45 protein-coding genes (2 of these 45 running past the window's edge) are annotated in these 57671 nt (G+C 42.1%); 20 read left to right on the top strand and 25 right to left on the bottom strand.

Going from position 1 to position 57671, the window contains the following annotated elements; translation table 11 throughout:
- Both MHN81_RS09425 and MHN81_RS09420 read left to right on the top strand, forming a co-directional pair.
- Positions 1-216, top strand: partial view of a 2OG-Fe(II) oxygenase gene (locus MHN81_RS09425; protein ID WP_023402117.1) — the 3' end only. It extends 429 nt beyond the left edge of the window; the window shows 216 of its 645 coding nt (coding positions 430-645); its start codon lies off the left edge, out of view; the stop codon is at positions 214-216.
- A 133-nt stretch (positions 217-349) separates the two neighbouring features.
- On the top strand, positions 350-667 hold the full coding sequence (locus MHN81_RS09420; RefSeq protein WP_023402116.1) for a hypothetical protein: 318 nt from the start codon (positions 350-352) through the stop codon (positions 665-667).
- Positions 668-701: 34 nt separating this feature from the next.
- Here MHN81_RS09420 and MHN81_RS09415 read toward each other — a convergent pair whose 3' ends face one another.
- The 8 genes from MHN81_RS09415 to MHN81_RS09380 all read right to left on the bottom strand — a co-directional run bounded on the left by MHN81_RS09415 (position 702) and on the right by MHN81_RS09380 (position 11440).
- Positions 702-3518 carry an alpha/beta fold hydrolase gene (locus tag MHN81_RS09415; protein ID WP_239425605.1) on the bottom strand — a complete coding sequence of 939 codons (2817 nt, stop codon included), beginning with the start codon at positions 3516-3518 and terminating at the stop codon, positions 702-704.
- Positions 3515-4048, bottom strand: a complete 534-nt coding sequence (locus MHN81_RS09410) for a hypothetical protein (protein WP_023402114.1) — start codon at positions 4046-4048, stop codon at positions 3515-3517. The genes MHN81_RS09415 and MHN81_RS09410 overlap by 4 nt, the downstream gene beginning before the upstream one ends.
- Before the next feature lie 168 nt (positions 4049-4216).
- Positions 4217-5515 carry an ATP-binding protein gene (locus MHN81_RS09405; RefSeq protein WP_023402113.1) on the bottom strand — a complete coding sequence of 433 codons (1299 nt, stop codon included), beginning with the start codon at positions 5513-5515 and terminating at the stop codon, positions 4217-4219.
- A complete protein-coding gene (locus MHN81_RS09400; protein WP_023402112.1) occupies positions 5515-6849 on the bottom strand; it encodes a sigma-54 dependent transcriptional regulator in 1335 nt (444 codons plus the stop codon). Before MHN81_RS09400 ends, MHN81_RS09405 begins: the two co-directional genes overlap by 1 nt.
- A gap of 58 nt (positions 6850-6907) precedes the next feature.
- Positions 6908-8110, bottom strand: coding sequence for an FtsX-like permease family protein (locus MHN81_RS09395; protein ID WP_239425604.1), 1203 nt, complete (start codon positions 8108-8110; stop codon positions 6908-6910).
- A 13-nt stretch (positions 8111-8123) separates the two neighbouring features.
- Positions 8124-9437 carry an ABC transporter permease gene (locus MHN81_RS09390; RefSeq protein ID WP_239425603.1) on the bottom strand — a complete coding sequence of 438 codons (1314 nt, stop codon included), beginning with the start codon at positions 9435-9437 and terminating at the stop codon, positions 8124-8126.
- Between the two features lies 1 nt (position 9438).
- Complete coding sequence (locus tag MHN81_RS09385) at positions 9439-10161, bottom strand: ABC transporter ATP-binding protein (RefSeq protein ID WP_023402109.1); 723 nt, start codon at positions 10159-10161, stop codon at positions 9439-9441.
- Between the two features lie 16 nt (positions 10162-10177).
- Positions 10178-11440, bottom strand: coding sequence for an efflux RND transporter periplasmic adaptor subunit (locus tag MHN81_RS09380; protein WP_239425602.1), 1263 nt, complete (start codon positions 11438-11440; stop codon positions 10178-10180).
- Between the two features lie 233 nt (positions 11441-11673).
- Here MHN81_RS09380 and MHN81_RS09375 point away from each other — a divergent pair, with 233 nt between their 5' ends.
- Entirely contained in the window at positions 11674-12147 is a 474-nt protein-coding gene (locus MHN81_RS09375) for a histidine phosphatase family protein (RefSeq protein WP_023402107.1), read from the top strand.
- 144 nt (positions 12148-12291) lie between these two features.
- On the top strand, positions 12292-12486 hold the full coding sequence (locus tag MHN81_RS09370; RefSeq protein WP_023402106.1) for a CVNH domain-containing protein: 195 nt from the start codon (positions 12292-12294) through the stop codon (positions 12484-12486).
- 82 nt (positions 12487-12568) lie between these two features.
- Here the strand turns inward: MHN81_RS09370 and MHN81_RS09365 are convergent, their stop codons facing one another.
- On the bottom strand, positions 12569-14008 hold the full coding sequence (locus MHN81_RS09365) for a PLP-dependent aminotransferase family protein (protein WP_036977405.1): 1440 nt from the start codon (positions 14006-14008) through the stop codon (positions 12569-12571).
- A gap of 168 nt (positions 14009-14176) precedes the next feature.
- Between MHN81_RS09365 and MHN81_RS09360 the strand changes: the two genes are divergently transcribed.
- Complete coding sequence (locus MHN81_RS09360) at positions 14177-14752, top strand: GNAT family protein (protein ID WP_023402104.1); 576 nt, start codon at positions 14177-14179, stop codon at positions 14750-14752.
- Positions 14749-15336, top strand: coding sequence for an FMN-binding negative transcriptional regulator (locus MHN81_RS09355; RefSeq protein ID WP_239425601.1), 588 nt, complete (start codon positions 14749-14751; stop codon positions 15334-15336). The genes MHN81_RS09360 and MHN81_RS09355 overlap by 4 nt, the downstream gene beginning before the upstream one ends.
- 9 nt (positions 15337-15345) lie before the next feature.
- Here MHN81_RS09355 and MHN81_RS09350 read toward each other — a convergent pair whose 3' ends face one another.
- The 4 genes from MHN81_RS09350 to MHN81_RS09335 all read right to left on the bottom strand — a co-directional run bounded on the left by MHN81_RS09350 (position 15346) and on the right by MHN81_RS09335 (position 21910).
- Positions 15346-17175 (bottom strand): peptide-N-glycosidase F-related protein, encoded by a 1830-nt coding sequence (locus tag MHN81_RS09350; RefSeq protein ID WP_239425600.1) that lies wholly within the window; start codon positions 17173-17175, stop codon positions 15346-15348.
- Positions 17176-17373: 198 nt separating this feature from the next.
- Entirely contained in the window at positions 17374-17817 is a 444-nt protein-coding gene (locus tag MHN81_RS09345; protein ID WP_023402101.1) for an Hsp20 family protein, read from the bottom strand.
- A gap of 248 nt (positions 17818-18065) precedes the next feature.
- Positions 18066-19178, bottom strand: coding sequence for a response regulator (locus MHN81_RS09340; protein ID WP_239425599.1), 1113 nt, complete (start codon positions 19176-19178; stop codon positions 18066-18068).
- A 155-nt stretch (positions 19179-19333) separates the two neighbouring features.
- Positions 19334-21910, bottom strand: a complete 2577-nt coding sequence (locus MHN81_RS09335; RefSeq protein ID WP_239425598.1) for a TonB-dependent receptor — start codon at positions 21908-21910, stop codon at positions 19334-19336.
- 506 nt (positions 21911-22416) lie between these two features.
- On the opposite strand from MHN81_RS09335, the gene MHN81_RS09330 reads away from it, so the two are divergent.
- Positions 22417-23460 carry a type III polyketide synthase gene (locus tag MHN81_RS09330; protein ID WP_023402098.1) on the top strand — a complete coding sequence of 348 codons (1044 nt, stop codon included), beginning with the start codon at positions 22417-22419 and terminating at the stop codon, positions 23458-23460.
- A 73-nt stretch (positions 23461-23533) separates the two neighbouring features.
- On the opposite strand, the gene MHN81_RS09325 is transcribed toward MHN81_RS09330, so the two are convergent.
- The 4 genes from MHN81_RS09325 to dapA form a co-directional block, all read right to left on the bottom strand.
- Complete coding sequence (locus MHN81_RS09325; RefSeq protein WP_023402097.1) at positions 23534-24199, bottom strand: GntR family transcriptional regulator; 666 nt, start codon at positions 24197-24199, stop codon at positions 23534-23536.
- Between the two features lie 159 nt (positions 24200-24358).
- The gene (locus MHN81_RS09320; protein ID WP_239425597.1) at positions 24359-25858 is read right to left on the bottom strand and encodes an aldehyde dehydrogenase (NADP(+)); all 1500 of its coding nucleotides are present in this window, start codon (positions 25856-25858) and stop codon (positions 24359-24361) included.
- Positions 25859-25895: 37 nt separating this feature from the next.
- Positions 25896-26897, bottom strand: a complete 1002-nt coding sequence (locus MHN81_RS09315) for a 4-hydroxyproline epimerase (protein ID WP_023402095.1) — start codon at positions 26895-26897, stop codon at positions 25896-25898.
- 11 nt (positions 26898-26908) lie between these two features.
- Positions 26909-27823, bottom strand: a complete 915-nt coding sequence (dapA, locus tag MHN81_RS09310; protein ID WP_023402094.1) for a 4-hydroxy-tetrahydrodipicolinate synthase — start codon at positions 27821-27823, stop codon at positions 26909-26911.
- Positions 27824-28028: 205 nt separating this feature from the next.
- On the opposite strand from dapA, the gene MHN81_RS09305 reads away from it, so the two are divergent.
- Both MHN81_RS09305 and MHN81_RS09300 read left to right on the top strand, forming a co-directional pair.
- Positions 28029-29267, top strand: a complete 1239-nt coding sequence (locus tag MHN81_RS09305; RefSeq protein WP_239425596.1) for an FAD-dependent oxidoreductase — start codon at positions 28029-28031, stop codon at positions 29265-29267.
- Positions 29268-29297: 30 nt separating this feature from the next.
- Positions 29298-30512: a Xaa-Pro peptidase family protein gene (locus MHN81_RS09300; protein ID WP_023402092.1), complete on the top strand. Its 1215-nt coding sequence runs from the start codon at positions 29298-29300 to the stop codon at positions 30510-30512.
- Between the two features lie 44 nt (positions 30513-30556).
- On the opposite strand, the gene MHN81_RS09295 is transcribed toward MHN81_RS09300, so the two are convergent.
- Both MHN81_RS09295 and MHN81_RS09290 read right to left on the bottom strand, forming a co-directional pair.
- On the bottom strand, positions 30557-31288 hold the full coding sequence (locus tag MHN81_RS09295; RefSeq protein WP_023402091.1) for a hypothetical protein: 732 nt from the start codon (positions 31286-31288) through the stop codon (positions 30557-30559).
- A 510-nt stretch (positions 31289-31798) separates the two neighbouring features.
- Complete coding sequence (locus MHN81_RS09290; RefSeq protein WP_023402090.1) at positions 31799-32212, bottom strand: hypothetical protein; 414 nt, start codon at positions 32210-32212, stop codon at positions 31799-31801.
- Positions 32213-33240: 1028 nt separating this feature from the next.
- Here MHN81_RS09290 and MHN81_RS09285 point away from each other — a divergent pair.
- Positions 33241-34494 carry an aromatic amino acid transport family protein gene (locus tag MHN81_RS09285; RefSeq protein ID WP_023402089.1) on the top strand — a complete coding sequence of 418 codons (1254 nt, stop codon included), beginning with the start codon at positions 33241-33243 and terminating at the stop codon, positions 34492-34494.
- 39 nt (positions 34495-34533) lie between these two features.
- Here MHN81_RS09285 and MHN81_RS09280 read toward each other — a convergent pair whose 3' ends face one another.
- Positions 34534-35463 carry a diguanylate cyclase gene (locus tag MHN81_RS09280; protein WP_239425595.1) on the bottom strand — a complete coding sequence of 310 codons (930 nt, stop codon included), beginning with the start codon at positions 35461-35463 and terminating at the stop codon, positions 34534-34536.
- Between the two features lie 151 nt (positions 35464-35614).
- Positions 35615-36178, bottom strand: a complete 564-nt coding sequence (locus tag MHN81_RS09275; RefSeq protein ID WP_023402087.1) for a YSC84-related protein — start codon at positions 36176-36178, stop codon at positions 35615-35617.
- A 425-nt stretch (positions 36179-36603) separates the two neighbouring features.
- Between MHN81_RS09275 and MHN81_RS09270 the strand changes: the two genes are divergently transcribed.
- Positions 36604-37479 (top strand): carboxylate/amino acid/amine transporter, encoded by an 876-nt coding sequence (locus MHN81_RS09270; protein ID WP_239425594.1) that lies wholly within the window; start codon positions 36604-36606, stop codon positions 37477-37479.
- Positions 37480-37495: 16 nt separating this feature from the next.
- Here MHN81_RS09270 and MHN81_RS09265 read toward each other — a convergent pair whose 3' ends face one another.
- Positions 37496-37930 carry a GNAT family N-acetyltransferase gene (locus MHN81_RS09265; RefSeq protein WP_239425593.1) on the bottom strand — a complete coding sequence of 145 codons (435 nt, stop codon included), beginning with the start codon at positions 37928-37930 and terminating at the stop codon, positions 37496-37498.
- 408 nt (positions 37931-38338) lie between these two features.
- On the opposite strand from MHN81_RS09265, the gene MHN81_RS09260 reads away from it, so the two are divergent.
- Together MHN81_RS09260 and MHN81_RS09255 are read left to right on the top strand one after the other, a co-directional pair.
- Complete coding sequence (locus tag MHN81_RS09260; protein WP_239425592.1) at positions 38339-39883, top strand: basic secretory protein-like protein; 1545 nt, start codon at positions 38339-38341, stop codon at positions 39881-39883.
- 253 nt (positions 39884-40136) lie between these two features.
- Entirely contained in the window at positions 40137-41306 is a 1170-nt protein-coding gene (locus MHN81_RS09255; protein ID WP_023402083.1) for a response regulator, read from the top strand.
- Here MHN81_RS09255 and MHN81_RS09250 read toward each other — a convergent pair.
- Together MHN81_RS09250 and MHN81_RS09245 are read right to left on the bottom strand one after the other, a co-directional pair.
- Positions 41298-44714 (bottom strand): PAS domain S-box protein, encoded by a 3417-nt coding sequence (locus MHN81_RS09250; protein ID WP_023402082.1) that lies wholly within the window; start codon positions 44712-44714, stop codon positions 41298-41300. The two genes, MHN81_RS09255 and MHN81_RS09250, sit on opposite strands and share 9 nt — an antisense overlap.
- Positions 44715-44975: 261 nt before the next feature.
- Positions 44976-45371, bottom strand: coding sequence for a MerC domain-containing protein (locus MHN81_RS09245; protein WP_023402080.1), 396 nt, complete (start codon positions 45369-45371; stop codon positions 44976-44978).
- Between the two features lie 289 nt (positions 45372-45660).
- On the opposite strand from MHN81_RS09245, the gene MHN81_RS09240 reads away from it, so the two are divergent.
- The 6 genes from MHN81_RS09240 (at position 45661) to vioE (ending at position 55200) form a co-directional block, all read left to right on the top strand.
- The gene (locus MHN81_RS09240) at positions 45661-47043 is read left to right on the top strand and encodes an MATE family efflux transporter (RefSeq protein WP_023402079.1); all 1383 of its coding nucleotides are present in this window, start codon (positions 45661-45663) and stop codon (positions 47041-47043) included.
- Between the two features lie 736 nt (positions 47044-47779).
- Positions 47780-49078 carry an FAD-dependent oxidoreductase gene (locus tag MHN81_RS09235; protein ID WP_023402077.1) on the top strand — a complete coding sequence of 433 codons (1299 nt, stop codon included), beginning with the start codon at positions 47780-47782 and terminating at the stop codon, positions 49076-49078.
- A 54-nt stretch (positions 49079-49132) separates the two neighbouring features.
- A complete protein-coding gene (vioB, locus tag MHN81_RS09230; RefSeq protein WP_239425591.1) occupies positions 49133-52168 on the top strand; it encodes an iminophenyl-pyruvate dimer synthase VioB in 3036 nt (1011 codons plus the stop codon).
- A 2-nt stretch (positions 52169-52170) separates the two neighbouring features.
- Complete coding sequence (locus MHN81_RS09225) at positions 52171-53460, top strand: NAD(P)/FAD-dependent oxidoreductase (RefSeq protein WP_023402075.1); 1290 nt, start codon at positions 52171-52173, stop codon at positions 53458-53460.
- Positions 53460-54596, top strand: a complete 1137-nt coding sequence (locus MHN81_RS09220) for a hypothetical protein (RefSeq protein ID WP_023402074.1) — start codon at positions 53460-53462, stop codon at positions 54594-54596. Before MHN81_RS09225 ends, MHN81_RS09220 begins: the two co-directional genes overlap by 1 nt.
- Position 54597: 1 nt before the next feature.
- Complete coding sequence (gene vioE, locus MHN81_RS09215; protein WP_023402073.1) at positions 54598-55200, top strand: violacein biosynthesis enzyme VioE; 603 nt, start codon at positions 54598-54600, stop codon at positions 55198-55200.
- Between the two features lie 76 nt (positions 55201-55276).
- Here vioE and trpS read toward each other — a convergent pair whose 3' ends face one another.
- Positions 55277-56275 carry a tryptophan--tRNA ligase gene (trpS, locus tag MHN81_RS09210; RefSeq protein WP_023402072.1) on the bottom strand — a complete coding sequence of 333 codons (999 nt, stop codon included), beginning with the start codon at positions 56273-56275 and terminating at the stop codon, positions 55277-55279.
- Positions 56276-56824: 549 nt separating this feature from the next.
- Here trpS and MHN81_RS09205 point away from each other — a divergent pair.
- Positions 56825-57671, top strand: the start of a protein-coding gene (locus MHN81_RS09205) for a glutamate synthase-related protein (RefSeq protein ID WP_239425590.1). It continues 4583 nt past the right edge of the window; 847 of the gene's 5430 nt are visible here — the first part of the coding sequence; the start codon lies at positions 56825-56827; its stop codon lies off the right edge, out of view.

Here is a 57671-nt window from a genome sequence, read left to right as displayed (position 1 = left end):
TGGCAACCCCAAGATGGTGGCGAACTGGTTATCTTTGACGCTGAAAATCATGAAAAAGAGCATTGCCGTGTATTGCCTAAAAAAGGCACGCTGGTAACTTTTTTAAGTGACGAGTTTCCTCATGAAGTGCTCGCGGCGAATAAATCCCGCTATTCTATTGCTGGTTGGTTTCGGATCAACGCAAGTACTGCGGGTCATGTTGATCCACCAAGATAATCAATTAGATGCGGTAGTGCTCACTATCGCATCGCCCTCCCCTTATTCTCGAAAGCTACACCTAATTACAATAATTAACTTTCAAATTATTTGTGATAGCTATATCGTGGCAAAAAAATGAAAGGAAAATACTATGCGATTACCACTTCTTTGTGTTTTGCTTGTGATTTTTTTAGCTGGCTGTGTCTTTGTTTCTAAAGAAGTTCACTATTACGATGAACAGTGCAATGTCACGAAACGAAAGTATGTATTAACGAGCGAGCAAGTCGCATCGCTCGGAGCATGTTCTGGACAAGCATGCGCACTGGCAATGGCTGGTGCAGGTATTGTTTCAGCAGCCAGTTTAGTTGTGTCGGGTACCATAGTATTAAGCAAAAATACGTTGTCTTGGCTTGAGCAAAGTGAAGGGTGTACAACCCCACAAACAGAGACTAACACAAACAATACATAGTAAATAAAAAGCCCGCTATAAAGCGGGCTTTTTATTATACATTTTCACATTTAAAACTTTGCACTTGCTCACCGCGTAAGTTAAACACACTTACTTGATATGTTAAACCGGGGTTGTCCATATCTACCTTGTAGCGCCAAGCCTTGGTGGTTTTACCTCTGAAGATAGTAAAACCATCCTCTTCTAGTTTGCCTTTATTAAACACTTCCCAACGAATTATTGCAGCTGCCCGTTTACCTGTGTCGACTCCATCTAGATCGACAAATGCTTCAAGATAGCACTGTTTTGGTTCGTTCGGGATGTAGTGCGCTTGATCTATAGGAACGAGTTTGTCTCGCCAGCTATAACCAATGTGGCGGCTCCATACATAGGTTCCCATGCCTCTAACCTTGAGGGTAAAGTCTAACGTATCAATGTGGTACTTTTGCACTATGAGGTCCATCAAAGACGCTTTAATGTCTGATGGTGTATCTTCACTGACGATCAGCCTAGCCAATGTGCTCATAGCCGGTGATTCAAACTTCTTAAGAAAGTCGACTGGGTATGTCAAACACCGCTGTGCTTGTTTCTCGTTTAGAGGAGTTTGGCAATATAACATGAGACGCAATAAACTTTCTTCTTGATGTTCGCTAATCTCGGTAATTGAAGCCAATACTTCATGTGCTTTAACGGTATCTTTTTCAATGCCCGTGCCATGGAAATATAGTTTGGCTAGGGCCACCTTTGCATCTCTATGCCCTTTTAGAGCAGCTCGTTCATAGTAGCCTTTGGCTTTAATAAAGTCTTTAACACGCCCAAGCCCTTGTTGATGAAACTTGCCAAGGTTGTACAACGCATCCGTATTGTCATACTGAGCAGCACGCTCATTAAACTTAACCGCCAAATTATAGTTTGGTGCTAAAATAACATCTTCATTGTCGTAAAGCGCAGCGAGTTCCAAAGACTCGTTCGCAAGTAGTGCTTTTTCAATATCAGAACTAGGCTTCAATGGCTCTAATTTAAGTACTCTTTCCAAAAAATCAATTACTGAAAGAGATTCCTGTCTTTGACGATACCAGCTCGCCTGGCCATGCCCCACATGCTTAAAGAATAGCGTTTCAACCTCTTTATTGTGGATTTCTAATACTTGCTTGAGTCTATGGCTATGCTCGAAATGCGCAATGTAGTCTCTACGCCCTGCTATCAATAATATAGGTACGTTCAATTGTTCGGCAAGGTATACAGGTGATGGTTTTTCCTGAGCGTCTGCTTTTGCTCCTACTGCGCCTTCTATTCTTTTGATCATCTCTTCTTTTCCATGAAAGTTTGAGCTCGAGAATAAATAGGGAATATCATAAATACCATAAGCCGCAACAACACAATCAAAGCGCTCAGGTTCATGGATTGCCAACATGACCGATGAATAACCACCATAGCTACTTCCCATAGCGCATGTTTTAGTAAAGCTAAAACGTTCATTTACTTTGTCTAATACAGTTAAGATATCCGCTTCAATATCTCCACCCAAGGCCCCGATCCCTAAGTTTTGGAAAGCTTTTCCGTAGCCGGCAGATCCTCTAAAGTTCACTCTGAGTACAGTAAACCCTCGATTAGCAAGCAGTTGGATCTCTGGTCTGTAAACATTACTGTCTTGTACTCCTACTGGACCTCCATGAGGCATAACAATTAATACCTTGCGATCATTGACTCTCGGGGTGGTCAACAACCCTTCTAAACGAATACCATCTTTCGTGGTAGCCTCGATAAGTTGTGTCCTTGCAAGCTCGTATTCTTCTAAGTTTTCATAAGCTGAAATTAAACGAGTAAGTACATCAGAGCCGCTATCAAAGTGATACCAACTACCTGCATGAGTGGGAGAACTGGCAAATAGCAAATGGTTTTCACCACTTCTATCAATCGCAAGCGTCGTTAATGACAAGCCTTCTAATTCTTTAGAGAGACGACTTTTAAAAACTGCTTTTTGTTTATTTAAATACTCGTGATGTGGTTTACCATGGCGTAAGTAAGAGACGCTGACGACCTCGCCATTTTCGATGTCTGCACCTATGACGTCATATTTGTCGTTGCCATATATTAAATCGCCAATTTTATTCTCTACTAAAGAATAAGCATACACAGATACTTTATCGCTATCTTTATTACTCAATACCACCATATTTTTACTGTCTAAAAACCCTATTGGTAGAAAGTAATTTTTCTGATCGGCTTGAGCGGTCAGTAAAAGGGACCAATTCGGATCGTCAAGTGCTCTTGACGAGACCAATAGCTCAGTGTCTTTTTCTTTGAAACCAATCAGCTGTTGAATGCTTGATTCATAAAATAATTGATTGTGTCCATAACTCGTACTGAATAAATTTCGTACTTTGGGTTTTACTTGTGAAAATAAACTCTCAATTTCAACCAGTGAAATTTGATACTTTTGGCGCTTCTTTCTCTCAGAAATAAGTATATGTTTACCATTACTTGGAAACCCGCGAACCACAGACCATTTGCGGTCTAATCTGATTTCTTTAAAGCCATCTTGTGTTCTTTTAGCTAAAAATGTGTGGTTTGCTTTTTTCCCCGTAACTTCAAAGAGCAATACATCATCACTCACCCAATATTTATCGAGAAGCGCGTTGGAAACGTGAATATTTTTAATCGGCTTTGCAGTGCGATCTTTAACATTGTAATTAATTATTAGGTAACTATTCTTGCCTCTTTGGATATAGGTAACATTGTCACCATCGGGCGATAAGCTAAATCGTCCGTACTCCGCAACTGTGAGCAACTTTTGTGAATCAATTAAATGGGCTTGAACAAACAGCGGCAGTACTAACAGCCAAAGCACTAAAACAATACGTTGCTTCATAGTTTTTTACCACTCCATAGCTTGAGATAATCGTCCTCTCCCGGCCCACCATAAACTATTGTTTTATTTGATAAGATATTTGGAAATTGCGCTTTTACAAACTCTAACGCCAAAGAGGAGTTATTGATTAACTCCATGTTATATCGCAGTGCGCGTGCGAACCGTTTTGTCCTAAGTTCAATATCTCCACCATAATTAATTTCCCCTTCATTAATGGTAAAAGTCCAATACTCAGGGTCATCGACGTAAGCTCGATAATATTGGTTGAATTCTATTCGACTTAGTTTGTATTTGCCAGCTTGTAAAGCCAATAAGATATAGCTGCTTCCAGCAGTCAGATCTTGGCGGGTAATCCTAATATTTTGAGGACCTTCAATGTCGATAGACTTGAGCGTCATATTGCTATCAACACCTAGTAAGATATAACCCGTATTTTTATTTATCAGTACATCTTTATCATCTTTAATTGACTCGACATTGGTAGCACAACCACTGATAAACAAGAATACAAGCAACAGAAAGTACTTCATCAACTTAATCCTGTTAATTATAAAAAATATAAAACCGTAAACAATTATAAATTTTTATGCTCGCGAATTATAGTTTTATTCTTAGAGGTTTTTAATTGATAGTAAGTATTAACTATAGAGCTCTTTATAGCTTTAAAATAGTCGCGATAATAATCGGTGCAACGTGCATTAGCAACCAAGTGGCAATACAACCTCAACCATTAACCCTCCCTCAGCTCTGTTGCTGATGCTGATATGACCATTGTGAGCGTCTATAATCTCTCGGCACAGAGCGAGCCCTAACCCTGAACCGCTTGCCTTGGTTGAATAAAATGGTACCAGTGCATTGGTGAGTACCGCTTCTGTCATACCCGGCCCACTATCAGACACACGGAATTTCACGCCCTTTGGAATGGCGACAATATCCAGCTCGATTGAACCCGGCTGCGATCCAGATTCATGGGCGTTTTTTAGTAAGTTAATGAGCAATTGTTCCAATTGTCCACGATCGGCATGTACGACACTCACTTCACAAGAAACAGTACAAGGCCATTGCATTTGCATTGCGTCTAGTAAAGGGAGCAACTCAACTTGTTTAATCTGCGGGACTGGTAACTTAGCAAATGTGCCATAGCCTTGAATAAACTCACATAAGTGTTCAATTCGTTCATCAATCGTACTAAATACTCTATTTAAACGCGATTCATCTAGCTTATTGGCAATGATTTTACCGCTATGCAACATAGATGAAATAGGCCCCAATGAATTATTCAGTTCATGGCTAATCACTCGAATGACCTTTTTCCAAACAGCCACCTCTTGCCTATTTAGCTCTCTGGTTAACTGCTTAAAAACATACAAGCTATGAGGTTGGTTATTCAGTATCAGTTTACCAACGGCACTATGCCATATCTGCTCCTCACTGTGCGGTGACTTCACACTCACCAAACCATCGGTGAGCTGCGTGATAGCATGCATTATTTCTTTGGGGGCACCATGTGCTAAATCTGCCACCTTACTACCTTCTAGAGGGGACGAGCTACCCAGTAAACGCTGAGCACTTGGATTTGCAAATACCACAATCTCTTGATCATTTACCAGCAACAATGCTTGTGGTGCACTTTGCAACATCTTGTCGAGCATCATTTCCCGTTGATAAAGCCACTGTTTTTCTGTTCTAAGTTGTTGTGCCGTTTCATTGTATAGCCGGCATAAATCACCAAAGTCATCGTTTGATTGGTAGGCAAGTTGGTTTGAAAAGTCACCATCTTTGAAATTAAGCAACCCAATTTGAAGTGCATCAAGGGATTGTAAAAAAGGCTTTAGCAATTGTTTTAAGACCACACAAGCCAATATCCAAGCGCCTAGGGTGGTACAAAGCCATACCGGCCAAGACACCATAAACGCCACAGGCAAACAGGCAACTGCCATACTAATGCCTATGGTCAATCCTGCTCTATGGATCAGTTTACGGTGGGTTTGCTCCATTAATATTCAATCCCATATTTTTGCAAGCGTCGGTACAAGGCTTGGCGACTCATGCCAAATTGCCTCGCAACTTTGGCTATAACACCTTCACATTGCCGCATGGCTTGCTGAAGCTCTTGCTTCGACGGCTCATGGCCTTGCACCGGTGGCGTTGATTTTGCAATAGTTGATGTTAGCCCAAAATCAGCAGTATCCAGTTCACCTGTTGGCTTGAGCACCCCAGCTCTTTTACACGCATTTTCAAGCTCTCTAACATTGCCAGGCCAGGTATGAGCACGTAGTGACTTTTCTGCACTAAAGGTCAACTCTCGAGTCGGCAAAAAGTGGTGCACCAATGGTAAGATATCATCGACTCTTTGATTTAGGTTGGGTAGTTTTATCTCAATAACATTCAGTCGATAGTATAAATCTTCTCTAAAGCGACCAGCGGCAATGTCATTTAAAAGATCTGCATTGGTGGCTGAAATCACCCTGACATTCACTTTGCGAGTTTCAACAGAACCAAGTCGTTCGAATTCTCCGGTTTGCAATACACGCAGCAGCTTCATTTGACCAGACAATGGTAAATTACCTATTTCATCCAAAAAGAGTGTGCCACCATCAGCGGCTTCAAACCGGCCAATTCGCTGTTTATTCGCACCGGTATACGCCCCAGCTTCCGCGCCAAACAGCTCTGCTTCAATTAAATTGTCAGGTAGTGCACCTGCATTAACTTTAATAAACGGCTTATTCGCGAGCCTAGAGTTGGCTTGGATAATCTCTGCTACTTTTTCTTTCCCGCTGCCATTTGCCCCCGTCACAAGCACTGCCACATCAGATTTGGCAACTTGCACAGCCATTTCAACAGCGCGCTGCATAGCCACACTTTTATATATCAGGCCACAAAGCTGAACGCCCTCATTGAACTGTACCCTTTCTTGCTCTTGCCGTTGCAATTGTTGGCTGTCTTCACTGGCCTTGCCAAGCGCAATCAAATTCGCCACGCTGACAAGTAACTTTTCGTCATCCCAAGGTTTGGCCAAATAATCTGCGGCCCCTGCTTTGACAAGAGAAATTGCCATTTCCAATTCAGTCCATGCGGTTAGCAAGATTATGGGCAAGCAAGGGTTAATCGATCGCAGGTTAAAAAACAGCGCCTTGCCCTCTTCACCTGAGGTTGTATCAGCAGAAAAGTTCATATCCTGAATAACCAAGTCAATACGTTGATAGCGCACAACTTGTTCGGCCTCAAAAGGAGTTGAAGCCTCGACAACTTGGTAATCATGTAGCTCAAATAGAAGAGATAACGACTGCAAAACAGCGGGGTTATCGTCAATAATCAGTATTTTATCCATGTGCGTTTTATAATTATGTTACACCCTTTCGAGTGTAACATAGTGTTGTTCCTAATTTTTAAATACTTCGCGTTGCCACACTTGGAGAAATATTTGCGGCACGCCGAGCAGGTGAATAGACGGCAATAAAGCTCATCAATAGCATCATCCCTGCCGTGATTAAGATTGCGCTTGTTTCAAGCGGTGGCACGCTATAATGCCCCATCAGCTCTCGCCCTAGTACCAGTGCTCCAACGCCTCCAATCACTACGCCCAAAGCGGTGACCATCAAGTTTTCTAACAAAAAGTACTTGAAAATGGCTGATTTTCTCGCCCCCAGCGCACGTCGAGTACCAATCTGTTTTGTTCGCTTACTGATATTAAAATGTGTAAGGCCAAAAATGCCTAACGCAGTAATAATTACTAAAAACACGACAATTGCGATTAACATGCGGATCATTAATGTGTCACCGGCATAGGTGTCCGCTTTCGATTTGTCCAACCCTTTGATATTCATAACGACTCGACCACGATCAAGATCTAGCAGTAAAGGCTCTATTTGTTTCATGACCTGTGCGCGTTTTTGTGGCGTCGTTTTAACGATAAACTTTTGGTAAGTTTGCGCTTCTTCAATGGGAAGAAATATCAAGCTATTTCCCATGTTTGAACGAGGCCATTGGCTTTTTAGGGTATCGATGATCCCGATTATTTTGAATGCATCGTCTCCATTATAAACTGTTTCATTTAACCCATTACCTTGTCCAAAAAGTTTGTCAGCGACTGCTCTACTTACAATACCAACAGATGGGTAATCGCCATTTCTACCATAAATCACATCACTTTGCGTAAAGTCTCTCCCCTCGTTAATGGTTAAACCCAGTGTGCTAATAATATGATGATTTGCTCGAATATACCCTGAGTCTGCATTTTTACCGCTATGCTCTTCGGGATCGGTGCTTAATGTTCTTGACCCGCCGCTGCGCGACAGAGGTATAGAGCTTACCGCCAGCACATCAATCACGCCATCCAGCACTTTAAGTTGTCTGATGTCTTCTTTAAATTGTTTTGGTATGTCGGTATCTTTGTCATAAGTTAACAAGGTATAAGATATGATCCCTTGTTCATCATAGCCGGTGGTTTGGTTTATCTTTTCTGCTCTGTCTGCAACGATAGACATTGCATTGCTTACTAACGCCAAGGTAATGGCGATTTGCATGACCAGTAAAATAGCCCCGGTTTTTGATCGCGTTAAAGCGCTTAAAATAGGTTTTATTTCAGACATTTAAAGCACTCCTTTATTGTATTTTTAAGTGTGTGGCTGGTGATGTTTTACATACGACCCAGGCAGGGAAAAGACCTGCAATTAAACATGCCAAGATAGAAATCAAAGGCGAGATCAACAACATCTGCCAATCCATGGTCGCGATCAGTTCATAACCTGATTTAGACTCTCTGATCCCCGCTAAGCCCAACTGCGCTAAAACCACACCAACGACAGAACCAAGTAGCCCCAAGATAGCCACCTCAACCAAGTGTTGATAAAATATCTGGCGCTTACTTGCCCCCAGCGCACGCCTTACACCAGCATCAGGGGCACGTTTTAGAAATTTCGCCAGCAGCATGCCTAATATGTTTGCAATGCACACAGCTAAAAACATAAAACTCAATCCAACCAATATTTTGTTGTCTGCACTGACGACGTGATTGTACTTTAACCACTGTGTTACAGGCTGCAAATTGTACGCTAACTCTTTGCGATTAAAGCGGCCTAGCTCTTGCTGTTCGCGCATATAATCCAGTAAAAACTGCCCATGCTGCGCTTTTTCGGACGCTGAATTAAGTTCAACCCAAAACTGTAACCACACCGTTTCTGAATTTAAAAATTGCTCCCTAGAATTAATCTCTTCATTCTTCCAACCATTGGTATTTCCCCAACTTGAAACTTGATAAGCTTTGGCATGACTCAGCGGAATAAACACCTCTTCAGCAGGGTCAAAGGCGCTATTGTTTACGTCATAAAACTTCACTGCTGGGCGCCACTTTTTTGTAATGCCTACAACTTCATAGCGGCGGTCACCTAAATAAACGGATTCACCTAAAGCATTCTTTCGGCCAAATAGCTTTTGCGATAGCACTTCACTAATAACAACAACAGGTGCGGCTTGCTCACTTTGTGCTTCACTCCATACATTTCCATATAAGAAAGACATATCGAACATGTCGAAAAAATCTCTGCTTGTTACCCTCACGTCTTTAATAAAAGGCACACTGTCGGGCTTATCTAAATGGATCGCGGCCCCCGATTTGAACATCGCAACTTTCTTTTCCAGCGGTGAATTTTCTAGTAAATACATCGCATCCTTATAAGTTACCTGTTGTGGTAAGTTATCTGGTGTGCGCCAAGTTTGACCATCATCCATAATCTGTAACTGTAAAGCATGAAGCTGTGCGCTTTTGTTCGGAATAGGATCCGCACTTTTCATGTGATAAACAGATAAAGTTGTCATCGTCACGCCAATGCCAATACCAATCGCGATGATCATCAATACGCTGATAAAGGGCGTTTGTCTGATATTTCGCCATGCTAAATCACAATAATGTAGCAACATATTAAACCCCCAATGGCGTTTGTGTGTTTTCACGTGTCCCTTGTACACCTTGGTATAAGGTAAAATCAGCAACTTGGCCGTCTACGATTTGAATGTTACGTGGCGTTCTTCTCGCAAGCTCTTGATCGTGCGTAACCATCACTATCGTTGTACCCGCCCTATTTAGTTCCTCCAACAATGTCATAACCTGCTTTGCCATTAAGCTATCTAGGTTTCCTGTCGGCTCATCAGCCAGTAAAAAGCGTGGTTCTCCAGCCAGCGCACGTGCGATGGCGACACGTTGTTGTTGGCCTCCTGACAATTGCTGTGGTAAATGACGCGCGCGCCCAGCTAACCCAACTTGTTCAAGACATTGCTCTATCCGTCTTTTTCGCTGTGCAGTTTTAATCCCGCGATAGCGCAACGGCACTTCAATATTTTCAAATAGATTTAGGTCTGGAATTAGATTAAACCCTTGAAAAATAAACCCTATTTTTTGATTTCTCAGGTCCGATCGCTGATTGTCATTAAGCTTCCCTACATCTACGCCATCGAGCATGTATTGACCAGATGAAAATGGTTCAAGCAACCCTGCAATATTTAAAAATGTGGTCTTTCCTGATCCTGAAGGCCCTGTTACAGCAATAAACTCTCCTTCATTGACGGTTAGATTGAACTCTCTCAGTGCTTGTGTTTGGACCATTTCGGTTTGATATAACTTACCGATATCTTGCATTTGTAACATCACATGTCTTCCTTATTTATTGTCTGATTAGCACTGAACTTGCATCGCTGAACGCATCATATCCAGAGACGATGATTTCGTCACCCTCTTGAAGCCCTGCAATGATTTCAATGTCTTTTAAACTACTTGAACCGGTTTTGATATCTACACGCTGAGCCAAATTGTCACGCAAGCGATAAGCAACATATCCACCGGTATTTAAAAACGGGCCGCGCTTCACTTTCAGCACATTATGTTTGTTTTCTAGCTGAATACGGGCATGTACTCGTTGATTCTGGCGAATACCAGAAATGTCTTGATTGGAAAACTTTACTCGGGTAGTCACTTCACGATCGCTGACCTCTGGCGATATGGCGCTTAGTTGACCTTCGAACTCTTTTGCACCTATACGCATTAGTACAGGCATAGATAAACCCAACTCATTGGCATAACTTTCAGGAACTTGCAGCTCCACTTCATAGGCAGATAAATCAACCAAAGTCATCAAGGGTTGATTCTGGCTCACTGCCGATTTGTTTTGCACCAGTAAATTACCAACAATACCATCCACTGACGCTCGCACTTGTAAATTGGTCACTCTGCGTTTGACTTCTTCAACCACAATAGCCTGACGCTCAACATTGCTTTTGACAGAGGCGAGTTCAAACTTCAGAGTATCACGACCAATCTCTGCCTCTTTTTGTGCATGCGTAAAGTTCAGTTTGGCTCGAGCAAACTCATCCTGTGCTTGTTCGAGATCTATTTGGCTAATTAAGCTTGTTTTAATCGAGATCTGAGCACGTCGATTCTCTCTTTCTGCTGCATCTAGAGTGACTCTGGCTAAATCTAATGACTTTTCAAGCGCCAAAGCCTGACGCCTTGATTCTAATTGCTGCCGTTGCCATTCGCTTTCTAAGCGCGACAATTCTGATTCTTGTTGCTTTAACTCACTGCTTAACTCGGGACTGTGTAACTGAGCAACGAGTTGCCCTTTATGCACACTGTCACCTGCATTGACATATAAGGTTGTCACACCAATTTCAGGGCTGTAAATGGTTGGCGCATGTGCTGCAACAATTTTGCCTTGAGCACCGACTTCACGTACCAAATTGCCAAATTCTACTTTAGCAATATCCAACTCTTCTCTCTCAATAGAATGCTGTGCTTGTGGCGATAACTGCAACCACAACAAAACCCCAAACAACGCCGCTGTCACACCGAGCATGAGTGCCCACTTACGCTTACATATTGGCCTATTATTTAGAATGTGCTGATCCTGTCCACTGGTATCTTTAATCATCTCAATCACTCATTTATATCCTGATGCAATCAGATATACCAATACCATGCCAAAAATATCATATTGATTTATAAGCACTTTAATTTTTAGGACGGGTAAAAAAGCGTCCGCGGACAGAAATTGTGTCCGCTGCGGACAGGTACTGTACTCGCTATGAAATCAATGATTAGGGTGCGCCATGGAGCAGAACACGATATAGTACTGAAGAGCACAAGAAGACAAGGAAACTCACTATGCGTACTGTATTAATTCTGCTTTTGGGCCTATTGAGCTTTTCAAGCTTCGCTATGCCGGAAAATATCATTCTCGTCAGACATGCCGAGAAACAAAAAGGCGTTGATCCTAGCCTGACACAACAGGGAATTAAACGCGCGCATTACATCGCGCAAATGATGCTCCCGTATGAGCCAACAAAACTATACTCAACCAACTACAATCGTACTAAAGCAACACTAGCACCACTTGCTGATCTGATAGATACACATATTTCAATGTATAACCCAGGGAAGCTCGAAGAGTTTGCACACATGCTGAAAAAACAAACTGGAACTATAGTCGTTGCAGGTCACAGCAATACAACACCCACTTTGGTTTCACTGCTAACTGGTCGAGATGTCAGCATAGCCGAAGACGAGTTTGACAAAGTTTTTGTGATCACATTTGAAGACGAAACCGGTAAATTAAAAATCCGCAGTTCAAATAGATAGATTTATTCAGCGGCTATAGCAGGTGTAATAATGTGTAATGTTTATAGCTGTTAATTCCCTTTATAGTGGACATTATCACTTTGTTGGAGCAGCTTCATTTATTAGGAGCTGCATTGTCATTTACCAAAATGGAGTACTTGATAGATGTCTTTCATAACCCCCCCAGGCTCATATAAATCGAGTTGCCGTAATATCCACTTTGAGGGGATCCCTGGCGAAGAAGATTGCTATATCATAGCATTATGTCAAAAAGAAGATGGCAGCTGGGTTGAAAGCAGACTCAAATATGACATTGCAAATATCAACGGGCAACTTGCTTGGGCGCCTGATAGGAAATAGAGCATTCCCTTTTAAAAAACATGCAATCATATGTCGATACAGTGGGCCTAGGCATGGGCCTTTTTTCCTTCTTAACTAGAGCTCAAAGCAACTCAAAAATCCGTTTTAACCCCGCCGTAATATTCTCTGTATTTTGACCTGCAAATCCAAGCCGTATGTGGGTATATGACGCCCTCGGCGAACCACAAAATGCACGCTCAGTAAGCGCATAGATACTCGCCTCATGCAATTTATTGGGCAAAAAAGCAATGTCGCGTTTCAGGTCGACCCAAAAAGCCATGCCGCCGTCTGGTTGTTTGAATTCAATGTCATATCCTTGGTTTTGAAACTGAGTCAACTGCGATGCCATTAAATCACAGCGTTGTTGGTATAACTTAGTCATGCGTCGCAAATGACGCTCAAAACACCCCGTTGCCATCCAATCAGCAATGGCCAATTGCAACAATACATCATTTTTATGGTTTATCAGCTGTTTTAATCTTATCAATTGCTGCAAAACCACAGGCGCCGCTGTGACATACCCCAAACGTGCACCTGCAAACATGATCTTAGAAAAAGTAGACAGGTAGATCACTATTTGAGCCGGATCATTTGCCGCGATGGGTTGTAACGGTGGGCAACGATAATGAAACTCATGATCGTAGTCATCTTCGACAATAAACACCCCATGCTGTGCACACAACTTGTAAATCGCCAATCGGCGGGCAACCGACATGGTGATCGTGGTCGGGTACTGGTGTAAAGGCGTTAAGTACACTAAACGTATATCAGCACCTGAAAGACATTCAGCCAGTGAATCAACACACAACCCTTGTTCATCTTGCGCAATATCATGAATGACACCACCAGATGCAAGAAATGCTTGGCGTGCTGGGGGGTAACCTAGCGCTTCCATCGCCACGCCTTGCCCTGGCGATAAGAACGCCTGGCCGACCAAAAACAAAGCCTCTTGAGAACCGTTACAAACTAATACATCTTCACAACTCAGTCCGCGCCCTTTTCTTAAATACGCTTTTAACTGCTCCCTAAGTGCTGGCTCTCCCGCGGTATTTTGGTAATGAAATGCTGCTGCATTACTACTTCGACAGATCCGGTTCATACTGCGTCTAAATTCGTCAAATGGAAAATGCTTCACATCGGGTAACCCACCAGCAAAATTGTATTGATAGTCACTTAACTGAGTTGATTTTACCGCAGCTAATGGGGCAGAAAATTGAGGCAATACTGGTTGATACAGCTCGTTTTTTAGTTCAACTTGTGCACTTTCCACCACAGGCAATTGCTGATTAACCTTGTAACCCTTTCGAAGCTCTGAGATCAGCCATCCTTCGGCGACCAGATTTTGCAAGGCCACCATGATGGTGTGTCGATTAAGACCAAATAGTTGCCCCAATGTGCGTGCTGATGGGAGCTTTTCACCAGGTTTTAATTGACCACTTTGAATCGCTTCTCGCACTTGTTGAGCCATCTGAACATGTTTAGCGGTTTTAACATGCTCTTCGAGTGGACGACCTGTAAACATAATAATTTTGATAACTATGACAATAGCCATAGCGTATAAAAAACACACCTCACTGACAAGCTGGTATAGCAATTTATTTAAAACTGGTTGTTTTAACCTTACCAGTTTCAAGTAGGCTGGAATTTATCGCATCAAGCATGCTTTTCGTCATCATAAAAAGGAATCACCATGTTAAAAGCAATGACATTATCGACCAATAAAGTAAGGCTAGAGCCACTTTCCCAAGCACACCTGGGCCAATTGCAACAGGTAGGCCAAGCAGAAGAGCTTTGGCGCTGGGTACCCAGTCGTTATTGCCAATCCCAAGAAGTCTTGCAAACTTGGTTTGAGCAAACAGCACAGTTTGATCCTCAAGAACAGGTTGTGTTTGCAATTATTGATGCACAGACCAATCAAGTTGCAGGCAATACTCGAATTTTCAGGTTAGATACACACAATTTACAAGCAGAAATTGGCCATACTTTTATTGGTCTAGACTGGCAGCGCAGCCATATTAATACTCATGCAAAATACCTGTTACTTCAGCATGCTTTTGAAACTCTTGGCTTGGTTCGCATTGAATTTCAGACCCATGAGCAAAATCACAAGTCTCGCAGTGCCATTGCTAGATTGGGTGCTCATTTTGAGGGTATTCACCTCAAAAATAGAAAGCTACCAGATGGCAGTTTTAGAAACACAGCCCGTTTTAGTATCATCGATGATATGTGGCCCGATATTAAACAACGATTGGGATCTTGGTTATGAATTATCCTGTCAAAACCTATGTGGAAAGTGACAATAAAGCATTATTTGATGTCATTGAGCGCTTTCCATTGGCTACGATGTTCTGTACAGGTAGTGATACAACACCTTCGCATATATGCCACTTGCCAGTGAGTCTATGCAGAGATACCCTGACTATTTTTGGTCATGCAACACGTGAAAACCCCATAAAACACTTTATTTCGTCATCGGTAGAGGCTGTCTTTCGCGGCCCAGATACTTATCTATCACCCAAACAGGTTGAAGGTATAAAGTTACCCACTTGGGATTATGTAACAGTGCACTGTACAGGCATGTTGGAATCAATTGATGACTATGAACAGCAATTGCTCACCATGCAGCATATTTTGAATGCCTTTGAAAACGACAATGATCCGTGGCAGTTAAGTTCAGTACCAGAAAAACAGTTAAAGGCAATGTGTAACGCGCTCATATTTTTCAAAGTAAAACTCGATACCTTAACCGGGAATTTCAAACTTAGCCAAAATAAAGGCGCTGAAACACGGGCTGAAATTGCCAATCTGTTGTGCAACACCAACCCGCAAATTAGTCGCTACTACGACTAAATAAAACGGTTACAAGGCGCTGCCATCACAGTAACTAACTGCTTGCCATGCATCGTAAGGTCCCGCTCTATCAGGTGCAAAGTTATAGCTCCAATGACGCGCCTGATAAATCACCCCCTGATAGGCAACTTGCTGCCCAGGAGTTTGATATGCTACATCTTTTTGCCAATCGCGTGCTGCGCAGCCGCCAAACTCGTAACCTACCGTGATCGGAATGGAAAGCTCTCGCCCAAAGTCGGCTTCTAGTTGAGTTACGTGAGCATCAACTTCACCACTGTGGTGCAGTTTAATTTCGCCCTTGCCTTTTCGTTGGTTAAAAAACGGGAATGCGAGGCCGTCATGTTCGCTGTCATTAATTTTTAGCGTATAACATCCAGCAGGCACATCTAATGGCAGTGCATGCCAAGCTGTGTTCGAAAACGTTGGCCAGTGCTTTACAGTATTTTGGTCTCTATCAACTATGGATACGCTGGTTTCCGCCCCTTGTTTTCCCGATAACAAATGTAAGACGGCACTTTTATCTAGCGCAATAGGCGCCTTCATTTTCACTGTTTGAGCGTTATTAACGCCTTGTTGATCCGCGGCGCTTCGCACAGCAACAGTAAGTTCAGAACCATTGGCAGCAAACCTGCCCATGTATGCTGTCGCAAAGTTAATTTGCTTGGTTTCACCCGCAGGCAGTTCACCTTGCCAATAATATTGTTGTACCTTTTGTCCTTCAACCCCATAGTCAAACCAGAGTTCATCAATGTCAGAGTTTCCTAAGTTTTCAACTTCTACCTCAATCTCACCACAAGACATACTAAAGCGATCTGGCATCGCAGCGTTAGGTTTTAAAACTCGCTTAAGTGCAATATCTTCCTTGAGGTCATAATCACCATAAGTCACTAACAGCGCACTCACAATATACCGAGGAGCATCTTTCCCATATTGAGAAGGCTGCCAACTGTAAGCTTGCCAATCAAGGTCAAATAGAGAGTCTTGGTTGTCTGTAGAAACAGAAAAACTAAATGGCGTTATTGCTTCCCCTGGGCACCAATTTGCACGAGAAAATAAGTACGTTCCCCCCTGAGGAAAAGTTGCACTCTGATCGCAGGTATCACGCCATAAATTTTGTTTAACGACTAACTCACTGTCCTGACTGAGCGTGAAATAACGGTCGCACCACTCTCCACACAACTCTGCTTTACCTTCGGGGTTGTCATAAGATAGCGCGTGGCCGTGCGCCGACACTATCATCTTAATTTCAGCATGCTTTTCACCCGCTTCAAATGTCACTGTTTTAGCAGGTAGTAAATTGGCAAAATCCTGTGCCGTTTTATATGGCCAACCTTCGGAGCCCGATTCGTACAGCGGGATCACTCGTTTCACCTGTCGATTGTAAAAACCCGGTTGAGAAATTAGCTTTGCGCTCACACCAAATGCACTTTTTTTCGCGCCCCATCCGCCGTAATGCACATTAAATGTGCCTTCACCATTTAATACCGGAGCAAGGTGAGAAACATCAAAATAGTAGGTTCTTCGCCAGCTGCGGTCAAAACCGTGCATTCCTCTTTGCATGTAGCCCGCATAAGGCGTGATCAAACGCCCCATTTCATAGCGAGTGTCTCCTTGGTGCCACTCAAACCTCACGGTGTAATCCCAATCACTGCACCCTTGTTCAGCACACCCTAGTTCAAGTTCAAGCACATGTCGTCCACTGGGGTCTACTGGGGTTAAGTTGACAGCAAAACGGTGATCACCATGTTGAGTAAATGAGGTATATTCTGTCAATACTTGCGTTTTAGCCTCAGCCGCGAAGCTCAACCACGCAAGAAATACGTAAAAAATCGCTTTCATCACACAATCCTTGATTACAAAAAATTAACATAACCATACGGATTGCAAGAAAACATGTAAAGAGCAGCTGTTCCTTTTTTACCTAAATATTTAAATAATAATGGAAGGATTTTAAGCATCAAAAAAAGCCGCCTAACGGCGGCTGGTTGGAAACATCAATAAACAATTAACAAGGAATAAGGGAAAAAGTAAAAGCGCTTAGTCGAGTAATTTATTTGCGCCAATTGCGATTTTTCGCGGTTTCATAGCTTCAGGTACTTCGCGTTCTAGATCTATTTTTAGTAAACCATTTTCTAAATCTGCACCAATCACTTTAATGTGATCGCCCAGTTGAAATTTACGTTCAAAGTTGCGCTCTGCAATGCCTTGATGAATGAACTTTCGTTCTGATGTGGCGTCTTTGTCTTGTTTCTCACCTTTTACGGTCAGCGTGTTATTTTCCGATTCAAGAGTCAGCTCCTGTTCGCTGAAACCTGCAACGGCCATGGTAATTTGGTACTTATCTTCGTCTAAGGCTTCAATATTATATGGCGGGAAACCCGACTGTTTTTCTGAACTTCTTTGCGCTGAGTCCATCAACGTTGCCAAGTGATCTAGGCCGATAAATGAACGATAAAGTGGTGATAAATCAACTGTACGCATAAGTGTATCCTCATAAAGCGATATAACGCCTAATTCACTCTTCGAGAAGCAGGAAATAGGCTTATTAAACAATATATTAAGTAAATTTCTGGCCCCTTACGGCGACCTCATAACTATATCTATGGACACACTGAAATGATTTCAAGAAAGAATACGAAAAAAAGTCACACTTATCATTAACACTTTGATTATTAAAGATTTAAAATAATCATTTTAGGAGCGCAACAGTGTCACGCTCTTTTTTTACTTTAAAATAGGGTCGCATCAGAGGGGGTCATGCTTTCTTTGAACAAAAAGCGTAACTCTTGTGGTGGCTTTTTCAAACTACCTAAAATTGCGCTTATCTTCTCTGCGTTATCACCAAATGCTTCTACCATGCCTATTAAATCATCACTTGAACTGGCTATGAGTTCATCCAAATCATTTTCGTCTTGAAGATCAAACTGTGAAATAAGACCCGAGTCAAACAGTTGCTGTTTAAGGTTTGTGTTTGATTTCGCCTTCGTGTCTTTTAAACTCGCCAAGATCTCTTTGTTCGTTTTTTCAATCGAGAGAATTTGCTCCACCATCTCAGCTCGTCGATTGAGATTGCAAATGGCAAGCTCCAGCGCATCCATAACATGCGCGCAAATGTCGCTTAACTCTCCAACGTTTTTAACCAATAAAATACTGCTTCGCCAGTTAAAAACCATAGGACCATGATCAAACTGATGGACACGCTCAAAGTCTTCATGGTGCAACAGTAACTCTTTCTCAAGCTTTGCAACGTTGCCAGATGTACTGCGAAAAAGGGTTCTGTCTTTAAAATGAACGACAGCACGAAGATCCAAACTCGACAACGTGTTGATAAAGATTTTTTGTAGTACTTCAAGATCGCTACAATAGTGGGTTGCTTGCATAAATAACCCAATGGTTTTCATGCTGGCATTTTGTCTTTGTAAATCCAGCAATAAGCACTCTTTTTCAGCAATGTCGGCATGGGCTTCAAAATAGTCATGATCAGCCTCTAGAATTGCCACAACCTTGCTTTTAAGCTCTTCTGGGTGAGTTGTTTTGCACACATAATCGTTTGCCCCAATTTCAAACGCTTTTAAGCGGCAGTCTGACGAAGACAAATTGGATATAAAAACGATGGGTGTATGCCGCAGGTGCTCTACTTTCCTAAGCTCAGAACAGGTCGCATAGCCATCCATACCTGCCATCACAATATCTAGTAAAATGACATGGGGTTTTAACTCAATGGCCTTTTTTAAGCCTTCTTCACCACTGGATGCAACACTGACGTCATATTCCGCGAAAACCTGTGAGAGTAAAGTACGATATGTGTTGTCATCATCAATTACTAAAATTCGGACGCTCATCCCAACTCCAATTCATTGTTGCTTTCTCACAATATAGACGTTAAACGACACTCCGTTACAATTAGCCCACAATTATTTAAAAAAAAGGGCTGCAAATGCTGCAACCCTTTGGTCCCTCTACGGAGAGTGTGAAAAATGAATTTTTACCCTTGATATTAAAATTGGATATTCATACCTGCGTATACATACCTTCCAAGTGTGTCATACGTGTACGGATCGGTATTTGAATCATTGTTTCCTGAGTAATAAGGAGGTTGCTTGTCAAACAAATTATTGATCCCACCTGTCAATTTGATCGTATCGCTCACAAAGTAACTTCCTGAAATATCGTGATAAACCATACTTGGCGTACTCGGAGCGTAGCAACTACTTGGATCCTCTAGACAACTAAAGCTATCCATACCAGATAAGTAACGTACTTTGTAATTGGCACTCCATGTCTCTGCTTTTACCGCCAACGACAAGCTCGATTTAATATCCGCATAGCCGCCCAAGCCGGAAGTGATCAGCCCGGTGTAGTCGACCGTTTCTCCTGCCATAGTTACTGTGCGCTCTTTCAAGATTGATGTGTCCCAACCAGCGCGCCAGTTTAAACCTGCAGCATCAAAGCTATAGGCGACATTGACATCATAACCTTGCGTTGTTTCGTCACCAATATTTTGCAACTGGTTGTTAAACGTCGCTTTGCCATTAGAGATTTGCATGTTGGCTGAAGCACATACCGGCGAACTTTGATTGATCAAACCACCATTACTATCAACGCAATTGTCGATGATGTACTGGTTATTAACTTCACTAATCGCATTGGTAATTGCAATGTCGTAGTAATCTAAAGTCAGTGACAGACCTTCAATAAAACCCGGCTCGTACACTAAACCAAAGGTCAAAGTGTCTGCTTCTTCAGGCGTTAAGTTGGCGTTACCCCCCACTATCACTTCAGCTTGACTGTCTAACAGAGGATGAGAGATCTGCTCAAACGATGGCGATTTACCGCCGTACAATTCATCCACTGTAGGTGCTCGAAATGCCGTTGATTTCACACCTCTAAACATTAACTGATCATTTAATTTCCAAGTAAATCCAAGCTTCCAAGTAGAGTCACTACCAAAGCTGGAGTAATCAAATGCTCTGATTGCAGCGCTCAGATCTAGGTTTTGCGCAAATGCTTTGTCCGCCAAAACAGGAATAGCAAACTCAACAAACGCTTCATTCACATCGTATGAACCACTGGTTGGTTCAACTTTAGGGTCGTTGGCGAGACCTTGTGAGGTAAGTGAATCTGGCGTATACCAAGCTTTTTCTGTGCGCTTTTCAATACCTGTTGCAAAACCTAAATAGCCTGCTGGCAACTCTATAATATCTCCAGCCAAAGATGCACTGAAGTTCAACATTTGGCTGCCACCCGTATTTTGCTCTGTATACAAGTAATCAGTCATATTGTCTGCTGACCAAGACGCCTGATCGAGTGGGTTAAAATTACCCAGTTCTATGTCTTCGGTTAAACTGCCAATGTTGTGCAAATTTGATAGTTGGTCAACAGAGTCATTGCGACCAAAATTAACTGCAACATCCCAACTCCAATCATTATCTAGTATGCCTTCAACACCAACAACCGTTCTCACTGTGTCAACGACCTGTGAGAAGTCTCGTGTGCCAGTGTCTGTCATACGACGACGATAGTGAACTGTATCGCCATACTCTGCACCATGCTCTAATAAATCATCCCCCATCGCTTCAGTATAGGTAAAATCAAACCATACTGGTTGCGGTGCCATTTGTTGCTCAGACCACCGCTTGGAGTACATTGCTTCAGTGAACAATGTGGTATTGTCACTTAATTCATAATTTATAACGCCAGTCAGGTTTAACCTCTGCATGGGAGTGTACAAATAACTATCTGAAGCATAATTGTAAGGGTCCGTTTCTGGATTATATTCAGCATAATTCCCCTCTTTGTCACCCTGTAACTCTTTTCCATTCTCAAGATAAAGGTGACCGTTTGGCGTGATTGTTGAACCACCACATGTTAGCGATTTGCCCCCGTCAGTCTCACTTAATGGGCATGAAGAAAAGTCTCTGTCTGCTTGACTCGCAGATCCACGCTCCATGTATTGAACGCCAAATACCATGTTGCCTTTGTCAAAACTCGTACCCACTGTCAGGTCGATATTGTGCTGCTCTGCATCTCCCTCACCAGATAAGCCAGTCTGAGCATTGAGTTCTGCGCCTTCAAAATCATCTTTTAAAATGATGTTTACAACACCTGCTACGGCATCAGTGCCATAAACCGCAGAAGCACCGTCTTTTAACACTTCAATATGCTTGATCATGGCGACCGGAATAGTATTTAAGTCCACCGTTGACGCAGCCCCAGTTCCTGAATTGATCATTCTACGGCCATTGACCAACACCAGTGTTCTCTGTGCCCCTAACCCACGTAAATTGATGCTCGCGTTTCCACCAGAACCATTGTTTACTCCGGGGTTAGTCATGGCCCCTGCCGCAGCTGTGATGTCTTGTAAAACATCATCGATCGTCACGGCACCGCTCGCTTGGATAGCATCAGCACCAATAAACGTGACCGGGCTGGCAGTTTCCATATCAGAGCGTTTAATACGAGAGCCTGTTACTTCTATTTTCTCAATTTGTGCGGCCTGCTCATTTGCAAATACAGGGGAGATTGCGCCTCCTGTCGACATTGCTATCGCTATACTGATCGCGGTTTTCTTCATAGATACTTTCCTAAATTGATGTTGGTTTTACTTGCCATGGCGCTTAACTCGACATTAGAGCGAGAAAAATGAATGAAAAATTAATAAAAGCGCAATAAAAACTCACCTAACAATGTTTACTCGCAAAATTGCCACGCTTTTGAATTTAAAACCATTTAAAATGATAAATATCAACAACTTAAAAATATTGAAAAGATAGGAAAAGATGCGTAAAGATGCGTTTTCGGTTGTAAATCAATGTTACTTTCACTATTTACAAGGTGAAAAATGAGATTTTAGGCCGAAAACAAATGCAATATTCACAACAGTTGAACATTCGAAATTGAGCGTTTTTTAATTTTGACAACAAATCATCCAAGCGTAAAAAAACAGAATTATAAATTATTTAATATCAATCAATTAGGTGATATCAGAACAAAAAAGTTAAAACTCTTTAAAAAAATGTGAAATAAAAGAAAGCAGTACTGGGTCTTGCTTAGTGTCACTCAATTAAGGAGAAATTAGCCATGACAACTTTAAGTAAACCAGCAACTTACTATCCAAATTATGAGGTAAACGCCGATGACATCATGACAGTTATCGAGATTTGCCACCCCGACAGCCCTTACAAAAAACGTGCTTTTGATATGATCCAAAATGCACAAGTAAAAAAAAGACACCTCATCATGCCTTTGACAGATGTTGTCAAACAAGGTGACTTTGGAGAGCGGGCAAAAGTATACCAAGATGCAGCCATCGAAATGGCTGAAAATGTCGCCCGTGAAGCTATCCACAATGCCAGACTCAACGTGGATGAAATTGATATGGTTATCGCCACCTCTTGCACTGGATTTATGATGCCATCTTTAACTGCGCACCTTATCAACCGCCTATCACTTAGACCTGATACAAAACAGATCCCAATAGCACAAATGGGCTGCGTTGCTGGCGCCTCTGCAATTGGCAGAGCATTTGAATATTGTGAACACCGACCTGATAGAAACGTACTAATTGTGTGTGTTGAAACGTCATCACTGTGCTTTCACAAAGAAGCTGGCCGCCTTCAAGATTTTATCAGTAACTCACTATTTGCCGATGGCGCTGCCGCTGTTGTTATGCGCGGAGACGATCAGATTTCAGGGCTGCGGCTAACTCACAACCAAAGTGTCACAATTGAAGACACCATGCCCTACATCGAATACCAACTGACCGACAAAGGATTTAAGTTTTCTCTGGACAAAGACGTGATGCATTCAATTCCGCATGTTGCGCCTTACTTGCAGTCATTTTGCAAAGACAAATTGGATATCGATGCCAATAATGTCGACAATACGATTTTTCATACTGGTGGACGGCGCATATTAGATGAACTAGAGCGCTGCTTAGATCTGGCACCTGAAAAGGTTAAACACTCACGAGCATGCTTGGCAGAAACAGGCAATACTTCGAGTGTTGCCGTAATCGACGTGCTGCGCCGAACTTTTGAGCATGCAACCAAAGGGGATACCAGTTTACTTGCTGCATTTGGACCTGGCTTCACCTCAGAGATGAGCGTAGGAGTATGGCAATAAGCAAACAGTAAAGTGAAGACGGGCGATAAGCCATTTTACTCATCAAACTGAGCTAAATGGCTTGCCATATTCGTCATGCATCTTCTTCAATTTTCAATAGTAGTGCTTTGATGCCGTCTTTTGCGTTTAAAATATGGCATTTCAAGTATTCACACGCGCCGTCAATGTCTTTGTCACGACATAATTGCAACAACTGCCTGTGTTCTTCGGGCGCAGTGTTAATACCGCCAGCCAATAAAATATGCATACGCACGTAACGTTCAGAGTTTTTGCTGTAAACAGCAACGAGCTCTCTTGTTTGAGGACGATTTGCGCGCCCATACAACTTGTTGTGAAACTCTGTATTGAGCTTGCCTGTCGCTAACTGAGAATCCCCCGCTTCAACGGCGTCTTCTAAATCGGCTAAAATCGCTTCCGCTTCCAATAGATCGCGGTTGGTTAAATGCGTGATTGAGTGTCGAAGTAATTCGGCTTCTAACAAGGCACGTAAATCAAATATTTCATCAATTTGATCGGCACTTAAGCTCGTTACCGTTGCGCCTTTATGCGCTTCAAAATTCACTAAGCCTTCCGCTTCTAATTGCAGCAAAGCCTCACGAACTGGAATACGGCTTACATTAAGCTCTTCGGCGAGTGCAGCTTGACGCAACGGCTCTCCAGCTTTAATTTCACCGCTTAAAATTTTGTCTCTAATCGCTTCGGCAACAAGTTGAGTTCTAGTTTTATGTACAATCGCCATAGGGTTAATCAAAAATTTACAGTGGCTTACATTATACGTAGCTAAATCTAAATTGCACGTGAGCCACACTTGAACTTTGTTAAGTTAATCCAATAGTAAAATCTACTTAGTAAAAAAGTAGACTTTACTGAGTAAAAATAGTTACCTACCCCTACTTTACTATTGGTCACCTTGCACACATAACGGACGTAAAAACCTCGTCATTGCTTTAGTGCCAACGGAAGTACTTCGTACATCCGTGGAGGAAGGGAAAGGTCCGCCATGATTCATAGACATACACACTTCTACACCGGTAGGTGCTTGACTGTATATAATACGCCCGACTTTATAACTCAATGCCTCAATCAACGCGGCTTGCTCCTTCAGCTCTTGAGTTTCACCGTAAATACTTGCCGTCAATTGACCTGCTAACCCGTCAATGGCCAGCAATAGTTCATCATAACTTCTGTATTTCACAAGTAAGGCGCAAGGTCCAAACACCTCTTCCTGCAGGTCCGCACTTTTCAAAAACTCTTGTATATCACAGCAATACAAATGTGCAGACGCATGATAATCCTTCGTTTGTGGTCCTTTTGCGAGCAGCGACACTGCGTCATGAGCAGTCAGCGCAGCAATGCTGCGATTGAAAGCCTGTAAAATTCCCGGTGTGAGCAAAGTATCCGAAGGTGTAGCTTCGATCGCTGTAGTAGCAGCTTCAACCAAATTGTCATCTTCACTCGGTACAAACCAAACGCCTGGACTTGTACAAAATTGTCCATGACCCATTGCCATAGAGCTCACCAATTGAGTCGCTAACACGCCACCTTGTTTTTGGCTGTAATCTTGTAAAACAATTTGTGGGTTTACGCTTCCTAGTTCGCCATAGAAAGGGATTGGCTCTACCCGCTGATGAATTGTTTTAAGCAGTGCATTTGCCGCACCTAAAGACCCTGTAAACCCTACCGCTTTAACAATAGGCTCGCTCACCAATTGATGAGAAATCTTGTGTTCACTGCCTTGTAGCATAGAAAACAAGCCGTCAGGCATGGCACACTTTTCAATTGCACTGGCTATTGCTTTGGTCATTAATTCATTCGTTGCAGGGTGCGCTGGATGGGCTTTAACAATGACCGCACAACCAGCCGCAAGGGCTGAAGCGGTATCACCACCTAGGGTTGAAAATGCATAGGGGAAATTTGATGCACCAAAGACGGCAACAACCCCAACAGGCAAATAAGTCAACGCCGTTTTAGGTTTTGGAATTGGCGCTCTTGTCTCGTCACCTTCTTCTGCACAGCTCAGTTTCAACGGAGCTAAATCTTGCTGTAATACATCAGCAAATACGCGTAACTGATTTACCGTACGCATGCGCTCACCTTCAAGGCGCTGACGAGGTAAATTGGTCTCTAACATGGTGGTTTCAATAAGAATATCACCAAGCGCTAAGATCTCATCCGCGATGGTATTTAAAAATTCGCTACGCTGCTGATTTGGAATACTTCGATATTGTTTAAAAGCTGCGTGCGCTGCATCAGCAGCCTGTGAAATTTGCTCGCCCGACACTTCATAAAAGCGAGTCGGTAAATATTCATTAGTGCCAGGACAAAACCCTTGAAAAACGTCATCACGGTTGTTTTCAAGCCACTGTCCAGCAATATAACTCAAACCTGTAAATGTCATGATTGCCTCCTGTTTTTTTGATGTGTGCACAAAATAGTTAGATCACTTGAAACCCAAATGCATAGGGGTCATCGTCGTCAACGGTTATACAATTGGTCCCCGTTCGAATGGCCCAGCCCTGAATACTCGGACGAATTGCAGCTTTGCCTGCAACTTCGGTTACCTCTTCTATTCGGCCGATAAACTGGCTACCTATGTAGCTTTCGTGGATAAATTCTTGTTGCGGATGCAGCTGTCCCTTTGCAAATAGTTGAGCCATACGTGCGCTTGTGCCAGTGCCACATGGCGAGCGGTCAATGGCTTTATCTCCGTAGAAAACCGCATTGGCCGCTGAGGAATTTGGTTTTTGAGGTTTGCCAGTCCAAAGTACATGGGATGCGCCAGATACACTTGGATCTTCCGGGTGGATACAATCAACTTTTGCGTTGACCGCTGCCCTAACCTCACGACTTAGTTTTATTAACGTATCGGCATCTACTTGCTCAGTGCCTTTGAAATTTGCTTGAGGCTCAACGATAATATAAAAGTTACCACCATATGCTACATCGACCACTAGCTCTCCCAGCCCCGATACTTCAATCGCCAATTCAGAATGAGCTAAAAATGCAGGGACATTTAATAATTTTACCCATTTCACCTTGCCCTCGCTTTGCTCATACTCGGCATTAACTCTCCCTGCAGGCGTGTCGATTTTTACCGTTCCAGGTTGCTTGGGATGAAGTAAACCCTGCTCAAGCGCGAAAGTTATGGTACCAATGGTGCCATGACCACACATAGGTAAGCACCCAGAGGTCTCAATAAAGAGAATACTGATGTCTCCATCTTCAGTGCAAGGTGGGTAAAGAAAAGCGCCCGACATCATATCGTGACCTCGAGGTTCGAACATCAAGGCTTTTCTGATCCAGTCATACTCGGCTAAAAAGTGCTGCCGCTTGTCAGCCATTGTGGCCCCCTTTAAATTCGGGTGGCCACTTGTGACAAGACGTACAGGGTTGCCACAAGTGTGGCCATCAATACAAAAAAATGTACCCCTGTTCATGTCGATATTCCTTAATCAAGCTTATATTTGCTTAGGTCAATACGATTAGTGATTGCTTCATCATACAGACGACTCACATAAGCCTTGTCTTCTTGACTCAAAGTCAAACGTGGCGCACGGGTTTTCTCGCTACCACGTCCTGCAAGCTGTTCTGCATACTTGATGCATTGCACCAATGTTGGGATCGTATCTAAACGCAGCAATGGTAAGAACCAACGCCACAACTCTCTGGCTTCTTCGTATCTACCTTGTTGAGCAAGCTTGTAAATCGCCACTGATTCACGCGGGAATACATTGGTCAAACCTGAAATCCAACCTGTTGCACCTAGCATTAAGCTCTCTAAAGCAATGTCGTCTACACCGCCAAATACGACAAAGCGATCGCCAAATGCAGCAAATAGCTCGCTAATGCGGCGAGTATCTTCAGTGGCCTCTTTAACCGAAACAATATTTGCTTCTTGAGCAAGTGTACGCATACCCTCAATCGAAACATCAACACCATAGGTGATTGGGTTGTTGTAAATCATAATGGGCAATGCGGTAGAACGTGCTACTTGCTGATAGTGATAAATCGCTTCTCGCTCGGTAGAGCGATACACCATGCCGGGCAACACCATAAAACCGTCAATTCCGATTTCTTCAGCATCCTGTACAAATTCAACTGCTAGCGTAGTTGTTGTTTCAGCCACACCTGAAATTAAGGGTACGCGACCAGCCACAACTTCTTTTGCCATGGTCAAAATTTGTCGCTTTTCTTCTGCACGCAAAGAGCAATTCTCACCCACAGTACCCAAAACAATAATGCCGTGTACCCCTTCTTCGATCAGTGAATTGATCATCGATTTGGTCGTGTCAAAGTTAATCGATTCGTCATCATTAAACTGTGTGGTTACCGCTGGGTAAACCCCCTGCCATTCTACATTCATGGTTTTTCCTCTGTTATCGTTCTTGCTTTTTACTATAGGTATATTGTATACAATAATCAATATTCTATTTTAGGAAATTTCATAATGTCAGAGAAAAACCATGAAAATTAAATCTAAAACATTGATACATATAAATTTATTTTTTTACGTTAGCAATAAGCATTACTTTTAAGCGATAGATGCAATTTAAAATGGGGGTAAAATAATGACCAAAAATAAAAAAATTGCAGTGATCGGAGCAGGAATTGTCGGGTTGTGTAACGCGCTTCAGTTACAGCGACACGGTTATCAGGTTACTCTGTTTGATCCCAATGGGATTGGCACAAAATGCTCAATCGGAAACGCTGGACATTTTGCAACCGAGCAAGTTTTTCCACTTGCGGATAAAGCCTTACTTGGCAAATTGCCAAAAATGCTCATGGATAGTTTGAGCCCATTGAGAATTGATTGGCGCTATATCCTTAAAGCATTGCCTTGGTTTGCAAGGTTTTGCGCCAATATGCCAACAGAAAAATACCGACTAAACAGCACGGCACTCAAGGCTCTTAACACCCCCGCCCTCGATTCATACAAACGATTACTGGGCGACAGCTTTAATGATCATATTAAACTCAATGGTAGCCTGTTAACTTTTGAAAATTTCAGCCTCAGGGAAGTTGAAAAGGTGTATCACACTTATTCATCTAACGGTGTAAATGTCGAATTGCTTGATAGACAAGCGGTGCATACTTTAGAGCCCCAGCTGAGTGATCAGGTCAATTATGCATTGCTGTTTAAAGATGTTGGGCACACGCCAGACCCTCATCAGTTATCTCTTTGTATTTACGATATGTTCGTAAATCTTGGCGGGGAATTTATAGAACAAGCAATTACTGAAATAAACGTCCAGAGCAACTCAGTTGATCTCACAACACAGCAGAGCGAACATAACCAGTTTGCCAAGATTGTGATCTGTACTGGCGCTTGGAGTAAAGACCTTTGTGCACAATTGGGATACAAGCTTCCAATTGAAGCGGAACGTGGTTATCACAATATGCTCAGCACACATGCGTTAACGCGACCTGTGGCTTCTGCAGATAGACAGTTTATCATGACCCCGATGCAATCAGGATTAAGGTTGGCTGGCACTGTTGAATTTGCCGGGTTGGATACTGCACCTCTTTACACGCGCGCCGCGCGCCTACTCACCCACGCAAAAGCAATGCTCAAAGCCTTTGCAGATGTTGAGCAAGGCACCCATTGGATGGGCCCTCGACCATCATTACCCGACTCCCTACCTGTGATTGGGGCAGCCCCAAATCACCCAAATGTAATTTTTGCACTGGGTCATCAACACTTAGGATTAACACAGGCCGCTATCACCAGTGAACTCATCGCAAACGTAGTTGCAAAGCAGCCAACTGTATTTGATATTACTCCCTACAGCATTGCTCGCTTTCAGTGATGCTGGATTTTAACTAACTAGGATATATTTATGATAGGTATAGGTTTTCAAACTAAGCAGGCAGCCTTAGATAGCCTCAATGATATGACCGCTGGGGCGACCCCCATTACCGAAGCCGAATATCGCGCACGCATGCACAAAGCTCAAACTTATATGCGTGAACACGACATTGATGCTTTATATCTCAATGCTGGTACAAATTTAAAGTATTTCACCGGATTGAGCTGGTCAGCCAGCGAAAGGCTGGTTGGGGCTTTATTACCTGCAAATGGTGATGTCTGTTTTATCGCTCCCTATTTTGAACTTGGTACTATCAGCGATTATCAAGTTGTTCAAGGTAAAATTTATGCTTGGCAAGAAGAAGAGAGTCCATATCAACTGCTTGGCCAAGCTTTGTCAGAGTGTGGGATTGAACAATCTGCAACTCTGGCAGTCGACGAAAGCACAGCTTTTTTCACTGTTGACGGGATAGTAAAAGCTAATTCGCAATTGAATGTGATCAATGCTCATAAAGTTACTAGCCATTGTCGTATGCATAAGTCAGAGAATGAACTGGCCTTAATCCAGCGAGCCATGGATATGACCTTAGCTGTGCACCAAGCTGCAGCTTCAATGCTCCATGAAGGCATTACCACCACTGAGGTTGAAGCATTTATTGAACAAGCACATAAAAAGGTCGGCGCGCCGGGTAACTATTTTTGTATCGTGTTATTTGGTAAGGCATCTTCGTTCCCACATGGTGTCAAAGAACCACAAACACTTAAAAAAGGTGATGTTGTTCTTATCGATACTGGATGTAAGTTACATGGGTATCTCAGCGATATCACACGTACTTATGTGTATGGAGAAGCCACTGAGTTCCAACGTGAAATGTGGCAGCATGAAAAGCAAGCACAGTTGCAAGCATTTAATGCAGCGCAAATTGGCGCAACATGCGGTGATGTAGATCATGCAGCAAGAAGCTACCTCGCGGCGCAAAGCTTAGGGCCAGACTATCAGCTGCCAGGTTGCCCACATCGAACCGGCCATGGGATCGGGTTAGATATTCATGAACTTCCCTATCTCGTCAAAGATAATCCACAGGCGTTGGCACCGGGCATGTGTTTTTCAAACGAACCCATGTTGGTGGTCCCTGATGAATTCGGTATTCGTTTGGAAGATCACTTTTACATGACTGAGGCCGGAGCCAAATGGTTTACTGAGCCAAGCCATAGTATCGACGACCCATTTGGGCTAGAAAAATAAGCAAAAAGCTGCGAGTAGTGACTCGCAGCTTTCTAATATGACAATTAGTTTTGCTGCTCTCGGATCCCTTGTAAATTAACTTTACCCGAGCCGTCATCAATCAATTCAAATGACTGTGCATTTTTTACCGTAATACTGCCTGAGCCATCATCGACAGACACTTTACCCGACACATTTTCAACAACAATTTTCCCCGAGCCATCCTCGATAGAAACATCGCCTTTGACATCCTCCACAGAAACCTTACCAGAGCCATCATCAATAATAAGCTCACCCTGCACTCCTGAAACTTCAATGCCGCCCGACCCATCTTCAATTTCAAGTGCTACCAAGTTGTCAGAAACTTGAATAGAACCTGAGCCATCATCGATATACTTAATACTCACACCTGACACATCGAGTGAACCCGAACCATCTTTGATCCGAGTCACAAGTGACTTAGGCGCTGTTATCGATAGATGAATCAAAGTGTAATTAGTTCCGTGGTGACAGACATTGGACTTGAGTAACGCTTTACCGTTTGACTGCGTAAGATCCAAGCAGTAGTCATCACTTTCTTGAGATTGATAGATTTTTGCTGTTACGCTTATTTTATCCGTATCTGCACCAACTACACGTAACTCTCCTGCCCCAGCTTCTATTTTAAACTGGTCAATTTCTGCGACAGGCAAAGACAATGAAGTACTTTTTACAAACTCAAAGTCAGACGAGTAAAACTGGTGAGCCGACGCGTTAAGTGAACAAGCCGCCAATGCGGCCATCATGAATGCTTTCATCTTATGGTCCTTGTTGTTTGATATTTTTAACTTAAGACGCAGCGGATGAAAAAAAGGTTTAAACGCAGTGAGATTTTTTAGAAAACATATTAACTGTCAATGCTTCCAGCTCAAGTTGCAAGCTCGACTGGCTAATTCAGGGGGAGGGTTTGTGATACCGCTCGGAGTAAATTCGTTCACATCTTTGATACTATGCTGTTTTTGAAAGTCTACTGCTTGATAGACCACAATTTGTCAGCAATTTTTACCAATTTAATAAGCGTATTGAGCTTATTCGATTAGAAAAAATATTTAAATTATTTATTAGATTTCATTGAAATTAAAAAACGAAAAGGTATTAAAACTAAATATTAGCTTAAGAAAAACCCAAAGCGATGAAATAAAAACCAAATTATAAAAACAATCATTTTTATATTAAATTAGCCAGCAAGAATCATTTAAATGCATAAAATAATCCTTGCCCACTTATTAATTTTTTTAAATTATCATTTCCCAATAAAGGAGACTGGTTTACTTACAGCTAAAAGAGAGATTTATCTGGTAAGGTTCGCCCATTGAATCTTCAGCAATTCCGCCACCGATCCACATTGCAGTACCAACATCATCAACATGGCCCCCACCAAAAATAGACATACCAGCACCGGCTACTTCAACAGCTTCAGCGAGATTGCGATTTTTCAAATACTCTTGCTCAGGCATTGACCCCATATATGTGATCGTTTCATTGATAACATAAGCTTGTGAAGCACCATTCTCTGTACAATAGTGGTTAGCTTGGTCCAGCGCTTCTTTCCCCGCTTTCTCTCGAGTTTCTGCAGTTAAATTAGCGTAGTGCTTGCCATCTTCTGCTGGCCTTACATTGTTGTGATGTGCACACCCACTCGCCAAAACGGCAATCAAAGATACTGTCAAAAGTTGTTTCATTGTTTTCCCCAATCATGTTTGATGAACAAAGCATAGGCCAAGCCGCTGTGTGAATCAGTCAGGGAGTGTTTAAAAGTGTAATTCCTGCAACAAAAACTTTGACAATTAACCAAATTCGTAAAGTTTAGACTCAACCTTTACAAGCAAAAATTGCGCTTTTGCAGTGTTAGAACGCTTGATGAAAACCTTAACACGAAAGAATGATACCAAACTCGCAGTTACATAATTCAGTTCAAGACCAGTACATAGCCAGCTAAAGCATGCTCGAAAGCTAGCCAGTCAATCTCATCACTATATCAATCTAAGAAAGATGACGTTTTCTTAAAAAGAAGGAGGCAAAACCACACAAGGGAAAGAACAAACAAATAATAAAGCATCCGAAACTACCGTTCTCAACAAAGTTCTAGCACTTAAACGTGCTCAAATTAATTTAAAAATAACGTCACAATTATACCACCTGGTTAAATAACTATTAAGAGCAAGCTTGTATAAATTGAAAATAATATGAAGAAAATCATCTTTAATAAATATTCGCATAAGCAACATATCTAATTAATAAATATACATAAAATATATACCTGAAAAATCGTAGCTAATTGACTATGTGCTTTTCTGCTCATTCAAAGCTCAAGCTGTTAGAAGATATAACGCGAGATACATAAAGTAGTGAGAACAGCCATTTGCTTTATCCATTGACCTTGTCAAAAGTTTCCGCATCTTTTGGATTCAGCAGCTTGGTTTGCACTCCTAGATAAAGGGTGTACAGCTAAGATCTCACCAATCCTAAGGTTTGCTAGTATCGCGGTTATGCCTAGTCAATCGACTGCTAAATCACACTGATATGGTCTATGAACATGCCTTCAATTTACCCATAGGTTACTCGTTGTGAACGCTCGAATATGAATGGTTATTAACCGCAAAAGCCCTTCCCTGTCTATAAAACGCTCAAACAAACCGAATAAACATGCATCATCCATTGAATTTCTATATCATCCGCGCGATTAAAATTAAAACTTAGGACAACAAGTATGAGTAATTCACAGACGGGAGATCCCCGCTCTATGGCAGATATGGGCCATAGCCGCTGGACCCAACATGACACAAATTGGGTATTAAGCCTATTTGGTACTGCCGTAGGCGCTGGGATCTTGTTTTTACCAATAAATATTGGCATTGGTGGATTTTGGCCACTACTGATCATGGCTGTGCTTGCTTTCCCAATGACTTATTTAGCCCACAGAGGGTTAGCCAGATTTGTGCTTTCGTCAAAAAACAATGACTCTGATTTTACAGACGTAGTTGAAGAACACTTTGGAGCAACCAGCGGTCGCCTTATTTCCTTGCTGTATTTCTTTTCAATTTTCCCTATTTTACTTATTTACGGTGTTGGATTAACCAATACAGTCGACAGCTTTATGGTGAATCAACTGGGAATGGAATCCTTACCACGCATATTGCTCTCAGGTGTGCTCGTTGCTGGTATGATAGCCATTATGCTTGGTGGTGAAAAGCTCCTACTACGCGCTTTTGCTATTTTAGTTTACCCTCTTGTTGGCGTTTTGCTGTTCTTATCGCTATACCTGATCCCTAACTGGCAATTGCCCGCCATTTCATCGCCAGACATGGGCTCATTGACAGAAACACTGTGGCTCTCTGTACCCATCGTGGTATTTTCATTTAGTCACGCCGCGGCTATTTCTAGTTTCGCAAATACGCAGCGTAAGCACTACAAATCTGAAGCGACAGTCAAAGCCGAAAGAATTTTACGACATACAGCACTTATGCTCATTGCATTTGTTTTACTATTCGTCTTCTCTTGTATATTTTCACTCACACCTGAACAAATGGCCGAAGCAAAAGAAGCCAATGTATCGGTTCTATCCTACTTAGCAAACGTGTACAACAATCCATTTATCGCAACATTAGGACCACTTGTGGCATTCATTGCGATCACATCGTCATTTTTAGGTCACTTTTTAGGGGCAAGGGAAAGTTTTAACGGTCTACTGACCAAACAAACTTCTATTGGCTATAAAACTGCAGATAAGATTGGCGTGGTGCTGATGTTCATCTCTATTTGGATTTGTGCCGTAATTAACCCGAGCATACTAGATATGATGGGCGCTATATCCGGTCCAATTATCGCATTAATCTTATTTGTGATGCCGACAATCGCCATTTATAAAGTGCCGGCACTACAAAAATATAAAGGGAACTTAAGTACTTACTTTGTACTGATTGTTGGATTACTTGCCGTATCTGCATTGCTGTTTAATATGTAGCTCTTTGCAAAAAGGTGCAATCGCTATAATTGCACCTTTCTACTTAGGTTCTTTGGCTATCAAATACGCCTGATCTCGACCATTAGTCTTTGCCAAATACAGACCTTCGTCTGCTTTTTGGATTAAATCTTCGATATTATCATAAGCGCCATAGTGGCCCACTGCGACACCCGCACTCACCGTCACTACATCAAACTGGGACTTGCAATGCGGGATCTCTAAGCCCTTTACCGCTTTTACTATCGACTGAGCAATCTTGAGTGCTCCCTCTTCACTGGTATTGGGAAGTAACACCGCAAACTCTTCTCCACCATAGCGAAACACACTATCAAGCGGCCGGTTAACCATTTTCATCGCTATTTTTGCCACATCTTTGAGCGCATCGTCCCCTTGCAGATGCCCGTATTTGTCGTTGAACAATTTAAAATAGTCGATATCCAACATGATGACTGACAAACACTGCTGTTGCCGCAAGTTTTGCCTGAACAAACGCTTGCATTCCATATCAAAGTAACGGCGATTAAATACCTCTGTTAAACCATCAAAAAATGAATACTGCTTTAATATGTCTGTTTGACGCTTGTATTTTAAGTGTGTCCGGACTCTGTTTACTAAAGTTCTAGCAACAATAGGCTTTCCTAAAAAATCGACAGCCCCGGCATCCCAGCACAGTTCTTGCTGGTTTTCATTGGTATTTGAAGTCACAAAAATAATTGGAATTTCATTAAGCTCATCCATTGCTTGAATTTTTTTACACGCTTCCAAGCCAGTCATACCACCTAAAATCCAGTCCATCAAAATCAAATCAGGCGCGGATTTTAAGCAGTAGTCGATTGCATCTTCGGCGCAGTCGACTGCGTCAACTTTACACAGCCCCTCTAAACAAGCACTCAGTACTTTTTGCGTCAGCGCAGAGTCTTCTACAATCAAAACTAAGCTATCACTGAGGTCGTCAATTTCCTTAAACACGCTACCCTCTACAATAATTAAACATGCCTATGTTGTTTATAGCGAATACTTTTGTCCCCCACAAGATCAAAAAGTGAAATCATATAAAAAATACGTTTATAGCAGCATAGTACTCTCATATAAAATCACTTTAAACTATCAAGAAGAGACTCTAATTCAATGACTTATCAGGCCAAAACTTGGTTCCTTTTACAGTAGCCTGTAGCGCCAAACCACTTTGCGTTAAGGTGTAAACCGACATGTCACCGTAATAAACTTCGCCTTGAATTGCAGCGCCCTTTTCAGAGGCTTTTGCTGCCGCATCGGCATTCCCGCCAAAGGTCCAACCATTACTCACAAAAGTATCGAGTGCTGCGGCAGTATGAAAAACGACGATAAGACGATAATCTTTGACGCCTAGGCCCAGCCCAACTCCACCTTCAGCCATATTCATATAAGTAAATTGACCAGTTTGATTGTTTTGCACCACGCCATAACCTGTGCCCGCTGAAACCAATAGTAAGTTAATGTTGGCATTTGAAAACACAGCATAGCCAACTGCTGATCGCAGCTGAGCTCGGGTATCTGGTTTCTCTTGATACAATTGCGCCAATGTTTCGTTTTTCATCTTTATTATTTGTGCACGTTTTTGCACGTTATCTCCCGACCCCATCGATGCACAACCACCGATTGCTAACATCATCAGTAAAACACTGGCTTTAAAAAAATACGTCATTTTTTACTCCTCAATTACTACCAATATTGCCCAAGCTTTATGCTACAGTGCACCAGTAGCATAAGATGCAAGCATGAAGTTTAGCCTAAGATGAACAACGCAATACACACTTGAATAAAAGTGTAGAGTGAGCTTGGAAAAGTAGTTTGCAAAGAGTAAAAATAAAAAGGCCACCATAAAATGGTGGCCTTTAACACATCATGGGTAATCATGAAAGGGATAAATGTGAAAACAACTTCATTGTAGCGGCTAGGTAGTAAATTAAAATCATATTATAATGGTCAATTAGTTCGGTTTTTTCGAACATTCTTCCGCCCAACACTCCCATTTCGCAATCGTTTGAGGTTATTTTACGCTTTCATGGTCATTTACTCGATTTATTGATTGTGACCTTTTACCATACACAAAAACTATATATAGACACTATGCATTATCTTTCATTTGTAACCGTACTCTGGGCATTTTCATTCAGTTTAATTGGTGTATATTTGGCCGGACAAGTAGACTCTTGGTTTGCGGCATTTAGCCGTGTTGCCATCGCGTTATTGGTTTTTTTGCCGTTTACCAAGCTTACCGATGTAAAGCCACAAATTGCTGTTAAATTAATGGCGATTGGTGCAATCCAAATTGGTCTAATGTATGGATTTTACTACCATTCTTTCCTCTACCTCAGCGTACCAGAAGTGCTGCTTTTTACTGTAATGACGCCTGTATACATCACCGTGATCAGTGATCTTCTAGAGAGAAGAATGCGGCTTCATCATCTCTTTGTAGCGCTGATAGCGACAAGTGGGGCAATCACCATTCGTTATGCCGAACTCAATGAGGACTTTTGGTTTGGGTTGATGCTAGTGCAAGGTGCCAATATCTGCTTTGCTCTTGGCCAAGTGTTGTACAAGCGTTTACTTGCCACAGAACAGCTACCAGCACAACATACCTGCTTTGGTTTTTTCTTTTTTGGTGCACTCATAATCACAGGGCTCAGCTACATTATTTTAGGAAATGAAAATAAACTTCCTACGACTCAACTGCAGTGGGGGATATTAATTTACTTGGGACTGGTCGCCTCGGGCCTAGGTTATTTTTTATGGAACAAAGGCGCGACACTTGTCTCCGTCGGTACATTGGCAGTTATGAACAATGTACTTATCCCAGCTGGAGTGATAGTCAACATAGTAATATGGAATAAAAATACAGAGTTAACCTCACTGCTCATAGGCAGTGGCATTATTTGTGTTGCGCTGCTCCTAAACTTTATGTTTGAAAAAAATGCTGCCAACAAAGAAACGGCTTCGCACTAGCCAAGCCGCGCTCAACCTATAGCGTTTTTAGAAAGTGAATTTTACTGTCTGTGCCATCCTCCAGAGGGTGGCAGGCAACAATGTGATAGTTATTTTTTAAAAGCATCATCAACATAGACTTAAAACGATTCATAGATTTAACTGCAATGCTATGAAACCCATTCGCTTTACACCAGCTCTCCTGTTCAGTTAATAAAGCTTGTGCAATGCCTGCACCACGGCATTGGGGTATCACGGCACCTAACCAACTATAAAAGCGTCGCGCATCGACTGCATACCCTAACTTGTAAGCTACAGGCAAGCCATCTACTTTCGCTATCAACAGTAAAACTTTTTTCCCTCGCAATCGAACGTCTAAAATCTCTCTGCTTTTAGGTGTTGCAAATTCAGGGATTTGATTTTCTATTTTTAAAAGTTCTTCAACACAGCCCTGTTCAATATGCCACTTCATTTATCGCTCCAACATCGCCTTTTTACATTTTTTGACATGCCGTCTGGCTATTCGTTATTTCTTTGGTCAATTTTCTTACTTATCGACTGAGCTTTCAACTTTTCTCAAATTAAATTATTGAAAAACCGATTTTTTAATGGTTATAGCAGAGGAATATTTAACCACTCCCTGTAAAAAACAGCTGTAAAAATATTCTCAAAACTCGTTCAAACAGGATATTAAAACACCTAGTTAGTTGCAAAACTGTAAAAAAACCTTTGACAAAGTTCAAAATACAACCAATTATTTAAAACGTTCCAACTCAATTGGCAATAATAATGCCTGTGAAAGAATAACAACAATCAAGAAGCCAATGAATACAGCGGAACAAATCACAATCACTTTTTGGAACGATACAAGGTTGAACATATGAAAACTCAAATTACACACGTGTCACTTAAGAAAACTAGCTTAGCCTGCCTACTAAGCGCTCTTTTTTCTGCGTCAGTCATCGCCCAAACAGATCTCACATCTGATAATCCAAATGCGATCACCGCATCGGGAGAAAATGGCAGTTTTGAGGGCAGGACAAAGGCGTTTGATAATAATAAATACAGTAAATGGCTTACTTTCTCGTCATCGGGTTGGATAAATTACCAGTTTTCTCAACCACAAAGAGTGACTTCCTATACTCTTACCTCAGCAAATGACGTACCAAGCCGAGATCCTCAAGATTGGCAACTCCAAGGCTCCAATGATGGTGTAAATTGGTTTACCCTTGATACCAGAAACAACCAATCATTCAGCAGCCGACATCAAACTAAACAATTTACAGTAGCAAATCCGCAAACCTACTCATTTGTAAGGCTCAACGTATTCTCAACAAATGGCGCCAACATTCTACAAATCGCAGAAATCGAAATGTTCGCTTCAGATATCGTAACGCCACCTAATACTCTGCCTATTTCACAAAGCAACACATTGAATGCCGGACAATGGCAGCACTTTGGGCCGTTTAATGTAGCGAACAAGGTTGTCGCAACGACCTCGGGTACAGGCGATGCAGACCTATACATGCGACGAGCAGCTCAGCCAACAACTCAAACTTTCGATTGCGCTAGTACTAGTCCCAACGCTGATGAGTCTTGCTCACTACAAGGTAATGATGTGTATGTCTCAGTATATGGCTATTCAAATACAAGTTATACCATTAACATACAAGAAGAAGTGACTACCCCGCCAAACGGTGAATGGAAAAAACCACAAGTGAACTTCGTTGATGTGGACCCGCACACACAAGGCTCAATATTATTCAAACGTATTATCTCAGATCCAGCAGGACATATGGCGAACCGCTGTGTCGACGTCGCAAAAATCCTCTATCGTGATGCAATTGAATCAAACAGATTCCGGAATCTACAATTTGAATTGAGAGCCAAAGATCATTGGGGCAATGAATTTGTTGCCTACAAAATGGGAGAAGACGGTTCTGGTGAAATGACCATTGTTGTTAGCACCAGTCACTTAGAAAAAATTTACCGCGATAATGGAAATTCAGATTCAGCGATCCGCGATGAAATAGACGGTATCTTATCTCATGAAGTTACCCATGGTTACAATAACTCTCCACTTACTCACGACAACTACGGAGATGGCAAAGCCTATTGGGCATACACAGAAGGGCTTGCTGATGCAGTGAGAATAGGAGAAGGTTTACATAAAACCCGCACGCCTAACGTCAATGATCCAAAAAAATGGCTCGGTGGATACACCACAACAGGATTTTTCTTACACTATGTCAGAGTAACCCATGACCCAGACTTTCTTTATAAGTTTAACAAAGCAGCGAAAGATCTAGGCAATTATACCTGGTCATTTGACGCAGCCTTCCAGCATGTATTAGGTCGTGGTGTTGATGAGCTATGGCAAGAATATGTCACCTTTATAAATAATGGTGGTCAATTACCTTACTAACCCCAATAAAAGCGAGAGTGAAATACCTCTCGCACACTCTCACCGAATTAACGGCAGCTGATTGGCTTTTAAAACGGCCCAGGCCTAATACCTAGATCACTTTGCAAAATGCATTCAGAATTTTGACTTAGTTTAAATAATTTACTCTATATTCCATACTAAATACTTAGCATATGTCACTGTTGTACACTATGCTGATGAGAGTCAAAAAGATTATGAATATTTTATAGTTCAGTGCAGGAGTATGTGTGCTATGACAGACATTGCCAAGGTTCTTATTGTTGATGATGAAGAAGCAGTAAGAGATATGATCACCGCAGCACTAAAGCCTTTTTTTGTTTGTGAGCAGGCTGAATCAGCAAGCGATGCCTTCGCAATTTTAGAGCACTTTGATCCTCAAGTCGTCCTGATGGATATTAGTATGCCGGGTATTGATGGCTTGGCAGCATGTGAAAAAATAAAAACTGAGATAGCGCCTGCAAACTGCGCTGTTTTTCTTGTTTCTGGTTATAACAATCTCGATATGCGGCTACGAGCTTTTGATGTAGGAGCCGATGACTTTATCGCTAAGCCATTTCAAATGAAAGAATTAGTCACTAAGGTACAACGAGTCTGTGAATTTATAAACTCGCAGACACTGCTTAAGGCCAGTGAACAAGAGTCAATAACGCTCGCGCTCTCCTCAATGCAGCAAGCGTCGCACTACAGCTTGGTTATGCAATTTTTTAAACTCTTAAATCAATGCAGTGATCAACAGCAAGTGATCAACCAATTCTTCTCTACGATGAAACAGCTGGGCATGCTAACCAGTATTATGATCAAGCAAGAGCAAATGCATTTTTATGGCCCAGGAGGCACTCAAATAAGTCCAATTGAGCAAAATATATTTGAGCTATTATGCACAAAAGGACGCTTACACAATTTTGGTAGGCGTCTGATTGTCAACGAAAAGCACATTTCATTTTTAATAAAAAATATGCCTGAGTCACCAGAGGAAAATGGCGCTATACAGGATATTTCAGTTGCCATTATTGAAGGAGTCGAAGCCAAGTTAATTGATCTCGGTCGACAACACGCAGTTGAACAAATTGTATTAGATATTACCAATGGGATCAGTGAACTTCATACAATTTCCGAGGAATATAAAAGCCTGATCCTCGATGTAACCAATGACTTAAATCAGCAAATCTCTTCCAGTTTCCATATTCTTGATTTAACCGAAGAACAGGAACTCTTTATTGCCAACCTAATCGCCAAAGAGGCCAAAAAACTCAGTGCAATTGAGCCAAAAATGGATCTCCTTAAGTCGAATTTAACAGATATCATTGAGCAAACAGATAAATACTTCGCCATGGAGAAAAAGTCAGTGCCCGAAGCGGACACAAATATGGATATAAATACCACCAAACCTGAGTTATTTTAGGCACAATTGAGATACTCGATTGAGTAGCTCCTGAGGACGAAAAGGTTTACGGATCAAACTTTCATAGAGCTGCGCATCAAAATCCGTGACTTTTTCGATGTCGACATAACCACTGATCATTTGCACTTTGATATCAGGTCGTACCTCACGCGCCCTTTTGGCCAAGCTAAATCCATTTAAGTCCGGCATTAAGACATCTGAAATAACCAAGTCGTACTGCGTATTGTGCAGCGCATTTAATGCATCTAACGCACTTTCATAGATATCCACGTGATGACCAACTTGGCGTAATAGTTTTGCCACCACATCAGCCAAAGGCAGCTCATCGTCTACGACAAGGATTTTTTGCGAGGCGTGGTGTGGCTGATTAGGCACAACCTCAACCACTGAATTTTGCTGAGCTTGCGACTTAATTGCAGGAAAGTAAATTGAAAACACAGTGCCTTTGCCATTCGTTTTAACCTCTACTTGCCCCTTACTACGCTGTATAAATGCATACACTTGACTAAGGCCAAGGCCTGTCCCTTTCTCTCCTTTGGTAGAAAAGAAAGGGTCAAAAATACTGTCTAAAAACTCCTCCGGGATCCCCGTTCCTGAATCAGACACATCACACCTCACATGTAAGCTTGGCGACGCGCCAACAAGATCATTTTGATACCTTTGAGCTGAAGTTTTAATGATGACCGTACCTGCTTCATTGATGGCATGTACACTGTTTATCACTAAGTTTAGTATCATGTCGTCGAAATCATGTTTATCTAGATTCACGCTGGGTAGCTCTTCAGCTAACTCAAATATCAACTTAACATCGGCTTTGAGCGACTTTTCTAAAAGTTGTTGGCTCTCTTGCAACGCTTTGTTTAAGCAAAATATTTCACTCAATTCACTTTCTTTTTTCGAAAAACTTAATAGCTTTTGAGTTAAATTAGTAGCTCGTTCGCCAGCTTTAACAATGGCTTGAATGTAACTGCGCGAGTCATCACCTAACCCTTCTTGCATCATGATAATATCGCTATAACCTAACATGATACCAATCAAGTTATTGAAATCATGTGCGATCCCCCCAGTTAACTTTCCTAACGCATCCATTTTCATTGAGCGCCTCAACTGCTCTTCCTTTTCTTTTATATTGGTCAAATCAACACAGTTGCCAATAAAGCGGCGCACACCATTGGGCATAAGAGGTAATTCACTGATTGATAGGTGCATTGGAAAAACGCTGTTATCCGCTCGCTTTCCCACTACTTGTCGACCAATACCAATCACTTGCCTTTGTCCAGTTGTCATATAATTTGAAATGAATTGATCGTGATGCTGTGCAAACTCATCTGGCATGAGCATCTTGACGTTTTTACCAATCACACTTGGTGCCTGATATTGAAAAGCCACTTCAGCAGCCTTATTGAAAGTGAGTATTTGCCCTTTATCATTTATCGTGATCACTGGGTCGACCATAGATTGCAGCACTTCATCCTTTTCAGCTTCTTTTAATTCGAGCGACTCAATGACGTCGTGCAACATCGTAATGTCAGAGATCAAGGACGCATAACGCGGTGGTTCGCTCTGTGTATCAAACACCGTAAAGCTCTGCCATTCGGTCACTCGTTGCTGACCTTTGGCATCTGAAATGGCAATTAACTGCTTAGCTGAATATTCATCTGACATGGTACTGAAGAGGTAGCGCTCAAGTTCAACATTAAATTCTGAGGTGACAACTTCTGTCAGGTTACTGCCAATTAGCGCGGCTTGGCTAACACCAAATAGGTCTGAAGCTGCCTGATTACAAAATACGATGGTCAGAGATTTATCCCATTCAATAATGGCAAGCGGTGCGTGACGAACCAATCCAGCGAGCCTTTTTTGTGTTTGCTGCAGCGTATAGTCAGTTCTTTTTTGAACTGTTATGTCGGAAATAACACCAGCCATCGCATATTTGCGATCTGCTCTTTTAACGATGGGGAAAAGCGTGATTGCACTATAAAAGGTCTCTCCGCGATGCTTATAATGTACCTCTTCTCTTATATAGCTGTCTCCGGTCATTACCGAGTTCATGCGGTTATCTATAAAGTCAGCAATATTTTTTGGGCAAGCTTGAAGTAACTCTTGGGCGTTTTTAATAGGCGTAGTGACAGATAAAAACTGTTTTAGTTGGCTGTTTAGATAGGCCACTTCAGTATTTTCTTGTAACAAAAATACACTTTCGGGTATGTTTTCGATGATGGAGTAAAATTTACGCTCACTTAACTGTAGTTGTAAGTTCAATTCAAATTCTTTTTGTTGGTCAACAAATGCAACCAAGTAGAAACCTTGTGCCTGCTTTTTTAAATTCAGTTTAGTAACGGACAAGTTTATTGAATGCCATGTATCTCTATATAGCCAAAAACTTTTTACGCTTTTCCCGCTATTTCGCTCAGCCTCAATAGACAGACTTAATAGCTGATCGGTATCGCACGAATGAGACAGCTTGAAGAATCGGCTGAATTTCGAGAATGACTGCGGTTGGGAAGTAAGATAAGACTGAGCGACATGATTAAGATCTAAAATATGGCCCTGTTCGTTAACGATAACCACTGCATCGGTGATCCCTTCAAACAAGGCTTGAAAATAATCTTTTTGTTCTCGGGTTGCCGCGTGACTAGCCGCTAAGTCTTGAAATAGCCTGTTGCTTCTGCGAGCAAGCTCACTGATCTCATCCTTTCCGCCTATCTCTATTAAAGTAGTACTATTATTTGAATTATAAGTATCGAAGTGCCGAAAAATCTTCTGCAGTCGATTTCGAATCGATACATGAAATATCAATGCAACTAAAAGCGCGGTCACCAACATGATCACAAATAGCGGTGTAAACGCGTGCATGGTTGAATTTTGAATGTACCTTGCCACAAGCGAGTAGTCAGCCAAAATTACAAGCTGTTTATTCTGTTCGAAGTTTTGTCCAATTGAAATCGTACCAACCATCACGAGCATGTTGGTTGTCGTATCAAAATATGAGTAATCTTGCTCGTTTGATAGGGCTTTGGGAATCTGAAGTGCTAGCTCGGGTGGCAGGTCAAAAGCCGCTGTTAATACTTGAGAGGTAACGCCACGGTACTTTTGATTTGTACTAATTTCAACCTGACCTTGGGAATTAAGCACTACGGCTAATGCGACCTCTGAATGGGTTTTCATTAAGCTTAGATACTCTTCAACCACATCCAGTCTGTTTTCAGAAACCATAAACTCAATGGCCGTTTTAGCTTGTACAAACAGGCTATTCACTTCGTCTAATCGTGTCTCTAAATGGCTATCGGTCGTCTGCTTGAGGGTAAATATATGCAAGGTCGCTACTTGTGCAAGTAACCCAAACACCACAACAACAAAAATTTTAAGGGCAATGGGAATTCGAGCAAAATTACTAAGCCGTTGCATAACCCAAACTCAAACAAATTGACGACAGAGCGGGACTAAGGTAGCCGGTAGCACAGTAACCTTACTTGCAACTACAACGTGTTGAATATGGAGGACAATTCTAACCACATATATTCCTGCGACAAAGCATCAATGCATTGAGCATAGTACATGGTGATTAAATCACCTACTCGTGAAGGGGTAGTTATCGATGAAGTGAGTTTGATGAAAAAGTGTCTGCATAAGGGGCCGTTACCCCCTACACTCTATAAATGAAGTAAATTAATCACAGCAGTCCGTATTTCGACAAGCTCTAATATTATCGAAATGACTATACGCAACAACCACACTTCCTATGATGGTCAAGATAGTTTCCCCGTACTCACCAATTAAGTCATGACCAAAAAACGCCGCAATGCTTAACGTTAAAAGGCCAACAATACCAGTCGTGAAAATACGCCATTTTTTATGAGCTTTACAGCCGCTGTATAGGGCCAAAATACTGGTCACCAACACACCAATCAATAATACTTGATGAAATGCCTCTTCTTTTAAAAAACTCGTAGCTAAAAAGGGCAACAGTGTGATTGCAATAGGCAAAACCAAACAGTGCGCCAAACACATCACCGCCAGACCTATAGACACTCGGTCTCCAGCTAATTGATAGTTACCAAGCATTTATCTCTCCATACAACAAAAGAGATAATATAACATAATATTTAGATAATAAAATGCTCCATATCCACCATTGAAACCGAATAAGTGTTCACCAACCCCTATAGAAGTTGTAAAAAAGTCACAAAAAATACATGCCAAAATCATCAAGGCTTTTTACTAGTTCGCTTAGATAACCCTTATCCGAAAAACAAAAAGACATAAAAACCCACATATAAAAACAAATAATTAACCCCATTAATATTTTTTCAGTAAAATAGCGAGAGAAATTAACAGTTCACAAGGATCATTTATGAGTACGACTACCGCAGACATTGAAATCGCACAGCAGCAGGATTCCCCATTGCTAACCGCCCCCATTTTCAAACAGTTTTGTTTTTTGGCAATACCCACTATTTTAGGAATGCTAATCAGTGGCTTATACAGCTTTGTAGATGCCCTCTTTATATCTCAGGGTATTGGCGCACACGCAATGGGAGCCGTATCTGCTGTATTTCCAATACAAATGCTGTTAATCGCGATTAGTACTATGTTAGGTAGTGGCATGGCATCTTTGGTTTCACGGTATTTAGGAGCAAATCGCCAGCAAGACGCCAATCAAGTCTTTTCAGCTTCTTTTTTACTTGCAATTGGATCCGCATTTATATTGTGTGTTCTAACCTATTTTAACCTAGACAGTATCTTTAATTTGCTCGCTGTGCCTGAATCACTAAAAGCGCAGGCCACCAGCTATATCACACCTATCATACTATTTTGGGTGGTGGGCTTTATTTGTAATCAAATTACTGAAGGGTTTCGTGCTTCGGGTAACCCAAAAGCAATGATGCAAGTGTTGACCACAGCCTCAATTTTAAACATCGTACTTGATGCCCTCTTTATCTTTGTATTTGAGTGGGGAGTGGCAGGTGCAGCTTGGGCTACGATTTGCGCTATTAGTATTGCACTGGCTATCGCAATACAGCTGCAACTAAAAGGTGAAAGCAAAGTCCAGTTTCATAAGCAGCAGGTATTTAGCCCGCTACAAATACATACAAAAATTTTAAGCCTAGGGCTACCTGTTTTATTATCCCACGGCGGCTTCTCTGTCATCCTTGGTGCAACGGTGTACTCGATATCGACAGTATTTGCGGACAATTCCGAGCCGCTTATCACAGCGCATGGAATTTTAGTACGCAGTTACATGTTCTTATTCTTGCCTGTTATCGGCATGATGGTCGCACTACAAACCTTAGCGGGCTTCAATTATGGTGCGGGTCAATATCAACGTGTTTATAAAGCATATATAGTCGCGTGTGCCATGAGTTTCGCTTGGGGACTTATTGTAACCTTTATATTGTGTTTTAAAGCCCAGTGGCTGATTGCCATGTTTACTCAAGATCAGCAAGTCACTGAGCTGGGTGTTCAAATCGCGCTCATCTCTTTTTGTGGGTTTGCCCTATCAAGCTTTTGCATGATGTCTAGCGGCCTGTTTCAGGGTATGGGTAAAGCAATTCCCGCCACAATGCTAGACGCCGCCCGTACCTATATTCTACTTTTACCCTTAATGGCAGTGCTACCAGATCTGTTCAATCCAAGTGCTTTATGGTGGTCTTTCCCCATTGCAGACATCGTTGGCGGTCTATTTGCACTAAGTTTCTCACTCATCACCCTTAAAAAGCTAATGAAAAATAACTAGATCAGCACCAAGTTATAAAAAATTCATCTTAGTTTTTACATTGCAAATAAACAAATACCGATTTACCTATTGTTTTAGCACTCTAGGTAATCGGTACAATTACAAAGCAAATTCACACAAAAAATTCAAGCAATCACTTGTAAAATTTGACCTTTTGCCGACACTGACAAACTTTGATTAAATCGCGAGCAACGCGCTCAATTTATCTAAAAAAACCCTTAAGAATCTTATCATTATGAAATAGTCCAATGGGGCTATTTACACCCCCTGTCCCTAAACTAACCGCCATGTGTAATGCACTGAAATCAACTCTCCATAATTCATACATATTTATCCCCAAATTGAAAACAAAAATTCATGTACCAATCATGAAACTTGAACACAACTTTATCCCAAAAAAACCAACTAAAGCCAATTTCGCAATAAAGTAAATGCACAAATTGCAATAAACAAAACAATTTAATTTTTGTTACAGACCGAAAATATCATTATTTTAATAACATTTCCGTGATCATTGTTAATTATTGCAAACGTTAATGGTATCATTCTCCACAACAGATATAGCGAGTTTAATTAATCATAATCTATTGATTTTATGGAATACGAATTTAACACTTTCGTGTTTCAGTGAATAAACCGGCTTAACAATGATTTTTAATATTTAAATAATGTTAATTATTAATGAAGTTTCATTTAGAGCTACAAGTTTTTAGGAAAACTCAAGGAAACATGGAACATGACGGTTAGAGAAAACACCATCTCAATCATCGGAGCGGGCATTTCAGGTATTTTTTGCGCGCTAACGTTAGCAAAATCAAAAGAGTGTAAAAATACAACCATTCGGGTTTATGAGCATAAGGATCGCGTGGGTGGTCGCGCACATGCCGTAAAAGTCAATGATCACTATGTTGACTTAGGTGCTGGACGCTTTTCTTCAGGGCTTCATCATAATGTCAAAGAGCAAGTTAAGTTGCTTGATTTGGCATATGAAAAATTCCCTTTTACACAACTAAAAAGACCGCAAGCATTGCATAAAAGTTTAAAGAGCATTCTGAAAAATTTGAAACCACTTTGTGATGAACATCCCCACGATTCATTTGAAGAGTTTTTAACTATTTACGTAGGCAGAATCCAAGCAAAAGAAATGATCAACGCATTGGGTTATGACTCTTTAGCTCTGCCGAATATTACGCCACATATCGCTTACGATATAATTGAAAAACACCCCGAGATTCAGGGGTTTTCTGACAATGCTGGCTATGAGTGGTTTAACCTGAAGGAAGGCTTTTCTGCACTGACCGAGAAGCTCTATGAGCAGGCTCTAGCACACGGTGTTGAGTTTCATTTTGGACATGAGCTGATCAGTCTAGAAGCTGATACTGCGTCCCCTTCACTCATATTGAAAAAAGACAATCAGCAAACAGTGATCATAGACGAAGGTGAAATGATTTTAACTTTTCCTCCAACTGCTATGAAAAAGCTAGATTGTGGTTTTCCACAAGATTGGAGCAACTATACCTATGGTTCAATTCCATTGTTCAAAGGCTTCTTGTTTTACGATGCACCTTGGTGGCAAGAGCTCGACTTAGCCGATCATGTTGTCATTGCCAACAGCCCGATGCGCAAGCTGTATTTTAAGGACAATAGATATGTATTTTTTTATACCGATAGTGAATATGCGAACTTTTGGCGTGACGCCACATTAAAAGGTGAAGCACATTACTTACAAACGGTAAAAGAACTTATGGCAGAGGCGCTAAAGTGTCATGTAAGCCAACTCCCAGATCCCAACAATCACACATACAAACACTGGGTCCATGGTGTTGAGTTCTCCCAAGAATCTTGCCCAAATCACCCTGAAACACTTGAACACAAACGGTCTCATATCATCTCAGCATCAGATGCTTATACATCTCATTGTGGTTGGATGGAGGGCGGCATCATGGCAGGAACGAGTGCTGCAAAAACATTGCTTACACGAATTAAGCAATCTCAAGCAAAGGCTGTAACAAAGAGTGAGCTCGTACACGTTTAACTGTCATTTGATAAAGACATACTGTAAACAAAGTAACTAGGAAGTTTTAAATAAATGAGTATTCTCGATTTTCCCCGAGTTCATTTTAAAGGGGTTGCGCGTGTCAATGTGCCAACAGGTAATCGTAATATTAACAATACCTTAGATATATCGACAAACACGGCGATCAAGGATGGTAAACCCTACGACGTAGCAAAGCCACCGCAGGCCTTTCATGACTACGTAAAGTCATTCGGGCCAAAATTTAATGCACACGGCCGTCTTGACGATGAAGGTGAATTTAACCTAGCTGCTGGTTACAACATGTGTGGTAATAACCACTTCAGCTGGGAAAACACCTTAATTACATCGGTTCAACTAAAACCTGGTGAATACATTACCGAAGATAAGTTAGTCGGCAATAAACTGTCACTTTGGGGGCATTACAACGAATATTTGAGAACATCATTTAATCGTGCACGCTGGGTCGACAACGACCCGACACGAAGAGATTCGGCACTCATTTATGCTGGTCAACTGACTATCACAGACCCTAAATCGTCAGCCAATACTGCACATATTTTATCAGCAGACATTGACTGCACACATGGTGTTCGATGGGTTAACCGTGGTTATATTGAAGAGCCGATTAACCACTTTCTCCATGAAGAAATGAGCGAAGCTCGTCTGTTTCAGTTCACTGTAAAAAAAGACAGTGAAGAATTTATATTTAATCAGCTAGGTCTTGAGTCTGAATTTCTATCAGTATTGAAAGATAAGCTAAAAGACCCAACGGTGAAAGGCTTAGTGGTACAGTACTGTGTAAGTAACCTGTCTCCGCCTATGACACCTAACAAACCCGTTTTTTGCGACTTACACGGCTCCATTGGTTTGTGGTACGACGATGACATGAAAACCTCTCCAACAGGACGAATTTTAAGGCCGGATAATAGTGAGCAGTACGCGCCTATTGCGCTATCAGTTAAAGATAACTGGCTCAGTCTAAACAGTGCGATTAGTTTTCCTCATCAAAATTATGAACAAGCTATTCCGGTTCAAAACGGCATGCCACCTGCACTAAGTGACAAGGTTGACTTGGGTGATCTGTACTTGAAATCCAATAGTGGTCAGGTGGTAGCAGTGATACAACCGCAAGACTACATAAACAATCACCTCAATGCTGGTGTCATTGATATTCCCTTGCCTGATATCGATGCACAATTTCATCAGCAATCTTTAAAGCTATGCTCAGAGCGGCACACTTGGTACGAAAGTGATTGGTATATTCAAGCTGAGCAACACATCCTCTCTATGGAAAGTCCAAACAAGGAGCTAAATAAGCCAAGTACACAGTCACTGGACATACGCAGCTACTACAGAGGTGAGCCTGCATCTGTCAGTCAATTGGCCACCCACGTGTTAACACCTAACACAGTGGCTTGCTCTCCTTTTGTTGAAACAGATGACAATGGGCGAGGAAAACTCGACATTGAGAGCCTTGGTGCAGGTAGCGCAGAGCTCTTTTTAGGAGAGTTTTATAGTCCAGTGCAAATCCGTGTGCTTGCAGATGATTGGGCATTGGCTGATACGCCTACAGAGCTGGTTGACTATGACTTTCTCTATACCCATGTTATGGCCTATTACGAACTTTTTTATCCATTTATGACTGAAGCGGTATTCAGTATGGCGGATAAGTGTAAATGTGAAACCTATGCCCGACTAATGTGGCAAATGTGTGACCCAAAAAACCGCGACAAAAGCTATTACATGCCGAGCACTCGGGAGATGCCAGAAGTCCACTCACAGCTGTTTTTAAAGTATCTGTGTAATGTAGAACAATCCGCTATGCCAAATATATTGCCAGCAGCGCAATCCGAGGCAAAGATCCGCGGCAAAATCAAAAACAAAAAGCAGCTGATCAGCGCACTAAAAGACGCTGTGGACCTAGAGCTTTCAATTATGCTGCAATATATATACAGCGCCTACTCATTACCTAACTATGCTATTGGCGAGCACTTAGTCTCGCTTGGACGCTGGAACGAGCAACAACTAGAACTTGTAAATGGTGGCAAAGACAGACGACTCAATAGCGGCTGGCGCGGTGCATTACTTGAAATCGCACACGAAGAAATGATCCACTATTTAGTGGTAAACAACCTCCTTATGGCATTGGGCGAGCCGTTTTATCCAGGCAAGCCGGTTTTGGGAGAGCAAGCAAAAGACACTTTTGGTCTCGATACTGAGTTTTCATTCGAACCATTTTCAGAGCACATAGTTGCCAAATTTGTTCGCTTTGAGTGGCCAGCGTTTTTCCCAACCGTCGGGAAGTCTATTGCAGACTTTTATGCCGATATCACAAAAGCAATCGATGAACTACCTGACTTATTTGGTGAAGAGAAGATCAATTTGGGCGGCGAGCATCATTTGTTTCTCAATGAAATTATCAATCGAGAATATCCAGGCTATCAGTTTGAAGTTTACGATAAGGAGACAGCCTTATTCGCTATTAACTTCGTGACTGAGCAAGGCGAAGGGGTTGCTGCTGAGTCCCCCCAATTTGAAGTCAGTCATTTTAGTCGTTTACGAGCGATATCAAAAGCCTTAACTAACAGTGACATCCCATTTGAACCAGCATATCCAGTACTGAAAAACCCCGTATTTGAAGCGCGAAGCGGGTGTAACCTCGTGACGGACCCCGCAGCAGTAGAACTTATGCAGTTTTATAAAGGATGCCATGAATTAATGTTCCAGCTGATGATGCAACACTTTGCTATCAAGCCGCTGGGCAGTATGCGCCGTTCACGATTAATGAATGGTGCTATCGATCTCATGACCGGGATATTAAGGCCACTTTCAGTACTACTTATGACATTACCTTCAGGCGTACCAGGTAGAAACGCAGGTCCACCTGTACCTGAAGCTATTAACACACACGTATTTCCAGACCTAGAGCAAGGGTGTATGGCCATATCTGAGCAATGTAAAAAGCTTGCAGCTATGGGTAGAGCTATGGTCTGTGCAAAACCTCCAACAACACAAATTGAGTTATTAGAGTTTTTTCAAAATCAGATGCATGAAATCGCAACTGGCAAACTTTCAAGGGAAGCTTAATCATGAAGAAAATAATTGTCATTGGCGGCGGTCTAGCCGGTGGCCTGACAGCCATATACTTAGCAAGACGCGGATACGATGTACACATCATAGAGAAACGTGGAAACCCTCTATTGAGCCAAGCAGACTACATTGATCAGGTCAGCTCACGCGCCATTGGTGTAAGTATGACTGTGCGGGGCATAGAGGCTGTGGTTGCGGCAGGGATCCCGCTTGAAGAGCTTCAAGCATGCGGTGTAGAAGTATCTGGCATGTCGTTTTTTGTTAAAGGAGAGCCAAAAACGCGTGAACTACCCCCGCTTGATAAACTCAAGCCACTATCTCTCAGTCGCAGTGCGTTTCAAGTTTTGTTAAACAAATATGCGGAACTTGCAGGTGTGAACTATCACTATGATCAACGCTGTATCGAAGTCAATTTAGATAACTGCTCAGTGATGACAAAAGACAGCAATGACACTTTTGTTACTCATAAAGGTGATTTACTTATCGGTGCAGATGGCGCGCGTTCGTGTGTCAGAGAAGCAATGCAGTCCCATTGTAGGCGTTTTGAGTTCCACCAATCATTTTTCAAACATGGTTATAAAACACTGGTTGTACCCGATGCATCTAAAGTTGGATTGCGCAAAGATCTCCTGTACTTCTTTGGCATGGACTCAGCAGGACAATTTGCAGGGCGTGCTGCGACAATCCCCGACGGCAGTATCAGCTTTGCGGTTTGCCTTCCTTATACGGGTCAAGTGAGCTTGCACAGTGACGACAGCACCGCAATGCGAGCATTCTTCGACAAATACTACCCAATGGTCCCTGAAGATATTCGTCAAGATATGTTTGAGCAATTCATGATCAAGCCTAGCAATGACTTAATCAACGTGCGCTCATCTACGTTCCATTATAAAAACACCGCATTACTGATTGGCGATTCAGCCCATGCGACCGCACCATTTTTAGGTCAAGGGATGAATATGGCGCTCGAAGACGCCTATGTATTGGACACCTTGTTTGACCAATATGGCGATGACTTTACCAAGATCCTCGAAGAATTTACCGTTCAGCGCAAAATTGAAGCCGATGCCATGCAGGATATGGCCCGTGCTAACTATGAAGTTCTTAGTTGCTCAGACCCTATCTTTTTTATGCGAGCTCGATTTGCACGCTATATGAATCAGAAATTTCCAGATCATTACCCGCCAGATATGGCAGAAAAACTTTACTTCACATCAATGCGTTACAGTGAATTAAGAGATAAGCAAGAAAAGCAAAACGTTTGGTACAAAATAGGGAGAATGAATTAATGAAGATTTTAGTTGTTGGTGCCGGTCCATCAGGTCTGATGTTTGCTAGTGAAACCAAAAAGTTAAAGCCAGAGTGGGAAATTCGTATCATTGAGAAAAACCACCCTGACGCCAACGTTGTTGGCTGGGGTGTTGTACTGCCAGGGAGAGCGCCGCATCACCCGGCTAACCCTTTATCATATTTAGAAAACCATGAAATACTCGATGCTCAGTATTTGGAAGACTTTAAGCTAACGCACCACAATCAAAGTGCGTTGAAAAGTACAGGAGTCACCTTGTGTGGTGCCGAGCGAAAGTCGATGGTTCGTGAACTTAGACAATTATGTGTCGGCTTAGGTATCACCATAGATTACGAACATCCTGCGGTAGAAGATGCAGAGCTATTGTGCAACGAATACGATTTAGTCGTGGTTTCAAACGGCATTAATCACACCACGACTTATTACCGTGATTCCCTCAAACCCAAAGTGGAATTTGGTAAAAACCGCTACATGTGGTACGGCACACCAAAAACATTTGATGCCATGAACTTGATCTTTAAGTCGCACTCAAAAGGCATTTTTGTCGCACACTCTTATAAATATTCAAGCACGATGAGCACATTCGTCGTCGAGTGCAGTGAAGAAACCTATCAAAAATCGGGGCTTGATGAAATGTCGCCGCAAGAAGCAGAGAAATTCATCGCTTCTGTCTTTGAAAGTGAGTTAGACGGCAATCCGGTTATGGCGCAAGAAGGCTTAAAATGGCGTAACTTTATGACGCTTAGCCATGAGAAAGCATATGACGGTAACGTTGCTCTGCTCGGTGACGCATTGCAGTCGGGTCACTTTTCAATCGGTCACGGTACGACCATGGCTGTGGTTGGCGCACAAATCTTGGTTAAAGCCGTTTTCGATAACCCCGACAATGTTGAAGCTGCATTGGCTGACTTTAACCAGCACGTTATGCCAATCATGCGCCTATTTGATCAACATGCAACCATCAGCCGCCTTTGGTTTGAAACGGTAGAGGACAGAATGCATTTGTCTACGGGCGAAGTCGCTCAGAGCTTTGCTGAGCGCCGTGGCGAGCTCCCACCATTACCGGCAGCTTTAGGCCAAGCGCTTGAAAGAGCCCTTGCCCGCGGAGACAAATAATATGGATCTGCAAAAACAAAAGCATCCCCCTAAGCTACCTACGCAGTGGAATAGCAGTTACATTTCATACTGGCAGCCAATGCAGCCGCAAGACCATATCACGTCTGGTTATTGCTGGTTTGATTACGCCAATAATGTCTGTCGAATAGATGGGTTGTTTAACCCTTGGTCGGAAGAAAAGACCGGTCATAGATTGTGGATGTCGGAGATCATGTACCCGGCAACCAATGAATCTTTTAAGTCCAAAATCGCTTATAGCCGTGCGCAAATGGATCAACAAAGCTCGTTTCAAGAGCAAGTATTAAACGATGAGGTTGACCCCTGCCATGAGTTGATATTAATGCAAGATGTACTTGAGCTATGCAACGCCGAGTTTATAGGCACCTGTGAAGTGATGGGCACTGAAGCGGATATTTGGCACTTTGAGCGTCCTAATAATAAGGGACCAGCCACTTACTATTTCAAAGCGGATACCAATCAACTTTTGCGAATGGTTACAGGCGATCCACAAAAAATGGCATCGGTACGGGATTTCCCCAATTTTAATACTCGAGAAATTGACCCTGAAATTTTTCAACCGACTCCATTAAAACAACCTGAGTAAGACACCCAATCGCATTGGGAATGAGGCGTGCCGACCACCGTTTAGTTAAACCGTGGTCGGTCACATAATATTCCTTTCAAAAAACACTTAAGCCAAATGCGCTTTTCACTCTACCTAATACTTGCTGTGACTTTTGATCAGCTTGCTCTGTGCCAGCTTTAAGCAAGGCTTTCAGCTGATGCGGATCTGCTAAATAGTGTGCTCTTCTCTCTCGAATGGGCGAGATTAAATTAATTAAACAATCTACCAATATGCCTTTTAGTTTGCTGTCACCAAGCCCGCCGCGTCGATAATGCGCTTTCAATGACTCGATGTACTGCTTATCTTCATGAAATGCATCTAGGTAGGTAAACACCACATTGCCTTCAACCTGCCCAGGATCTTCGACACGCAGATGATTTGGATCTGTGTACATAGCGCGCACGGCTTTAACTATTTCATCATCTGTGCTGCCAAAAGTGATGACGTTACCCAATGACTTAGACATTTTTGCTTTTCCATCCACGCCAGGTAAACGAGACACCTTGCTTAGCAATGGTTTCGCTTCCACCAATACTGGTTGGCCAGCAACATTATTGAGTTTTCTTACAATTTCATTGGTGAGCTCTATCATAGGTAGCTGATCTTCACCTACTGGCACCAAGGTAGCGTCAAAAGCAGTTATATCAGCCGCTTGACTGATTGGGTAATTTAGGAAACCCGCGGGGATTGATGCGCCAAAATCCTTGCTGGCAATTTCGGCCTTCACCGTTGGGTTGCGCTCAAGTCGCGATACACTCACTAGATTTGCGTAGTACATCGCAAGCTCCGCCAAAGCAGGCAGTGCCGATTGCAAACAAATGGTGGTCTTAGTAGGGCAAATACCTACAGCTAAATAGTCAGCCATCACATTAAAAATATTGTCGGCAATTTTTTTCGGGTTGTGGCCGTTGTCAGTCAGCCCTTGCATATCGGCAATCAGAATCGTTTGATTATGTTGTTCTTGCAGCGCAACTCGATGTTGCAGTGAGCCGACAAAATGTCCAAGGTGCAAAGGGCCGGTTGGTCTGTCACCGGTAAGAATGGTATGTGTCATAGCTGTCTCCTTGTTTAGTTGGCTACCGAAAGAGACAGTGTTTTTGTTCAACCCTTACCTTTCGGCAGCAGTTGAACACACGTATTCAAGCGCCGCTCAATTAAGAGCGCCACCAAGAAAATTTGATAAGTGTTTCAAAGTTAAAAGTATTCATAACGGATTTAAGCTAACACAGGGTTGTGTATACAGCAAGATTATTTTTTGTTAAATAAACAGGCTTTGAAATAAAACTTCGAACAACAAAAAACCTCATATAAAAAGCTGATAAACACAATATAAATTCACCAGCGTGAAAAATATTCAACAAGTCATCGCCCGCGTTCCAAACTCAAAAATACAACTTAAAAATCAGATACATAACTTAACATTATTTTATTTTAACACCTCAAAATCTCGCACAAAAACCAAACTAAAGAGAATACAAATATTTATCATTTGCATATAAATTCACAAAGAAGTAGCTTGGAAAGCCTGCTTAAAAAATGTGTAGCTCGTTTTCAAAGTCAAATACTAGGATGAGCACACCCGTTTTACTGAATTGGGTACACTATGAAACGATATTTATTTGATAAAGACCTCGATAAGTCTAGTTGTGGTGTCGGCTTTATTACTCACAAGCAGAGCTTAAAAACACACCAACTTATCCAACACGCACATCAGGCACTTTGTATGATCCCACATAGAGGTGGAATGAATGCCGAAGGAATTGGCGATGGCGCTGGTGTAAATATTGATTTATCTCTCACATTTTTTAGAAAAGTGACCAAACAACCTGCTCTTGAGCTGGGCGAGTTTGGTGTTGCTAACTTTTTCCTGCCAAATGACACTGTCAATCGAGAAGATGCATTGTCTTTGATAAATACGGTACTACAGCAATATGAGCTAGATGTACTGACCACCCGTGATGTTGCAACCGATGCCGCAGTGCTCAATAGCGCAAGCCAGCAGGCACAACTAACCGTAAAACAAGTCATTTTTTTGCGCCCTGCTCACATTCACAGTCAAGCACTATTTGAATCTCTTATTCATCAAGCGCTTGAAGAAATAGAACAGCATGCGTTTACCACACAAAAGCTTCGGGGTTTATATCCCCTGTCCATGAGTTCAAGGACGCAGGTATTAAAAGGCCGATTGAACAGCTGGGAAGTGGTCCCCTATTTCAAAGATCTCAATGATCCCGATCAACAGATACACACGCTGTTTTTTCACACCCGATTTTCAACCAATACAGCCCCTAACCCCATGTTTGCCCAACCATTTAGACGTATGGCACACAATGGAGAATTAAACACTGACCGTAAAAACCGGCTCAGTGAAAACGCCATTGCGAAGTATAAAAACAAACGGCTGATCTTTCCGGCTGGGCAATCAGACTCCGCGCGGCTAGATCAAACCC

Origin of the sequence: Pseudoalteromonas sp. Of7M-16, assembly GCF_022347805.1 — a bacterium.
In the GTDB taxonomy this organism is placed as follows: Bacteria; Pseudomonadota; Gammaproteobacteria; order Enterobacterales; family Alteromonadaceae; genus Pseudoalteromonas; species Pseudoalteromonas luteoviolacea_F.
This window is presented reverse-complemented; position numbering and strand designations above follow the sequence as displayed.

Coding starts and splice junctions, on each gene's coding strand:
- MHN81_RS09420 (WP_023402116.1), top strand. CDS start 350: ATGCGATTACCACTTCTTTGTGTTTTGCTTGTGATTTTTTTAGCTGGC.
- MHN81_RS09415 (WP_239425605.1), bottom strand. CDS start 3,518: ATGAAGCAACGTATTGTTTTAGTGCTTTGGCTGTTAGTACTGCCGCTG.
- MHN81_RS09410 (WP_023402114.1), bottom strand. CDS start 4,048: ATGAAGTACTTTCTGTTGCTTGTATTCTTGTTTATCAGTGGTTGTGCT.
- MHN81_RS09405 (WP_023402113.1), bottom strand. CDS start 5,515: ATGGAGCAAACCCACCGTAAACTGATCCATAGAGCAGGATTGACCATA.
- MHN81_RS09400 (WP_023402112.1), bottom strand. CDS start 6,849: ATGGATAAAATACTGATTATTGACGATAACCCCGCTGTTTTGCAGTCG.
- MHN81_RS09395 (WP_239425604.1), bottom strand. CDS start 8,110: ATGTCTGAAATAAAACCTATTTTAAGCGCTTTAACGCGATCAAAAACC.
- MHN81_RS09390 (WP_239425603.1), bottom strand. CDS start 9,437: ATGTTGCTACATTATTGTGATTTAGCATGGCGAAATATCAGACAAACG.
- MHN81_RS09385 (WP_023402109.1), bottom strand. CDS start 10,161: ATGTTACAAATGCAAGATATCGGTAAGTTATATCAAACCGAAATGGTC.
- MHN81_RS09380 (WP_239425602.1), bottom strand. CDS start 11,440: ATGATTAAAGATACCAGTGGACAGGATCAGCACATTCTAAATAATAGG.
- MHN81_RS09375 (WP_023402107.1), top strand. CDS start 11,674: ATGCGTACTGTATTAATTCTGCTTTTGGGCCTATTGAGCTTTTCAAGC.
- MHN81_RS09370 (WP_023402106.1), top strand. CDS start 12,292: ATGTCTTTCATAACCCCCCCAGGCTCATATAAATCGAGTTGCCGTAAT.
- MHN81_RS09365 (WP_036977405.1), bottom strand. CDS start 14,008: ATGTTTACAGGTCGTCCACTCGAAGAGCATGTTAAAACCGCTAAACAT.
- MHN81_RS09360 (WP_023402104.1), top strand. CDS start 14,177: ATGTTAAAAGCAATGACATTATCGACCAATAAAGTAAGGCTAGAGCCA.
- MHN81_RS09355 (WP_239425601.1), top strand. CDS start 14,749: ATGAATTATCCTGTCAAAACCTATGTGGAAAGTGACAATAAAGCATTA.
- MHN81_RS09350 (WP_239425600.1), bottom strand. CDS start 17,175: ATGAAAGCGATTTTTTACGTATTTCTTGCGTGGTTGAGCTTCGCGGCT.
- MHN81_RS09345 (WP_023402101.1), bottom strand. CDS start 17,817: ATGCGTACAGTTGATTTATCACCACTTTATCGTTCATTTATCGGCCTA.
- MHN81_RS09340 (WP_239425599.1), bottom strand. CDS start 19,178: ATGAGCGTCCGAATTTTAGTAATTGATGATGACAACACATATCGTACT.
- MHN81_RS09335 (WP_239425598.1), bottom strand. CDS start 21,910: ATGAAGAAAACCGCGATCAGTATAGCGATAGCAATGTCGACAGGAGGC.
- MHN81_RS09330 (WP_023402098.1), top strand. CDS start 22,417: ATGACAACTTTAAGTAAACCAGCAACTTACTATCCAAATTATGAGGTA.
- MHN81_RS09325 (WP_023402097.1), bottom strand. CDS start 24,199: ATGGCGATTGTACATAAAACTAGAACTCAACTTGTTGCCGAAGCGATT.
- MHN81_RS09320 (WP_239425597.1), bottom strand. CDS start 25,858: ATGACATTTACAGGTTTGAGTTATATTGCTGGACAGTGGCTTGAAAAC.
- MHN81_RS09315 (WP_023402095.1), bottom strand. CDS start 26,897: ATGAACAGGGGTACATTTTTTTGTATTGATGGCCACACTTGTGGCAAC.
- dapA (WP_023402094.1), bottom strand. CDS start 27,823: ATGAATGTAGAATGGCAGGGGGTTTACCCAGCGGTAACCACACAGTTT.
- MHN81_RS09305 (WP_239425596.1), top strand. CDS start 28,029: ATGACCAAAAATAAAAAAATTGCAGTGATCGGAGCAGGAATTGTCGGG.
- MHN81_RS09300 (WP_023402092.1), top strand. CDS start 29,298: ATGATAGGTATAGGTTTTCAAACTAAGCAGGCAGCCTTAGATAGCCTC.
- MHN81_RS09295 (WP_023402091.1), bottom strand. CDS start 31,288: ATGAAAGCATTCATGATGGCCGCATTGGCGGCTTGTTCACTTAACGCG.
- MHN81_RS09290 (WP_023402090.1), bottom strand. CDS start 32,212: ATGAAACAACTTTTGACAGTATCTTTGATTGCCGTTTTGGCGAGTGGG.
- MHN81_RS09285 (WP_023402089.1), top strand. CDS start 33,241: ATGAGTAATTCACAGACGGGAGATCCCCGCTCTATGGCAGATATGGGC.
- MHN81_RS09275 (WP_023402087.1), bottom strand. CDS start 36,178: ATGACGTATTTTTTTAAAGCCAGTGTTTTACTGATGATGTTAGCAATC.
- MHN81_RS09270 (WP_239425594.1), top strand. CDS start 36,604: ATGCATTATCTTTCATTTGTAACCGTACTCTGGGCATTTTCATTCAGT.
- MHN81_RS09265 (WP_239425593.1), bottom strand. CDS start 37,930: ATGAAGTGGCATATTGAACAGGGCTGTGTTGAAGAACTTTTAAAAATA.
- MHN81_RS09260 (WP_239425592.1), top strand. CDS start 38,339: ATGAAAACTCAAATTACACACGTGTCACTTAAGAAAACTAGCTTAGCC.
- MHN81_RS09255 (WP_023402083.1), top strand. CDS start 40,137: ATGACAGACATTGCCAAGGTTCTTATTGTTGATGATGAAGAAGCAGTA.
- MHN81_RS09250 (WP_023402082.1), bottom strand. CDS start 44,714: ATGCAACGGCTTAGTAATTTTGCTCGAATTCCCATTGCCCTTAAAATT.
- MHN81_RS09245 (WP_023402080.1), bottom strand. CDS start 45,371: ATGCTTGGTAACTATCAATTAGCTGGAGACCGAGTGTCTATAGGTCTG.
- MHN81_RS09240 (WP_023402079.1), top strand. CDS start 45,661: ATGAGTACGACTACCGCAGACATTGAAATCGCACAGCAGCAGGATTCC.
- MHN81_RS09235 (WP_023402077.1), top strand. CDS start 47,780: ATGACGGTTAGAGAAAACACCATCTCAATCATCGGAGCGGGCATTTCA.
- vioB (WP_239425591.1), top strand. CDS start 49,133: ATGAGTATTCTCGATTTTCCCCGAGTTCATTTTAAAGGGGTTGCGCGT.
- MHN81_RS09225 (WP_023402075.1), top strand. CDS start 52,171: ATGAAGAAAATAATTGTCATTGGCGGCGGTCTAGCCGGTGGCCTGACA.
- MHN81_RS09220 (WP_023402074.1), top strand. CDS start 53,460: ATGAAGATTTTAGTTGTTGGTGCCGGTCCATCAGGTCTGATGTTTGCT.
- vioE (WP_023402073.1), top strand. CDS start 54,598: ATGGATCTGCAAAAACAAAAGCATCCCCCTAAGCTACCTACGCAGTGG.
- trpS (WP_023402072.1), bottom strand. CDS start 56,275: ATGACACATACCATTCTTACCGGTGACAGACCAACCGGCCCTTTGCAC.